The following is a 57,671-nucleotide window of genomic DNA, read 5'->3' on the forward strand; positions in this document are numbered from 1 at the left end:
TAATTTTTGATGAAATATGGTGTTGATACTGTTACTAAAAGAAACATCAAAAAGCTGTCTTTGCAGCCTTCTTTTAACCAATGTATTATAAGCGTTTAATTATAATCTACTTTACAAGTGTATTATAAATTGTCGCTATACAGGCTCCTATTAGCCAACCAAGAATAAATGTTTCCACAATACCTATGGCTGCCTCCCATAAAGGTACTTCTATTCTGATAATGGATGAAACATCTAAACCATGTAACAGGCTATTGAAGAATTTAACAATTCTAGCTTGTCCAATTATGAGCATTAATAAGATGCAACTGATATAAAGTATAACTCCAGTTAAACCCAAAGCTAATCCGAATTTTTTTACGTTAAGTTTCATGATTTTTGGGTTATTAATTTTATTAAATCGTTATCAAACTTTTTTGTAGACCACTATTTTTCCAATACTTTTTTTATTTGCTCGTATTCCTCTGTGGTAATCTCTCCATTAGCATATCTTCTTTTTAATATTTCTAGTGGAGATTCTTTCTTAGTGAATTGATTTGTAGTATTCAATTTAGGAACTAACAAAACAATCAATACGATTAACGGGATCCAAATAAGCCACATCATAACATACCCCAACTTGACCAATTCCAATCGTGCATAGTATTCTTTTTTTAATGCATATTTCCATGCATATGCATATTTTCTTGTTTTTTACCTTTCTTTATTTCCATCATAGTATTCATCATGTGTTTGTTTCCCATCATCATGTTGGTCATCCTTTTGCAGAATAAAGAGTCTTGCTCCATCATTTGCATCATATTACCCATCATCATATTAGACATGGTACTGTCTTGCTTCATCATATTCATCATCATTTGTTGTTTACCCATCATATGTTGCATCATATTTTGATTCTCCATTATCATTTTCATGGAGTGATCATTATCCATCATATGTTCCATCATGTTCATCATCATTTGATGATTATTACAGATGGCCACCATAATACTATCTTGCATTTTAGGATCTTTTAAAATTTCTTCAGCACTTTGTTTTTGTGCTTGTGAGCATCCCGAAAGGAATAAGGTGAGTGCCATTAGTAATAAATTAAGTTTTGTACTCATAATTGCTTGTTTTTATATTAATACTTTGGTTAATATGCAATACAAAGATATATACAGAACACATAAGGGAAAATGACATCCGTCATGTTATTTGTTTGTTTTTTAGAGTCTTAAGTGGGGTTTTAAATTGAATACAAGTGCTATTCTCGCTTTAGTTGAAGTATGAAAAGTATTTGAATAGGTATTGTTATGATACTTTTTTAATATTTAAATTGACAATCACTATGTAATCAAGTATTATCTAAATTGAGGTGATAATTAAGATGTTTATTTCCCATTATATTGTGCATCCACAACTTCAAAGTACGCGGGCGTGGTGGAATTGGTAGATATGCTAGATTTAGAATCTAATGCCTTGAAGTGTGAGATTTCGAGTCTCTCCGCTATACTAATTTAAAAAAAATAGCATCTTGATTATTAAATAGTTGATGTTTTTTTGTGAGTGCGCAATGTACTTTTTATTTTAACGATCTCGTTCGTAATAACCACCAATTGTTGATTTAAAGTTACTATTTTTTGTTTGGTGTTGATGTTAGCAATTCCTAGCGGATTTAGAGGGAGGCGGCTCTATTGTAATTACCGTTATGTGATGTTGAGACACATTCTGTTAGTTCGATTTATTCTTTGGTAGATACTTTATAATACTTGTTTGCAGTTTCCAAAATCACTAGATTTTCTAAATTCATAATATTATTTATAGGGTATGGAGATTTAAATTTTTTACTTTTCTCCTTTAAAATTAATTCATAGTAATATAAATCGCTAGAATTTACTCCAATCACAAAATGATTACTTCCTGTAAAATTGTAATCTAGTGTTACATGCTCAATAAGTGTTAATGGACTTTTGTTAAAATAATTACTTTTATCTAATTCAAAATTACTTGAAGAGCAGTCTTTAACACCTTTTAGTTTTGATTTAATAAAAGTGCCTTTATATAAATAATCACTATTTTCTACATATATATCTTTGTGTTTGTAATGAGCTATAGCAGTATTACTTTTATATAAGGTTGTTATACATACTAAACTATCTATAATTTCTTTTTTAAGAATTTCATATCTTTTTTTATCTAAGAAGTCATATAATCTTTGTCCTTCTAGCTTTTTACTTTTTATTTCAGGAGTATACTCTTTTTTTAAGCTTTCATAATCAATATGGCTCAAAGAATTTTTTTCTAAGTATTTTTTTTCAAACTTAGGAGGGAGGTATTTAAAAGCTTTTTCTGTTTTTCCATCAAAACCATAGATAGAGCTATTGGAAGTAATATGAATATGATTATTAGATAGAGCCAAGGAACGTACTAATCTTTTTGATTTTTTATCGTAAATCACAACTCTACTTTTAGGGGTAGAGTTGTCAGTTAAAAAAAATACATATGTATCCGTATCCCTGAAATATTTTGGAATGGGTTCTATTTCTTCAAAAATAAAATCTCCTTTCATATTTGGATCAAAAACGACCATTTCGGGATATTTATCTTCTTCTGTTTTACATGAAAAAAAAATAAAAGGTATTATAAATAATAAGTATCTAGTCATATTTTTGATTTTAAAAAGCATAGTTTATTGGAATTTGTTCATATGCTTATTCTACTAAGAAGAAAATTAAGCGTAACTTTTACTTTTTATAAAAAATAGATATACAGATATATAGGGCTGCTCATAGACAATTTATACGATTTCTTTTCTCGTTAAAGAAACAATTTTTTTCTAAAATAGAAAAGAGAATCTGCTAATTTAATAATTAAGTGAAGTAATATATTTTCATCCACAATTTGAAAGTAAATGGTATGGTGGAATTGATAGATATGCTAGATATAGAATCGAATGCCTTGAAGTGTGAGAGTTCTAGTCTCTCCGCCGGTACTGATTAAAAAAAACGTTTTAGAATTTTCTAAAACGTTTTTTTATGCCAAATTTTTATGTTTTTATTTCTTTTTTCCTTTGCCTTTTCCATTGCTTTGTCCTTTTCCTTTAGACTTGCCCTTCTTGGAATTAGCATTGTTCTTTAACTGGTGGAACGCCGCAGATCCAGGCTTGATTCCTAATTGTTTTGCTATATAACCCCAGCCTTTATTTTTATGAGTTTTATAAATGATAATTACGTCATCTATCGGTTTTCTTGATAATTTACATATCTCCAGAGCCAAATAGATTTCCCCTGCCTTCATACCTATACTTCCTTGCATGTATCCAATTTTCTTCTCGGAAACATTATAGGAAACGCTCAAATTAGTTTTAAAAGCTCCAAAGTTTAGGTTAGCATCGGCGTTAATAACATTCAAATCAGAATCTAATTGAACACTTCCTGTGTTAAAGGAAATTTGAGCAGAGACTGAATACGTAAAAAATAATAAAAGGATAATAAGTAAGTTTTTCATGTTTGGGGATTTAATTAATTGAAACATTTATGACAAAAAGTGTACTATAAAGTACACAGAATGGTATTAATAACCCCGTTTATTGTTTTTTATTGTTATGTAGAAATACTAATTTAAAACTTAGGGTCTAGTGCCATGAGGTATGAGAGTTCGAGTCTCTCCACTTGTACAAATAAAAAATTTAAAGCCTTAATTTGTAAATGGTTAATATTTTTTTAGAATTACAAAGTAATTTTGATTTTAACGGTTTACGGACTTATATAGTGGAGATTTTATATAAATGTTTCTCTGAGATATATTGGCTCACATAATGTAAAACAGCTATTGGCTGTTGCTATACTTTGTCTGTTTACATTTTGATTTACCTTACACTAAGTTTTTTTGCTTGACTTACCCATTTTGGAGCGTTGTTAATTGTTTGTCTTAGTACTAAGTTAAGCTGAGCCAAATGATGCTGAATATGTCTTATATTATAAAACAAAACTTCAAGTAAGGAGAAGTTTTTGTTCTCGTTAACCCAACGGTCGTTGAGTTTTTCTATAGTCAATCCCGAAATAAGTTTATTTGCTTTTTGTCGGCAATGTTCTAAGTAATCAAGCAACTCTGTCTTGTTATATGCTCGGTCGGGCTTTTTACCTGTTAGGTCAAATTCAGAAAGTGTAAATGGAGTAGGTGGTTCAAATTTACTCGGTTCGGTTGTTAGGTAATAGTCTGTCCAAAAAATACTATGATAAGATGTATACCAAAAATTTAATGATGTGTCCCAATGTTTGTCAGGACACATAGTAATTGCATTTTCAAGCATATCGAGACATGCCCCGAATTGGTTCCAAATTGCTTCTTTTATTGATATTGAGTTATCCATATTCTCTTTATTTATTGTCGATATGTTTGGTTGTAAGTAGTGTAGCTAACTTGTTTATATGTATGCTCTTAATACATTTATACTATTTCTTCCCTCGTTAAAGAAACAATTTTTCTTTAAAATAAAAAAATTGATTAACTGTTTAACAACGAACATTTTTTTAATTAAAAAAGGAATGTAATTCTCGCTTTTTTGATTTAACAAGTGTTTAACAAATGTTTAACTTCGTTTAGTTCGGTTTGTTCCGAACTATATTTAATTTTGCATTGAAATTTAATGTAGATGAATAGTTTGAATCGAAAAAAATGTGAGTTGGTAGAAAAACTAGGGGTTTTTCTTGAAAATAGAGATGGTCTGGCACCTGTAGCAGCTAGAATTTTATCGTATATAATTTTAACAGGGAAGCAGGGAACAACTTTTGAGGATTTAGTTACCAATCTTTGTGCAAGTAAAAGTACCATTTCTACTCATCTGTGTCACTTACAAAATCTGAAAAAAATAAATTACTTCACAAAAATAGGAGATAGAAAAAGATACTTCATAATCAATCGAGATACTATGGTGCAAGATATAAGTGCCATGATTGATGGATGGGAAGAGCAAAAACAATTGCATGTTGAAATTATGGGATACAAAGCTAAAGTAAATGAAAGCTTAAGTGAAGAAGATAAATTTGATTTTCACTATCACGAAAGTTTTATACAGTTCCTTAATGGAGCGATAGAGTCAATAAGTAAATTAAAAGAAACCATCATAGAACAAAATAAATACTAATTAAATAAGAATGAAAAGAATAACAAAATATACAAGTATAGTAGCATTGGTTGTTATAACAGGCTTTTTTGCAAGTTGTAATAAAAAGCAACCTCAGGCAGCAAAACAAGCTCCTCCAGCTACTTTTCCAGTTACAAAAATACAGCAGCAAAGCGTAACAGGATATACGGAATATCCAACAACTTTAGAAGGGATTGTAAATAGTGATGTTAGAGCCAAAGTATCTGGATATATTCAAAAGGTATTAGTTGATGAAGGACAAAAAGTACGCAAAGGACAAGTGTTATTTAAATTAGAAACTCAGTCTTTAAGTCAAGATGCAGGAGCAGTAAAAGCTCGTGTAGAAGTAGCACAAGTTGAGGTAGATAAACTAATTCCTTTAGTAGAAAAGAATATTATTAGCCCAGTGCAGTTGGAAACAGCGAAAGCAAATTTAGCTCAAGCCAAAGCAAATTATAGTAGTGTTGTTGCTAGTATAGGATATGCAACTATTAAGAGTCCAGTAAATGGTTATGTTGGAGCTATTAATTTTAGAGAAGGAACTTTGATAAGTCCTAACGATCCAAAACCATTAACTACCGTAAGCGACATAAGTAAGGTGTATGCTTTTTTTAGTTTGAATGAAACACAGTATTTAGACTTTTTACAGAATGCTGAAGGAAAGAATTTAGAAGAAAAACTTTCTAATTTCCAAGAGGTGAATTTGATTTTAGCAAATGGATCTGTATATGCTGAAAAAGGAAAAATACAAACAAGTACCGGACAGGTGAATCAAAATACAGGAACTGTAAGTTTAAGAGCGATTTTTAAGAATCCTAACCATCTTTTAACAAATGGAAATAGTGGTAAAATCCAAATTCCTACGATATACGAAAATGCGATTGTGATTCCGCAAGAAGCAACCTATGAGCAACAAGGAAAAATAATGCTTTATAAATTAGGTGAAGGTAATAAGGTAGTAAACACAATTGTGAAAGTTAAATCTGCTATAAACAATTTATATGTTTTAGAATCAGGTGTAAACGCTAATGATAAAATTGTTACTACGGGTGTAGGTAAATTAAGAAACGGTATGGAAATCACCCCTAAAGAAGTTTCTTATGTTGAAGCTACAAAACCTATCACAGCATTATTTAAAAACTAGAAACTTATAAACTATGTTAAAAACATTTATTGAAAGACCCGTTCTTTCAACAGTTATTTCTATTATCATAGTAATGCTAGGTATTATTAGTATTACTAGCTTGCCTATAGAAGAATATCCTGATATAGCACCCCCAACCATTAAAGTGCTAGCAACGTATCCAGGAGCCAATGCAGAAACGGTTTTAGAAAGTGTAATTATTCCTATTGAAGAGCAAATTAATGGGGTGGAAGGAATGACTTACATCACTTCTACAGCATCAAATAATGGTACAGCAGATATTACCGTGTATTTTGATCAGAGTATTAATGCAGATATCGCAGCTGTAAACGTACAAAACCGTGTAGCAAGAGCAAACCCATTATTACCACAAGAGGTAAAGCAAACAGGGGTTACCACACAAAAGCAAGAAACAAGTGCACTAATGTTCTTGTCTATGTATACAGATAGCGAAGAATACGATGCAACTTTTATTCAAAACTACTTAAAAATCAATGTAATTCCTGCGTTACAACGTGTAAAAGGGGTAGGTGATGTAAGTGTATTCTCTCAACAAGATTACGCTATGCGTATTTGGTTAAAACCAGAAAAACTAGCAGCTTACAACTTAATACCTTCAGATATCACTGCGGTATTAAAAGAACAAAACTTAGAAGCAGCAGCGGGTGCTTTAGGAGAAAATAGTGGAGAATCATTTTCATATGTATTAACCTATAGCGGACGTTTTAAAGAAACAAAACAATATGGAGATATTGTAATTAAAGCATTAGGAAATGGTGAGTTTTTACGCTTAAATGATGTAGCCGCTATAGAGCTTGACGCTCAATCGTACTCTTCAAATGCTGAAAGTTTAGGGCATCATGCCGTGTTTATGGGGATTTTTCAAACTAAGGGATCAAATGCTCAGGAAATTATAGAGAATGTAAAAACCACATTAAATAGTATAGAAAAAGACTTGCCAGAAGGATTACATATTTTTATACCATACGATACCAGTTTATTCTTAAATGCTTCGATAGATAAGGTGGTAAATACTTTAATAGAAGCCTTTTTATTGGTGTTTTTAGTAGTGTTTATCTTCTTGCAAGATTTTCGATCTACTCTAATTCCTGCTATTGCAGTTCCAGTATCAATTATTGGTACGTTCTTCTTTTTAAATGTCTTTGGTTACTCAATTAACTTATTAACCTTATTTGCATTAGTATTAGCTATTGGTATTGTGGTTGATGATGCCATTGTAGTGGTTGAAGCTGTGCATGCTAAGATGGATGATGGAGAAAAGAAGCCTAAGAGTGCAACTTTAAAAGCAATGAGTGAAATATCCGGAGCTATTGTGTCTATTACTTTAGTAATGTCTGCAGTGTTTATTCCAGTAACTTTTATTTCAGGACCAACAGGAGTGTTTTATGAACAGTTTGGAGTAACGTTAATCATTGCTATTTTAATTTCCGCAGTAAACGCCTTAACCTTAAGTCCAGCATTATGTGCGTTATTATTAAAAGAACATAAACATGATGAAGAATTAAAAGGGAAAAATCCGTTACAACGTTTTTACACGGTTTTTAATCGTGGATTTAATGCAACGGTTTCCAAATATGGAAAATCTTTAGAGTTTTTATACAAAAGAAAATGGGTGTCTGCATTGTTATTAGTAATTGCAGGACTAGGGATTTTCTGGGCATCAAATACTACTCCTACAGGATTTGTGCCTAATGAAGATAGAGGAATTGTTTTTGTAAATATAGAGTTGCCAGCGGGTGCATCACTTGATAGAACAGATGCAGTTACTAAAGATTTATATGCTAAAACAGAAAATATGGAAGGAGTTGTAGGGCTTTCTTTTGTAAAAGGTAGAAGTTTAATTAGTGGTGCAGGGAGTAACTACGCTATAGGATTCTTAAAACTAAAAGATTGGAGCGAACGTAAAGATCCTTCATTATCTTCTCAAGCAATCATTGGTAAACTATTTGGTATTGCTTCAAAAATACCAGAAGCAAATATTATTTTCTTTTCACCACCAAGTATTAGAGGATTTGGTAACTCAGCTGGTTTTGAAGTAAACTTACTGGATAAGTTTGGAGGTGAGTTTACAGATTTAGATAAAGCCAATCAAGAATTCTGTATGGCACTAATGAAGCATCCAGAAATTAGATATGCACAATCTGCTTTCAATACAAAATATCCTCAATATGAAATGGAAGTAAATGTACCATTAGCAAAGGAAAAAGGAGTTCCTGTTAATAGCATTTTCTCAACACTTCAAGGATATATTGGTGGGGTGTATGCTTCTGATTTTTCAAGATTTGGTAAGCAGTTCAGAGTATATATTCAATCATTACCTGAAGACAGAGCTAAGGTTGATGATTTAAATAGTATGTATGTTAGAACGGATTCAGGTGAGATGACACCAATTACACAGTTTGTAAGTTTGAAGCGTGTGTATGGACCACAATCGGTTACACGTTTTAACTTATTCAACTCAACAAAAATTTCAGGAGCAACAAATCCAGGGTTTAGTACAGGAGATGCTATTAGAGTTATTGAAGAAGAGGTGGCAAAATTACCAAGTAATTATACCGTAGCTTATTCAGGGTTAACACGTGAAGAGGTAAATGCAGGGGATCAAACAACTTTCGTTTTTATCTTGAGTATTTTGTTTGTTTACTTTTTATTAAGTGCGCAATACGAAAGTTATCTGTTACCATTTGCTGTAGTATTATCGTTGCCATTTGGAATTTTTGGAGCTTATATAAGCACAAAATTCTTAGGCTTAGAAAACAACATCTATTTCCAAATTGCACTAATCATGTTGGTAGGTTTATTAGCCAAAAATGCGATTTTGATAGTGGAGTTTGCGCTTCAGCGTAGAAAAAATGGAGAAGGTTTAGTTGATGCAGCTATTCATGGAGCCAAAGCACGTTTGCGTCCAATTTTAATGACCTCATTCGCCTTTATTTTAGGGTTAATGCCATTAGTATTGGCTAAAGGAGTAGGAGCAGAAGGAAATAATTCTATTGGAACAGGAGCAGCAGGAGGTATGTTGATAGGAACTGTTTTAGGAGTATTTGTGATTCCTATTTTATTTATCCTTTTCCAATGGCTACAAGAAAAAGTATCGAGTAAACCAGTGGTTGTTGAAATAAAAGAAGATTAATTATGAAAGCTATTATAAATAAAACATTGGTTGTAGTCGTTATGGCTACAACCTTACAAAGTTGTTTCGTTGCTAAAGATTATACACGTCCAGAGTTAAAAGAAACAGAACATTTGTATCGTACCGATAACTTGCCAAAAGATAGTTTGTCTATGGCAGATGTATCGTGGAAAGATATGTTTGAAGATGTTCACTTAAAAATGTATATCGAAGAAGGACTTCAAAATAACTTAGATATTCGTGTAGCATTACAACAAATGGCGGCTGCAGAAGCTTATATGAAACAAGGAAAGGCGGGTTATTTTCCTACTTTAAGTGCGAATGCAAAAGTTACACATCAAGAGTTGTCAAAAAATAGTCAGTTTGGATCTTTTTTTAACGGTTCTATAGATCAGTATGAATTAACAGGAAGCCTTTCTTGGGAAGCGGATATTTGGGGAAAGATTAGAAGCAATAAACGTGCAGGAAAAGCTGGTTACTTACAAAGTGTAGCTGCCCATCAAGCGGTAAAAACTCAATTAGTTTCGGCAATAGCATCAACCTATTATCAATTGATGGCTTTAGATGCTCAGTTAGAAATTACAGATAAAACGATAGCCACTAGAGAGAGTAGTGTTAGTACGATTCAAGAGTTGAAAAACGCGGGGCAAGTTACACAAGTAGCAGTGGATCAAAATATAGCTCAATACAATAAAGCAAGAGCATTAAAAGTAGATTTAGAAGCAGCGATTTTTAAAACCGAAAACACATTGAATTTACTTTTAGGTAGAACTTCAGTGGTGATTGAAAGAAGCAAACTTGAAGAACAAGAGCTTTCAGCAGATATCAAGTTAGGGGTTCCAGTAGCATTGTTGAGTAATAGACCCGATGTTATGACTGCTGAATATGGCTTAATCAAAGCTTTTGAAATGACGAATGTAGCCAAAAGTAATTTTTATCCGTCTTTAACACTAACAGCTAATGGTGGTTTTCAGAGTTTAGAGTTAGATGAACTTTTAAGTGCCAATTCGTTATTTGCAAATATTATTGGAGGATTAACACAACCAATTTTTAATCAGAGAAAGATAAGAACGCAGCACGAAGTTGCAAAAGCACAACAAGAACAAGCCTTGTTGAATTTTAAAAAGACCTTATTAACTGCAGGAAATGAAGTTTCGAATGCTCTCTTTGATTACAATGCAGAAACAAAGAAGTTTGAATACAGGAAAAATGAAGTAGAAGCTTTACGTAGAGCAGAGTTAAACTCTGAGGAGTTACTTAAAAATGGATATGCTAACTATTTAGATTTGTTAACCGCTAGAGAAAGTGCCTTAAATGCTGAGTTAAATGTGATTGATAATAAGTTAAATCAGTTGTTAAGTGTAGTAAACTTATACGAAGCTTTAGGTGGAGGTTGGAAATAAGTAACTCTTATGAGTAATAGAAAAAAACTTATAGAGGTAGCCAAAGAAAAGTTTATAATGTTTGGCAGTAAGCATACAACGATGGATGAAATCGCTGAACTACTGGGGATTTCAAAAAAAACTATATATGCTTGCTTTTCATCTAAAGAAGAATTGATCATAGAAAGTATTAAACAGCTAATAAACGAGTTTAAAATTGATGTAGCTCCTATTTTTAATTCTGATAAGACACCATTAAATAAGGTAATAGCAATATATGAAGTCATTTTTGTGTATGTAGCTAAGTTTAAACCTTCATTTATTTTTGGTTTGAAAAAATATTATCCGAATGCGTTTGATGCTTATAAAATGGAAACTGAGAATATTGTATCCAATGACATAATGATGTTATTAAACGAAGCGAAAGAAAAAGGAGAGATTAGAGCGGATGTAGATTTAGAACTCTTCAGTAAGTTGTATTTGAATGGTTTGGAAAGCCGTTTATTTGACGCTGATAACTTATTTGATACTTACCCAAAAGAAGTATTGTTGGAGTATATGATTGTAAATAATTTAAACTCTTTAAAACCTATTAAGTAAATACACAAATTTTTGTGGTTTTTGATAAGAAGTGTCCTGTAGTATGTTTATCATATTTACAAGACACTTTTTATTTTGAAAAAAAGCGATTAAGAAAAAGAAAAGTATCACTGAGTAGCTGTCATTTATCAGAAGTATTTTCGTTTGAATTTGATGATTTTTGTTACCAACTGACACTGAATAAAAAAAACAAATAAAATAGGTTCCACTCTTTGGAATGATACTTCTATGACAACAAACAATTGTATTTTGCGCCCTATTATTTATCATATAAGCAGCATTGTTATATAGAATTTAACTATTGTATAGTGAAGCGTAAAGTGAGTTGATAGGATAATCAAACAAGTACTTATAATCATTACTTAATGATTGGGTAGTTTCACTTCATATGCTATGTTGCAAAATTTAGATGATTAGTTAAGACGAAGTTTAAAAAAATAGATTAAAAAGAATGAGAAAATTTATATGTAAATTTTTAAAAAATAGTTTTGCAGCACTTTTTTTTATTTTAAGTAGTCAATTGTTTTCGCAGTCGTTCACTTCTTTATGGAATACTGCAAATATTAGTACAGGATCTTCAGGTGCCAATGAAATAAAAATTCCAACCAATTCAGCTTATACTTATTCTTATACTATTGATTGGGGTGATGGGAATATAGATTCAAATGTAACAGGAGATATTATACATACCTATGCTACACAAGGAACTTATACAGTTAAAATAGACGGTACGTTTCCTGCGATTTATTTTAACAATACAGGAGACGTTAACAAAATTATCGAAATTTTGTCTTGGGGTACTATTCAATGGCAAAGTATGGAGAATGCATTTTACGGATGTAAAAACCTAAATTTTGATGCTATTACTCCACCAGATTTAAGTCAAGTTACTAGCTTACGAAATGCATTTAGAGATTGTTCATTATTTAATGGTATTATGAATGATTGGGATATAAGTACCATAACTGATATTTCAGGGTTGTTTGTGAATTGCGTAATTTTTAATAGACCTTTAGATCAGTGGGACACATCTAATGTAACAGATATGTCTAACACTTTTAACAATGCAAAAATCTTCAATGAACCATTAGATAACTGGAATACATCAGCGGTAACCACATTAGAAAACTTTTTATATGGAGCTCGTAAATTCAACCAAAATATTAATAACTGGAATGTGGCTAGTGTTGTTAATATGGAAGGTGCTTTTTATTACACTAGTGTTTATAACCAGCCAATGAATAATTGGAATGTTGGTAATGTTACCAACATGGATAACACATTTAAGGACTCTAACTTTAATAATCCAATAGATAATTGGAATGTAAGTAGTGTTACAACAATGGTGGGAATGTTTAGCGAATCTAAATTCAACCAACCTTTAAATAGTTGGAATGTTAGTAATGTTACTGATATGTCCAAGTTATTTTTTAGAAACAGAACCTTTAATCAACCTCTAAACAATTGGGATGTAAGTAATGTTACAAATATGTCAGGTATGTTTGATGGATGGGCATGGGGAGCGGTTTTTAATCAACCGATAGGTAACTGGGATGTAAGCAATGTTACTGATATGAATCATATGTTTCGAGATAACTCTGGTTTTAACCAGCCTATAAGTAATTGGGATGTAAGTAATGTTACTAATATGTCAGGGATGTTTGAAGGTACGACTGTTTTTAATAAGGATATTAGCTCGTGGAACATTAGTAAGGTTACTAATATGGAAAGTATGTTTAAAAGAACGGAAGCTTTTAATCAGCCTTTAAATGTTTGGGATGTAAGCAATATTACTAATATGCGTAACATGTTCCAACGAGCAGAAGCTTTTAATCAACCTTTGAATACTTGGGATGTAAGCAATATTACTGATTTTCAGTATATGTTTGATGGGGCTACATCTTTTAATCAAGATATAAGTGTTTGGAAAACAGCAAATGTTAAAAACATGTCTTATATGTTTAATCAGGCTACCTCATTTAATCAGAATATAGGATCCTGGAACATATCTAATGTGACAAGTATGACAAATATGTTGTCGAATAGTGGTATTTCTCAAGAAAATTATGATAACATTCTTATAGCTTGGGATGCACAAACAGTTCAAAACAATGTTAATCTAGGAGCTACGAACCTTAATTATTGTGATGCCTTAAACCAGAGACAAAGTTTAATAGATGATAATGGATGGATTATAACAGGAGATATTGTAAACTGTTCTTATGTATTGTGTACTCAAATAACTATGCCGCAAGCGGGAGATACTCAAGTCCCTGCAAATAGTGATATTCGTTGGGACCCAGCACCTAATGCTACAGGGTATAGAATTAGTGTAAGAAGAGAAAATGGAGCCACTTCTCAAGTTATATATAATAATGAAGATGTAGGAAATGTAGTGGGTGTACACTTTATCAATGAATTTATAGCAGGAGATGTCGTATATGTAACGGTTGTTCCCTATAATGATGAAGGGCCAGCTACAGGATGTCAAGAAATTAGTTTTACAGTAATAGAAAGTTGGGTAAATAATCCAAATGCATTTAAGCTTACTTACGATACAAGTATACAGTCGTCACTTACCACCCCAACCAACCAATTAAAAATACAAACAAATAGAGGTTATCCAGAATATCTTACTTATGACTATTCTATAGATTGGGGAGATGGACAGTACAACCATAATGTTACAGGAGATATTACGCATACATATCTTACTCCAGGTATTTATACAGTGAGTATTATAGGTACTTTTCCTTCTCCTAGACATAAAATCGTAGGAGATTCTTACAAGTTACTATCTATAGACCAATGGGGAACCCAAGTTTGGGAAAGTATGTACGAGGCTTTTTCAAGCTGTATAAATATGGAGTACAATGCTACGGATATTCCTAACCTTAGCAAGGTAATGAATATGGAAAGAATGTTTAACTCATGTAGAAAATTTAATGGAAACATAAATAATTGGGATGTAGGTAATGTAACCAACATGCGTAGTATGTTTGGAGGGGCTTCAATTTATAACCAACCACTTAATAATTGGAATGTAGGTAATGTAACCAATATGAGTAGTATGTTTGGAGGAGCTTCAATTTATGATCAACCACTTAATAATTGGGATGTAAGTAATGTTACAGATATGGGGTACATGTTTAGTAGTGCATCAAAATTTAATCAAAACATTGGAAATTGGAACACAGGAAATGTTTCAAATATGGGAGGAATGTTTTATAGTGCAGCTGTATTTAATCAGAATCTTAATAGTTGGAATGTAACCAATGTAACTAACATGAGTAGCATGTTTGAAAGAGCGGTGATGTTTAACCAACCTCTTAGTAATTGGGATGTAAGCAGTGTTACAGATATGTCCGAAATGTTTCTGAGTTGTATTGACTTTAACCAGTCTTTAATTTCTTGGGATGTATCTAAGGTTACCAATATGGAAAGCATGTTTAATAGTGCTAGTGCTTTTAATCAAAATATAAATAGTTGGAATGTTACCAACGTAACTAACATGAGTTTAATGTTTTATAATGCTCAAAAGTTTAACCAACCGTTAAATTCTTGGGATGTAAACTCAGTAGTTAACATGTCTGGTATGTTCCAAAGAGCAAAAGTATTTAATCAACCATTAGGTAGTTGGAATGTAAGTGCAGTTGCTAACATGGGAAAAATGTTTCAAGATGCTATTGCTTTCAATCAATCATTAAATTCTTGGGATGTAAGCTCCGTGACATTAATGCCTTCAATGTTTGAAAACGCTATTGCTTTTAATAATCCATTGGGAAGTTGGAATGTTTTTGTAGTTACAAACTTTGAAGCAATGTTTAAAAATGCAGAAATATTCAACCAACCTTTAACGAATTGGGATACTGGTGAAGCACAAACAATGGCTGAAATGTTTTATGGAGCGTCTGCATTTAACCAAGATATCAATAATTGGAATGTTTCATTTGTTACTACTATGCAAGAAATGTTTCGACAAGCAACATCTTTTAATCAGTCTCTAGACTCTTGGAATGTTGCATCTGTAACTACTATGCAAGGAATGTTCCAAGAAGCAAAGGCTTTTAATGGAGCTATAGCTAGTTGGAATATCAGAAAAGTAACTACAACACAAGATATGTTTAACGGGGCAGTAAACTTCAATCAGCCTATTAATAATTGGAGACCAACTGCAGTAACTAGCATGGATAGAATGTTTCAAGGAGCAAGTTCCTTTAATCAGGCTTTGGATCAATGGTTATTAAATACTGTATCGATGAACGCTATGTTTAATAATGCTATAGCTTTTAATCAAGATTTAGGAAACTGGAATGTTAGTGGTGTAACTGACATGCAAAACATGTTAGATAATACAGCTCTTACTAGAGTAAATTACGACAATACGCTTATTGCATGGTCTGAACAAACCTTAACTCTTGGAATAAATTTAGGAGCAAATACACTTCCATATTGTGATGCTGTAGAAGAAAGGCAATCAATGATTGATAATTTTGGATGGTCTTTTACTGGAGATGTGTTAGATTGCCCTATTCCAGAGTGTACACAATTGATAGCTCCTTTTAATGGAGAAACGGATGTGCCTGTAAATACCAACTTAACATGGGAATCTGTTTTGTATGCGCGTGAATATGTTTTATCAATTAGAATTGAACCTTCTGGAACCATAATAAATGAAACTATTGTAAATGCTACCACTTATGAGTTTCCATCAGATTTTTCAGGAGGTGAAACAGTTTATGTTACTATAGTACCTTCAAATGAAAATGGAGATGCAGTAGGACCTTGTGTAGAAGAAAGCTTTACTGTGTCAACAGCTCCATCAACAGTACCAAATTGTACCAATTTAACTTTACCACTTGCTGGTGATACAGAAATATCTGTAAGTACAGATTTAGAATGGAATGTTATAAGTAATGCAGATGGATATAGACTTACAGTAGGAACTACTTCTGGAGGAGTAGATATTCTTAATAATATTGATGTTGGTACTAGTACAACATATGACTTACCTGTAGATTTACCAGAAGACACCGATATTTTTGTAACTATAACTCCTTATAACGACGAAGGAGAAGCAATAAGCTGTGGAGAGGAGTCTTTTAAAGCAGAGTTTATTCCAGTACCACCTACTTGTACAAGTTTAGTGAACCCTATAAATGGTTCAACTAATGTTCCGTTAAATACTGATATTTCTTGGAATGCAATTGCAGAAGCTACAGGATATTTAGTAAGTGTAGGAATTACTCAAGGAGGAATAGAAGTAGTGAATAGTATTGATGTAGGAAATAGTACTTCTTATAGTTTTAGTCAAAACCTACAAGAGAATAGAAAACATTATGTTCGTATAATTCCATACAATAATGTAGGAGATGCAATAGGTTGTGTAGAGGAAAGTTTTACTACTGGAGGAACAATTGTAACCGCACCGAATTGTACAACAATCACAGTTCCAACCAATGGAGCAACTGATGTAAGTGTTAGCACAGGAATTAGTTGGGATGCGGTAGCAGATGCAGATGGATATTACCTATCAATCGGAACTACTTCAGGAGGAACAGATATCGTGAATAATGAAGTAGTAACAAATACAAGTTACACCCCATTAAATGCATTGCCAGAAACAACTACAATATACGTATCGGTAACTCCATACAACTCTGCAGGAAATGCTACGGGGTGTTCGGAAATTAGTTTTACTACAGAAACATTACCAACCGCGCCGAATTGTACAACAATCACAGTTCCAACCATTGGAGCAACGAATGTTAGTGTTAGCACAGGAATTAGTTGGAACGCAGTGACCGATGCAGATGGATATTACCTATCAATCGGAACTACTTCAGGAGGAACAGATATCGTAAACAATGAAGTAGTAACAGGTACAAGTTACACCTCATCAAGCGCATTACCAGAAACAACTACAATATACGTATCGGTAACTCCTTACAATTCCGTAGGAAGTGCTAGCGGATGTTCAAAAATTAGTTTCATTACAGAAACATTACCAACCGCGCCGAATTGTACAACAATCACAGTTCCGACCAACGGAGCAACTAATGTAAGTGTTAATACCGGAATAAGTTGGAACGCAGTGACCGATGCAGATGGATATTATCTTTCAATCGGAACTACTTCAGGAGGAACAGATATCGTGAATAATGAAGTAGTAGCAGGTACAAGTTACACTCTAGCAAATACATTACCAGAAACAACAACAATATACGTATCGGTAACTCCTTACAATTCCGTAGGAAGTGCTAGCGGATGTTCAGAAATTAGTTTTAGAACTGAAGTAGGCTTAATAGGGGAAACCAAATACGGTTTTTCTCCGAATGGTGATGGAGTGAATGATTTTTGGGAGATAAAAGGAATAGAAGAGTATCAAGACAACATAGTAACTATTTTTAATAGATGGGGAGATATGGTGTTTCAGATAAAAGGATACGATAACCAGTTTAATGTTTTTAGAGGTGTTGCTAATAAAATGACAAGTATGGGAGGTGATGAATTACCAGCAGGAACATATTTTTTTAATATAAAAATTTCAAAAGAAGAAAAATCAACAGAAGCAAAAGGCTTTTTAGTTTTAAAAAGATAGAATGAAAGAGATGAGAAACTATATTTTACTATTTATTTTTATAATGGTATTTCAGAATAATTGGGGACAACAAACAGCTTTGTATCCAGAGTATAATTACAATCCGTTTATTATAAACTCTGCTTATACAGGAATGTCTGATGGAGCAGAAATCACACTTAGTAATTACGGGTATATAAATAGTATTGAAGGAAGCCCCAAAACATTGTCTTTAAGTTTTCATACTCCCATAGCTAGAAGGAAAATGGGGTTGGGTGGAGCTATTATAAGAGATAAAATAGGTGTAAGTACTTATACAAATGCATATGCCGCGTACTCGTATAAAATATTTTTTGATACTGAGGTTGATAGACCTTATTGGCAGCATTATAATGAACATGTAATATCGTTTGGTCTAACAGCAGGAGTTCAGCAGTTTCATGAGAACCTGTTAGAGCTAGGTATTACAGATGACGTAGAGTTTTCTGAAAACATGAATGTAACTGTACCAACTGTAGGTATTGGATTTTTGTATAACCATGCAGATTTTTATGCAGGGGTTTCGTTACCAAATCTTTTAGGAGACAAATTAGCATCTAGAGACGATTTAGATATATCAAACCCTGTTTATGGTTATTTCGGATATCGTTTTTTTACCAATCGATTTGAGGAAGTAATAATTAAACCTAGTGCTTTTTTAAAATATGAGGGAGGTGCACCAATGCAAGTTGATTTAAATATAGCTGTTAACTATAAAAATAAATTCGAAATAGGTACTGGTTACCGAAGTAGTTCCTCAATTAATTTTTTAGCAGGTATTTATGCTCTAAAAAACTTAAAACTTGTGTACTTCTATAATGCAGGATTTAGTGATTCTGTTTTAGGAAATAGTCATGGTATTGTTCTTTCATATGTTTTTGAGAAAAAACGTAGATATTAAAGAGAAATTCAGGAAAGTTACCTAAAACTCCAGTTTTTATAATCAGTTGAAGCTTCTAATTGGTTTTCTAAATTATCAGGTAATTCCGGAAAAAAATCGATGCCTGTTTTTTGCTCTAATTCATCAATAGAAACTACAAATTCATATAAAGGTTTGTTACTATCTTTATGGGGAACTAAAAAGGCAATAGCTTTAATTTCAGGTTGTGTGTAATCTAGTAATACTTTGTAAAAATAATTAGGTACACTTACTTTTTCTTTTCCTATGGTTTTTAAATTTGACTCTAAAATGCCACCAGTAACGACATATAAATGATTGTATTTTTTAGTCCAGTAACGAGTTTTTTGCTCTAGCTTATTCCAAATTCCTGCATTAAACTCATGGTTTTGAGGAGAGATATTTGAGGTGTAAAATGTTTCATCATGAGCTTTTTGAGAAGCTCGTCTGTCACCTGCAGGACATAAATGACCTTTGTCATAACCTGATTTTTTATAATTTCTCCAATCTGCAGATTTTGTTTTTACCTTAGGATCTTCAATAAAAAAAGGACGTTTGTAATTAGTGTATACAATATCACTTTTATCTAAAGAATAGGCAACCCATTCTGCCTGCTCATGTTGTTCGCTATATGATAACTGATATCCGTTATGTTTAACAATGTTCCCAGTAGTTGAGGTAGGTAGGTAATTAAAACTGTTAGACTTACTGTTTGCTGTTTCTGTTGTTGACGAAGGTTGGTTATTAGTGTTTTCATTTTGTTGTAACCAATAACCAGCAACCAAGGCTATAATTGTAATAACTAATTTGACTTTCCTAGAAGTACTCATATTAATTATTTAAAGGAATTTCTTTAAAGTCTTCAGTTTTTTCTGCCTTTTTAAAAATTTCTTGAAACTTAACAGGAGGAGTAGCTAATTTACGTTTGGTTAAATCTAACCATGCACCATAAACAGAGATAACCGCAGACAATTTACCAGCACCATTAAATACTTCATGCTGTATTTTCCAGCGTTCTCCTTTACTAGATAAATCAGTAACTTTTAAGTTTACCGTTATATCTTCACCCATATGTATTTCTCGTAAAAACTTGGTATTTTCTTCAAATAATATAGGGCCTATATTTTCTTTTGTAAAATCTTGGATGGTAACATCGTGTTTTTTAAAATAACGAAGCCTAACTTCAGCTGCATAATCATTATAGGCTGTGTGTCGCATATGTATATTGGCATCAAAATCTGCCCATCGAGTAGTAAAACTTACTGTAAAATTCATAATAAAAAAGTAAAAAATGTAATTTAGAATCTTTAAAAAAAGATTCGGGGTTTATGCAAATGTAAAAACATTACTAGCCATTCTCCAAAATTACATTTTATAAAATTTAGAATTAAATGTTACAAGTTTTACCAATTAAAAACTTCTTGATTTTGTTAGTAGGATTGTTAAGTTTAGTCCATGTAGATCAAGCAATCACGAAACAAGAAAATATCCGTAAAGCTATTTTTAAACAGCTTGAAAAGACGGAAGAATATGGCTTGAATAAAAGATTTGATAGTTCAAGAGTTTATTTGGAAAAAGCGAGTATAATAGCAAATGAAAGTAAGGAAAAGGAGTTTGTTATTTATGTTAATTTATTTAAATCAAAGCTGGCATATTGGGAAGCAAATACAGAGGAAGCTCTCGAAGAGTTAAAAAAAATAATCAGCACAAAAAATCTTAGTGATAGTATTATTACTGATGCCTATTTACTTTATGGAGAAATTTATCTGTATAAAAAAGACTATCCAAAAGCATTAATATATCATATAAAAGCAGAAGATAAGTTAGAAAAACCTTTGCCTCTGGTTACGAAAAGAGATACAGGTAGATTGTATCAAGGATATAATAGAATAGGATTTATTCACGATAAATTAAATAATATCAAAAAAGCAAAAGAATATTATGGGAAAGCTTTACCGTATGTTCCAGACAGTAATGCAAGAAGTTATATGCTTTATAAGATAGCAAATTTGTTTAAAAATGATAAAGAACCCTCACAAGCGTTAAAGTATACTATAGAAGCAACTGCAATAGCCGCTAAAAATAAATGGCAGTTAATGCTGCCTACATATTATTCGAATTTAAGTAGTTATTATATTCAAAAACAAAAAGGAGATACAGCTATTTATTATGCAAAAAAAGGGTTAGAAAATAATACGTATTGCCGTTTAAACTGGTTAAATAGCAATTTAGGAAAAGCATATTGGATAAAAAAGGAATATGATAAAGCTATAACCTATTTTAATAAGGCTTTAAGATATACAACGGCAGATGAAACTATGGAAGTTCACCATAATTTAAGAGAGTTGTATGCGGAGGTAGGAAAATATAAACAAGCTATGGAACATAACACTATTTATCTTAAATTAAAAGATTCCATAGATAACTTAAAGGTAAAGCAGGAGGTATATGAAATTACCGAGAAGTATGAATCAGACAAAAAAGAGTTGAAAATTGCCTTATTAAAGAAAAAAGAAGAGAATAATAGTTTGCTAATAAGAAAACAGAAAGGGAAAATATGGTTGTTTGGAGTGTTACTAGTATCGCTGTTAATTATAACAGGAATAGTTATTTATTTTTATAAAGAGGAGGAGAAAAAAAAGCATCTACTTTATATTAAAAATAGAGAATTAATACAATCCATAAGTAGTGAGTCTAAAAAGAAAAATGAAATAATAATTGAAGAAGAAAAAGAAGAAGAAATAAAAAAGGCGATATCAAATTTAATTGAAAAAGAATTTTATTTAGAAAAAGATATTACGCTTGCTAAAACCGCAAAATTAATCAATACAAATACGTCGTATCTTTCTAAAGTCATCAATGAAAATTACCAAAAATCATTTTCTAATTTTATCAATGATCTTAGAATTTCTTTTATGCTAAAAAAGCTAGAAACAACATTTGAGTATAGAAAATTAACAATAGAGCATTTGGCAGATATAGCAGGATTCACATCCAGTAATGTTTTTTATAGATCGTTTAAAAAGTATACAGGGCTTACTCCTTCATATTATATAAAGAAATTATAGAACACAAAAAAGCGAACCGGAGTTCGCTAATTAATTGTAGTTACATTGGCATAGGAACACACACGCAATTCTCATCAAATTCATAACCATCATCACAAGGGTAAGGGATAAAACGACATTGAATTATTCCTCCATTAATAGATTGTTGTTCTTGTTTGTTCAAAGTTGAACCTAAATTTGAAATGTTCTTTAACATGAATTTTAATTTAAAAATTTGTCAAATTAAGGGATAAATAAATCAGCAAAAAAACATAAACCCGTAATAAAAGTGAGGCTATCCCTTACTTAACTAAAATTAACAAATAGCTGTGTTTCCAATAGCTGCAAGACAGGAGTTTTATTTTAAAGGAGAATGTGTGACTAATATCTTACGATTTATAAATTGTAAGATATGTGTTTTCGTATTTAGGTGATTTCTAGATAGTTTTGAGTCGTTTCAATATTGAATAATTTTTAACTATTAATTTAAAACGATTTAAAATGAGAAAGTTTTACACATTAATTTTACTTGTATTTAGTATTTATGGATACTCACAAGATTTAGTTTTAAAAGAACAAAGCTATCACACAGTATCTACAATTTTAAACTCACCAACAATTGATATTGATGATGCATTAGCTATTGATTCCGAAGGAAATTTATATGGATCTAATTTTGGAAACTATAGCGGGACATCGGTATACAAGATTACTCCTAATAATGAAGTAAGTGTTTTTATTACAGGGTTAAAAAGTCCTAACGGATTAGCTTTTGATTCTAATGATAATCTTTTTGTTGTTGAGTTTTTAGGAGGTGCAATTCACAAGTACGATAAAAATGGTAATTTACTTAAAAGTTATAATGTCGGAGGGTATCCGTCGGGGTTGGTAAAAGATTTTTATAGTGATGCTATGATCTTTACCAATTCATTAGATAGTAGTGTAAATAAATTATTACAAGATGGTTCTGTAATAACTCTACATCAAGGAGCACCTTTATTATACCCAGTAGGTTTAACCTTTGATAGGGATGGAAAGCTGTTTATTGGAAATTATGTAGGAAGACAGATTTATAGTTTAAGTACTGAAGGGAATTTAGAATATGTAGCTACAGTACCAGACTCTGGAACAGATTTTCCATACTTGGCATTTATAACGTATGCAAATGGACGTCTTTTTGCAACGATATATGGAGAACATAAAATATACAAAGTACATCCAAATAAAATTGATAGTGTAGAGGTTTATTCAGGTAGTGTTTATGGAGGGAGCGATGGCTATGTTTCTGATGCAACTTATGCATATCCAGCAGGAATTATAGCTAGTAAATCAGGAAAAGAAATGTATGTTTCTGAGTATGGCGGTGGCAATGTAAGAAAAATAACAAGAGGGGGAATGAATGATGAAGTAAATGAAAAAATATCAATGAGTTTATCTCCAAATCCAGTTGCAGAACGATTAAAGATAAAAGCAGAAATTCCTAATAAAGGAAATGTAAATATTAAAGTGGTTAACCTTTATGGGAAAATGGTTTTTGAAAGCAAAGATTTTATAGAAAACAAATCATTTACAAAAGAAATAAACTTGAAAGGACTTCCCGTAGGAGTTTATAATGTACTGTTATTTGATGACCAAAATAAAATTTCAAAAAAGATAATAGTAAGAAAATAGTTACTGCTGTTTTGTAACAAATAAAAATTCAATAGCTACTGTTGTATCAAGATAAAACCGTTTAGATGTTTATTCTAGACGGTTTTAAGCTTTTACATCCAAAGCATCACGAAGTGTATTCCCAATTAGCATAAAAGCCATCACTAAACTCATAATTGCTAAACCTGGAATGAGAGCTAAAAATGGTTTTCCCAAAATGATATAGTTATAGTGATTTTTAATCATAGCCCCCCAAGAAGGAGTAGGTGGTTGTGCTCCAATTCCTAAGAAACTTAATCCGCTTTCAATAAGAATTGCTGCTGCAAAATTAGCTGCAGATATTACAATAATAGGAGCTAAAATATTAGGCAAAATATGCTTAAAAATAATTCTGAAATCTGAAAAACCCAAGGCTTTGGCAGCTTCCACATATTGTTGTTGTTTGGTAGTAATAACTTGACCTCGTACCACACGAGCTACTTCAACCCACATAGTTAATCCCACAGCAATAAATACCTGCCAAAAACCTTTACCAAGGGCAAGGGTAATGGCAATTACCAATAATAATGTCGGAATTGACCAAGTTATGTTGATAATCCACATAATAAAATCATCTATTTTTCCTCCAAAATATCCAGCAATAGCTCCGATAGGTATCCCGATAAGGAGTGAAATAAAAACAGCAATAAAACCAATGAAAAATGAAATTCTAGCTCCAATTAACAACCTACTTAACAAATCACGTCCGTATTTATCAGTACCTAAATAAAATGTTTTTTGTTGAATATACTTTTCATAAGAATCAGGAAACTCCTTAGGTAATCCATCCGCATACTTGATAACTTCCAATTGATTGTTTTCAACTGAAAAGGATGTAATAGGTATTTCTGTTGAAGTGTTTTGTTTTCCCTTCATAAAAACAGAAAACCAAGTTTGTTGATTGTTGTTTTCTACAGGAATGCTAAGCATTTGTACTGAAAACCCTGGAGGTTTTGAGTGAATTTCCAAATGCATTTGATTTGCAGAGTTACTATTGTCTGGAGCTAAAACATAACAGAATACAGCAACAAATCCACAAAAGATAATAAACCAAAAACTTAACATTCCTGTTTTACTACGTTTAAACTTTTGTATGGCTATTTGCCATAAAGATGTACTGGGATTAGTATTCACTTGCTTTTGTTTCTTTCAGGTTAGCAATATCAATGCTCGATGGATTTTGAAAAACTTCCAAATCAAAATATTTAACAGAAGCTAAAATATGATCAAAAATATTAGCCATAACTCGTTCGTATTCCGTCCATACTTTTTCTCTACTAAAAGCGTAAATTTCTAGTGGAATTCCATTAGGGGTAGGTTCTAACTGACGAGACATCAAAAGCATATCTTGATTTATTTTAGGGTGATTTTGGATATAATGATCTAAATAAATTCTAAAAGTCCCAAAATTAGTCAGGTTTCTACCGTTTATTAGTACAGATTTGTCTACGTTGTGCTTTTTGTTATATGCGTTTACCTCCTCACTACTTTTGGTTATATACTCAGAAATCAATTCAATTTTTTTAAATCGTTCTATATCTTCATCTGTGAGAAAACGAATGCTACTTATTTTTATTAAAACAGCTCTTTTTATGCGTCTACCACCAGAAATGTTCATCGTTCTCCAGTTTCTAAAAGAGTCTGATGTTAAATAATACGTAGGGATACTAGAAATAGTATTGTCAAAATTTCTAATAATAACAGAAGTAAGATTTATTTCAACAACATCACCATCGGCACCATATTTTTCCATAGTTATCCAGTCTCCAATTCTAACAGTGTCGTTAACTGCTACTTGAATACTTGACACAAAACCAAGAATGGTATCTTTAAAAATAAGTAATAAAACTGCAGAAAAAGCACCTAGAGCAGTTAAAAACTTAATAAGAGGTTTACCAGTTAATACAGAAAATGAAGATATGGTAGCTATAATCCATAGTATTACCATAAAAATCTGGACATAGCTTTCTAAAGGCTTGTCTTTAAAAGCTGGGGTTGTGCGTAAAAAATCTTTAGTTGTTGATAAAATACTATGAATAAACCATATGATAGCAAAAATAATGGCTATCGTAGTTATACGTTCAGCATAAGTAAATAGATTAGGGAAATCAACAAGTATTTCTTTTAAAAGATTATAAACGATGATAAGAATAACAACTCTAGATAAGTTTAAAAAAGTTTTGTTTTTAATAAGCAAATCATCAAAACTAGTAGATGTTTTTGCTGCCATTTTATGAAGAGTCTTTCTACCTATATACCTAAACAGTTTAAATAATAAATAACCTAATAGAACAAAAACAATTAGGTTTGCTAATAGATTCAAATGAATAGCTAACGCTTCAGAAAGTGAAAGTTGATCTTTAAATATTCGGTAAAAAAACTTGTTAAGCATAAAATAAATATTCAATTATAATTCTACTATTTCTTCGCCCATTTTTAAACTGAATTTTTTTCTAAACCAAAATACAGCAGCATAGAGTACAGGAGTATCCATAGCCGCGATTATTACTTTAAATAAAAACCCACTAATAAGTAAGCTTCCAAAAATATTCCAAGGAAGTATCTTAAAAAAGCACAATAAAAATAGTACTGTAAAAGTATCTATAAATTGAGATAAAAAGGTAGAAAAGTTATTGCGTAACCATAAATGTTTTCCTTTGGTTAAATCCTTCCAAAAATGAAAAATACGAATATCTATAAATTGGGCTGCTAAGTAAGCTAACATAGAGGCTAATACCGCTAAAGGTGATAAGCTAAAAACCTTAGAAAATATTGAGTTGTCTACAGGAGAATTTTGGATAGCAGGAGCATAGTCTGCAATTAATATGATAAACATTGAAAAAAAAGAAGCAAAAATACCTGCAATAACTACTTGATTAGCTTTTCGTTTTCCATAAATTTCAGATAGAAGATCTGTAATTAAAAAAGTAATAGGATAGGGAAGTATACCAACCGATATTTCAAAACGATATAAATTAAAAGGGTTCCAATAAAAAAACTTCTGAAATATTAAGTTAGAAGTTACTAAAGAAGCAATAAATAATGAAGCCAAAATTAAGTATATAAGTCGGGCTTCCGATTTTTGTTGTACAGTCATAAAACGAAGATAGTAATTTTAAAAGTTGTATGTTTGCAGGGTTAAACAAACAACAAAATAAAAAAATGAAAGCGTATATTTTTCCAGGTCAAGGAGCACAATTTACAGGAATGGGGTTAGATTTATATGAGAACTCTCCTATAGCTCAAGAACTTTTTGAAAAAGCAAATAATATATTAGGATTTAGTATTACCGATGTAATGTTTGAAGGTACTGCTGAAGAATTAAAACAAACTAAAGTAACACAACCAGCTATCTTTTTACACTCGGTAATATTAGCGAAAGTTTTAGGTGATGATTTCAAACCAGAAATGGTTGCAGGTCATTCATTAGGTGAATTATCAGCATTAGTTGCAAACGGAGTGTTATCTTTTGAAGATGGATTAAAGTTAGTTTCTAAACGTGCATTAGCAATGCAAAAAGCTTGCGAAATTCAACCGTCTACCATGGCAGCGGTATTAGGTTTAGAAGATAATGTTGTAGAGGATACTTGTGCAGAAATTGATGGAGTAGTAGTAGCAGCAAATTATAACTGTCCAGGACAATTAGTAATTTCAGGAGAAGTTGAAGCAGTAGAAAAAGCGTGTGCAGCGTTAACAGAAAAAGGAGCTAAGAGAGCATTGGTATTACCAGTTGGAGGAGCATTTCACTCACCTATGATGGAGCCTGCACGTGAAGAATTAGCAGCAGCCATTGAAGAAACTACATTTAGTGAACCTATTTGTCCAGTATATCAAAATGTAGTGGCAAAAGCTGTAACAAATCCTGCAGAGATTAAAGAAAACTTAATAGCGCAGTTAACAGCACCAGTAAAGTGGACACAATGCGTACAAGCAATGATTGCAGATGGAGGTACTGAGTTTGTTGAGGTAGGTCCTGGGAAAGTATTACAAGGATTAATGCGTAAGATTGATAGAAACGTAGCAGCTAGTGGAGCTAGTTTTGAGGCATAATCAAATCGATTTATATAAAAAGTAAAAAGCGAACTCATTTGAGTTCGCTTTTTTGTTATTGTAATTCAGAATCTTTAATTCCTAAAGTCTGTAAAATTTGAGATTCTTTGGGAGCCAAAAGAATCAAATAAATTAATAAAATTACTCCTAGTAATAAAAAATCTGGTTTTAATACCATAATAGCAAAACAAGCTCCTTCTAAAATAGCCCATCGTACGATAGATGCACTTTGGTAAACTGCAAATTTTTCTTCTATAGGAGCATCCTTCTGTATTTTTTGCAACATGTTTTTAAACATAAAGTTACCAAATACATAGGCGATGGCAGGAATAAATGCATATAGTAGCGATGAGTTATCAATAACCATATTAAAAATGGTTGCAAAGTCACCCAAAATTGTATATCCTAAAGTTACCCCACCAACCATTGCTAGATGAATAATTTTTAATGTTTTAATTTTTTGATTCATAATTAAAGAGTTGTTTTCATTATTATTGTCTGAAATTTGAAATGGAGTTGTACTTTTTAACACCTTTTTTTTCAATATGAATTTCTCTTTCTATCTTTTCTATTTCTTTTTTCTTTTTTGAAATTATCCAATAATAACTGATTAGTAATATAATAAATAATAGAACACCAGATTGAATTACCGCAGTTGAATAATCCATGACTTCAATCATTGGAGGTTTACCTCCTTTTCTTGGTAAATAAGGATCAACAAAAGAAAAAGCAAGCACAAAAAGTATAGACAATGGAATGTTTAAAGTATAAACCTTCCTTAAGGCTATTTGTTTCTTTTTTAACTCGTTTTCTTTTTCTGTCATTTTACCCTAAAAAATCGTTGATTGTCTTAGTAATAAAAGCTAATTGTTCTTCATCTAATTCTGTATGCATAGGCAACGAAATTACTTCATCAATCAATTGATTGGTAATCGTAAAATCAGCTTCGTTGTATCTGTCATCTTGATATGCTTTTTGAGCATGTAACGGAACAGGATAGTAGATGGCATTTGGAATACCGTTGTCTAATAAATATTGATGTAATTCATCACGTTTTCCGTTGGTAATTCTCAATGTATATTGATGGAAAACATGCGTAGTAAAATCGCTAATGGTTGGCGTAATGATATTCGGATTATTAGCAAAAGCATTTGAATAATATTCCGCAGCTTTTCTACGAGCATCACAATAGCTATCTAATAAAGGTAGTTTCGCTTTTAACACTGCTGCTTGAATAGAGTCTAAACGTGAGTTTACTCCAACTACATCATGGTAATAACGTTTATACATTCCGTGGTTTACCATTCCGCGAAGCGTGTGTGCTAACTCATCATCGTTTGTGAAAATAGCACCACCATCACCATAGCATCCTAAATTTTTAGAAGGGAAGAAAGAAGTGGTTCCTACATTACCCATCGTACCTGCTTTCTTTTTAGTTCCGTCAGCAAAAGTGTAATCAGCACCAATAGCTTGTGCATTATCTTCGATTACAAATAAGTTATGTGTTGCGGCAACTTCAAGCACAGCTTCCATATTTGCACATTGTCCAAATAAATGTACAGGAACAATTGCTTTAGTTTTTGGAGTAATTGCCTTTTTTAAAGCTTCAATATCAATATTAAACGTGTCAGGTTCGACGTCAACCAAAACAGGAGTCAGTTTTAATAAACCAATTACTTCTACAGTAGCAGCAAATGTAAAATCAGCAGTAATTACTTCATCACCTGGTTCTAAACCTAAGCCCATCATTGCGATTTGTAAAGCATCAGTACCATTAGCACATGGAATTACGTGTTTAACACCTAAATATTTTTCTAAATCTGCTTGAAACTCATGAACATAAGGTCCGTTGATATACGCTGAAGAGTTTAAAACTTCTTGAATAGAAGCATCAACCGTATCTTTTATTTTTTGATATTGACTTTGTAAGTCAACCATTTGGATTTTTCTCATTAGACATGATTTTATAGGTGTCAAAAATACAAACAATCTTTTATTGTTTAGGAGCTTTATAGAAAATAATAACTGCAATAAAATAGTTTATTTAATAAGTAAATCTCAAAGCAACAAAGGCTAAAACTGAGCGTTTTGTAAAGGAAAAGAGACTAAAATTAGCGTATTGTTGTATGAAGATATCTAAACGTAAAATAGCTTTTAAAGTATTAATAGGGTATGCTACTCTAGCAATTTTAGCTGTCATCTCGGGAATCTTGTTGTTTTCTGAAATAAAAACATATATAGAAATACAAAAACAAGGTGTTTCTGACAGAAATAATATCATACAAACGGGAGGGTTAATTGCCGATATATATGAAAATGAGAACTTGGGGAGAGCTGCTATTCAGTTGAATTCTTATAAGCGGTATAATGAATATGTAACAGAAAACAAGTCATTATTAAAAAAGATTGATTCGCTTAATTTTCAGGCAAAAGATGTGTCAAAGAAATCAATTTTAGATAGTGTTAAGTTGGTTTTGAATAAAAAGCGAAAAAACATAACCAGCTTAAGGAGGTTAACCCAAAGAAATGCTTCTGAAAAGTCTATTAATGAAGCAATAGATAAGTTAGGGTCAATAGATTCGCTTTTGGGAAAAGGGACGGTAAAAGATCTTGTTGATAACCCTGAAGCTTTTAATAAAAAAACAGGATTAAGTTTAGAAAGATACTTGAAGTTATTTGATAGCGAAGATGAAGAAAAACCTGTTAATGCCGAAGAACAAAAACAAATTGATTCTTTAGTTTCAGCGTCTAAAGAAATACTTCAAAAAGCACAAAGAGAAACAAACATTAAGCGTAGGTTTCTTCGAATAAAAGAAAGAGAGCTAATTGAAAATGATATCACTATTTCAAGAAAGTTACGGGAGGTTTTAAGTGTGCTGGAAAGAGATGTTATTTTTAACGCAAATCAGGCTCATAAAAAGCATGAAGAAACACTTGGGCGTAGCAAAAACATAATTTTATTAGCTACTGGAGTTGGTTTTGTTATAATTGTACTGTTCTCAATAATTATTTTAAATGATTTTTGGAGGAGTCAGCATTACAGGCAAGAATTAGAAAGTGCGAATTCCGTAACCTCATCACTTTTAAAAAGTAGAGAGCAGTTAATATCTATGGTAAGTCATGATTTAAGGACTCCTTTAAGTACAATTTCTGGCTTTAGCGAGTTGTTGCAAAAATCAATTACGAATACTAAAGAGAAAAATTATCTTGTGCATATACAAAATGCATCAGTGTATATGGGGCAGCTTGTAGGAGATCTTTTAGAGTTTTCCAAATTAGAGAATAGCAAAATAACTATTGAAGCTATTCCTTTTGACTTGAAGAAAAACATAGAAGAAGTAGCTAATAGTGCTAAAAATTTAGTTCAGAACAAACCTATTTCAGTATATGTGAAACACGATGAAAAAATAGACTCATTAGTTGTTAGCGATCCTTTTAGAATAAAACAAATACTATATAATTTAGTTACCAATGCATGTAAGTTTACAAAACAAGGCTCTATAACAATACAGAGTAAATTGAGAAGTGTAAAAGAACAAAACTATATAGAGATTACAGTAATTGATACAGGAGTAGGAATAAGTAAAGATAAACAAGAAAAAGCGTTTAAAGAATTTACACAAGTACACGAAAAAGAGAATGGTCAAAATGGATTTGGATTAGGTTTAACCATTTCTAGGAGGCTTGCAGAGCTTTTAGGAGGCTCTTTAACTTTACAAAGTAGTTTAGGGAAAGGAAGTAGATTTTCATTATTTATACCTGTTACTCTTGCCGAAGGAAAACTAAAAGAATATGAAGCAAATTCTCAAAAAGAAATGCTTAATATTCACGCTGTAGTGGTAGAAGATGATACTTCTTTGAGATTACTTTTAAAAAATGTTTTAGAAGGACTGGGAATTACGGTAACTTCTTTTGGCAATGCTCAAGATGCACTAAATAAAATTGATAATATTGCATATGATTTGGTTTTAACTGATATACAGCTTCCTAAAATGAACGGTATTCATTTTATGGAAACTTTAAAGAAACACAATTCTTATATAGGTCAGCCCATTATCGCAATGACAGGAAGAGCGAATTTATCGGAAAGTGAATATATTGAAAACGGTTTTTCAGATGCATTAATCAAACCTATTAACACTATAAGATTAAAAGAAATTTTACAGCGTTTTTTTGATTTTAAAACACAAGATAAAGATGTAGTTAATGGTTACTTTGATAACAAAATAGCAAATAGTTTTGATACTACTTCGTTAAAAACATTTTTGAATAATGATGAAGCAGAGATAAAGAAAACATTAGAATCCTTTTTAAAAGATACAGAAGGAAATGTATTGTTATTGAAGGAATTTATAACCAAGAGTGACTTACAAGAATTTAATAATCTTAGCCATAAAATGCTTGGGATGTTTAAGCAATTAAAAGCTACTAAACTGGTTGATTTCTTAGAAGAGTTTGAGGTTAGTAAAGAAATCAATAAAACTTCATGGAAAGATTTTGAAAAAGAGTTAGAAAGCTTTTTAATTGAAGTAAAAAGCTCTCTTAACTAATCTTATGTTCTTTTAATTTATTATACAGGGTTTTTCTGGTAATATTTAAAAGTTTTGCAGCCTTAGTTTTGTTGTTGTCGGCCTCATGTAAAGCTCTAATAATTAGTTTTTTTTCATTTTCTTTAGTTGAAAACTCATTAGGTAAACTGTATTGAGTTTCAGTATTTTTTAATTCTTCAGGTAAAACATCCTTTTCTATAATTTCAGTTTGAGATAAAAGTGTAGCTCTTTTTATAACATTGGATAATTCTCTCAAGTTTCCGGGCCAATTATATTGTTGAAATAAAGCTACTACCTCCTGAGAAAATCCAGCAATTGATTTGTTGAGTTGCTTGTTAGCTTTTTCTAAAAAGAAGTCTGCATAAAGAATTAAATCATCTTTTCTATCCTTTAAGCTAGGAACCTTGATAGAAAATTCATTTAAGCGATGGTATAAATCTTCTCTAAAATTTCCTTTTTCAACAGCTAGTAATAGATCCTCATTGGTAGCTGTAATCAAACGAATGTCTACCATAATTTCCTTACTACTCCCAACAGGCTTAATTTTTCTTTCCTGTAAAGCACGTAACAATTGTACCTGACTTTCATAGTTTAAGTTTCCAACCTCATCTAAAAAAAGAGTTCCTCCATTTGCTGCCTCAAAATGTCCAATTTTATCATTTATAGCTCCAGTAAAAGATCCTTTTTGATGTCCGAAAAATTCACTTGAAGCAATTTCTTTAGGTATGGCTCCACAATCAACTGCAATAAAAGGTTTGTCTTTACGTAAGCTTTGGGTGTGAATTGTGTTTGCAACCACTTCTTTACCTGTACCACTTTCACCTGTAATAAGAACAGACATATCGGTTGGGGCAACTAAATGAATATGTTCATATAGACTTTTGGAAGCTGCACTTATACCAGAAATAACATTAGAGTTTGAAACTTTTTTGATTTCTTTTTTAGTTTCGGTAACTTGTCTAGTTTTAACTTCAAGAGCGTTATTGATGACTTCTAAAACTTCATCTGGATTAAAAGGCTTGGATATATAATCAAAAGCACCTTGTTTCATTGCTTGAACAGCCGTTGAAACCTCAGCATAGCTAGTCATTAAAACAACAGGGATATTACTGTTATTATCTTTACTTAACTTAAGTAAATCTATACCGTTACCATCAGGAAGGCGTAAATCGGTAAAAATTAAATTATAGGAATGTTTTTTTAATAGAACGGAAGCATTTTTAATAGTATAGCTAACCTCAACAGTATACTGATGTCGCTCTAAAAAATGCTTTAACATATTAGAAAATGTAACATCGTCCTCTACCAATAAAATCTTTTTCATGAAAAATGTCTATTTAAAAATAGGTTGTGTTAACTCTTTATAAAAATAAAAAGAGCGCTTTACATGAAAACGCTCTTTTATCGATAAAATTGAGGGGAAATAAGAAAATTATTTCTTAGTGTTGTTAACTTCTTTTTCGTCTAACAAATTTCCTTCTTTGTCAGCATAAAGTGTTTGGTTTTTGTTATCAACACTAATTTCTAATTTGTATTGCTCTTTTTTGTTTATAAAAGCTTTACTTAATGTAGCTTTAGGAAAATTCTTTTTAATAGATTCAACTACTGCAGCTGGTAACTTGTCTAAAGAAACTTCTTGAAAGTCATTGTCAATAACAGTGTATACTGAATTAATAGGAGAAGTTGTATTGTTAATAGTTGCATAAGTTGAAACTCCTGCTAAAATGGCTGCTGCTAAAACTAATTTTTTCATGATTTTAAATTTTTTAATTATAAATTATTTATTGTCTGCTCGCAATATTGAAATAAGTATGCCATGAATATGGATTAAAACTAAAAATTGTTTTAATGTGTTGTAAATAGGGTGTTTATGTGTTTTGTGTTTAGAGGAGGTATATTTTATGAATGTGTAAAAAGTGTGTAAAACAAAAACGATACTGTGTAAAAATTACACTTTTAGTCAAGTTTAAGAAAGAGTGATAAATCTGTTATATTTGAAGAAAATCATTCCTAATGAAATTATTTAAAAAGTCTTTAAAAATTGTTTTACTGTTATTAGTTGTATTGTGTATTGGTGTTTGGTTGTTTACCAAAACCTTGCATCCAACGTATAAAGGTGAATTACCACTCGCCTCTATTTCTGAGAAAGTCACTGTGTATTATGATGAGGTAGGTGTGCCGCACATTAATGCACAGAATCAGCAAGATGCTTATACTGCTCTAGGTTATGTACATGCTCAAGACAGGTTATGGCAAATGGAATTGATTAGAAGAATTGCTGCAGGAAGATTAGCGGAAATTTTCGGAAAAGATTTGGTAAAAGTAGATAAGTTTTTCTCGGGATTAGGAATTGAAGAAGCTTCGAAAAAAACAATTCGAGAGTTGGATAAAAACTCAGAAGCTTATAAATTAACAGAAGCTTATTTAAATGGAGTCAATCAGTTTATAGAGGAGGGGGCAACGCCTTTAGAGTTTTATTTAGTGGGATTGGATAAAGAAAACTATACGATTAAAGATGTGTACAATGTTTTTGGTTACATGGCATTTAGCTTTGCGATAGCACATAAGACAGATCCGTTACTAACAGAAGTAAAAGAGAAATTGGGAGAACCGTATGTAAATGAATTGCTTAACTCGTTCAATGAAAATTTAACGCTGAATAAAACCACCAATAAAAAAGTAATTAAAGCAGAGTTGTCTTTAGCGGTGGGTGAAATTATGGATCAATTACCAGTGGCTCCTTTTATAGGAAGTAATTCTTGGGTAATTGCACCACCAAAAACCAAAAACGGAAAGGTAATTTTTGCAAACGATCCACATATTAACTTTTCACAACCTTCGGTTTGGTATCAGAATCATATTAAAACCCCTGATTTTGAGGTTTACGGTTTTAATTTAGCACTGATGCCGTTTCCGTTGTTAGGACATAATAAAGACTATGCATATGGTTTAACGATGCTAGCAAATGATGACTTGAATTTTTATGAAGAAGAAAACAACCCAGAAAATTCGATGGAGTATAAAACTCCTGAAGGATATCAGAAATATGAGTTGTTAGAAAAACACATAAAAGTTAAAGGAGGAAAAGATACTACCTATCAAGTAAAAGTGAGTAAACACGGTCCGATTATGAACGGATTGATAGAGCATATTACAGATGAAAAACCAGTAGCAATGAACTGGATTTATACACAGTTGCCTAACCAATTGCTAGAAGCATCGCATAAAATGTCACATGCAAATTCGTTACAAGATTTTAAAACAGGAACTGCTAAAATTCATGCTCCAGGACTGAATGTAATGTACGGAGATGCTAAAGGGAATGTAGGTTGGTTTGCATCGGCTAAATTATATCAATTAAGAGATAGTTTGTCTTCTAAAATGTACTTAAATGGAGCTTCAGGAAAAGACGAAATTATAGAGTATTTAGATTTTGAAGAAAATCCACAAGCAGAAAACCCGAGTTGGAATTATGTGTATTCAGCAAATAATCAACCCGATTTAGTGAGAGGTAAACTATACCCCGGCTATTATCAACCAGAAGATAGAGCTAAGAGAATTGTTCAGTTATTAGAGCCTAAAAATGATTTTACCAAACAGGATGTGGCTGAAATGATTTACGATGTTACTTCGTCGGTGGTTCCAGAAATTGGAAGGGAGTTGTTAACAAGTGTAGATAAGTCATCACTATCTCCGTCAGCTACAAAAGCGTATTTGATATTAGAAGAATGGGATGGAGAATATGCCAAAACCAATGTAGCACCAACGATTTACAATCGATTTTTGTACGAATTTTTAACTGCTACTTTTAAAGATGAGTTGGGAGACAGTTTTCAGTTGTTTATAGATACACCCTTACAAGATCAGGTATTAGCTGAACAAGCTAAAAGAGAGCAATCGGTTTGGTGGGATGATATTTCAACTACAGATAAAGTTGAAACTAGAAATGAAATAATCACAACAGCTTTTCAAAAAGCCATTACATTTTTACAAAACCAACTAGGAGAAAATGTAGATGATTGGACATGGAACCGTGTAATTTCTGTGGAGTATGAGCACGCTATTGGTAAAGCAGGCGGATTATTACGTAAATTTTTTAATGTTGGTCCGTTTGAAACCATAGGAGGAAATGAGGTAATCAACAACCAAATTTTTAAGTTGGATAGCAGGGGAGTGTATAAAATTCACGGAGGACCTTCAACACGTAGAGTAATTGATTTTTCTGATGTAGAAAACAGCATTGCTATTTTGCCAACAGGGCAATCGGGAAATGTGTTTAGCCCGTATTATAAAGACCAAGCACAAAAATATGTAGATGGTGAGTTTGTAAAGATGAGCCTCAATGAGGCGGATATAAAGAAGAGTAAAAATAAATTGGTGTTTTTACCGAAAGCGAATGACTGATGGAAGAGTATTTTAAAAATTTAAAAGAAAAAGAGAAAGGAAATTTAGTTTTAAAGAAGGGGAGATGGTGGAATGGTAATACTTACATGCCTTTTTATGAATATACTTTAAACTATAAGTATAAAGATTCGGAAATTATATTCAACTATGAGTATAGACAATCGGAGTTTACTAAACCTTCAATGATAGACGGCGGAGCATTAGGTGATAGACATATTTGCCAAGTTTCCTGTGAAGTAAGACCTAAGAAAGATAGCTGTAATTTTAAAATAACTGAAAGAGGTTTTTTGGGAAGAATTTTAAGGTCAACTAAGGGAGATTTGTTTAAAGTTAAATGTGAAAATGTTGAAATGAAGGAGTTTTTACTTAAAAATCAATCACTTTATTACCTATATTCAATAGTTGAAAATTCTCCCGAATTTTCCCCAGAGATTCTTGGAGTAAAGAAAGACAAATTAGATGAAAAATATTTTCAATTAAAAATTCGTTATAACACGCAACAAGAAAATAAATCGATTTTATTTCACATTAATGAATTTTGTAAAGAAGTTTCAACTTTTTGGGATAATTAATTTTTATGCTTAAAAACCTAAGCTCTTTTTTTTAAAATCAAGCACTTGGGAATTCTTTATTAATGTACTTGTTTTAAATCTCTTTGTAAACCTCCTCAAAAGGAATTCTAAAACGCTCGCCATACACTCCTTCTGGTTTACGGATACCACAAGAAATAACCATATTAATTTCTGCACTACGAGGTAAGCCTAATAAACGTTTAATTCGCCAAGTATCGGAACCTTCCATGGGGCATGTGTCGTAACCTTCAGCAGCCATCGATAACATAAAGGTTTGTGCGGCTAATCCACATGTTTTATGGGCGACTACACGCATGTCACTATTGCGAACTTCACGATAAATAGGGCGGAAAAGCCCTATAACAAGAATCATCAAGTATTTAATATAGCCAAAAATCCCAAAAATATCAAAATAGGTAAACGGAATCAGTTTTCCGTAGTAGTTACGTGCTACTTTTTCTCTACTACTTTGTTCTGATTTCGGATTGTCTACTCCAAAAGTTTTGTCCATAAAAGCTAAGTTGGCTTTAGCGCGTTTGTGCCATAAATCCTTACGAACTACAAATACTACTAGTTGTTGCGCAGTTCTAGCAGCATTTTGATTAAAACACAACGGAGCTATTTTGTGCATCATTTCTTTAGAAGTGATATGGTAAAACTCCCATAGTTGCATATTGCTACTGGTAGGTGCTAAACTTGCTTGTTCTAAGCATTTTTTTACAATAGCAGTGTCTATTGGTTTTTCAGAGTCATACACTCTTACCGAACGACGATAGTTAACTGCTTCTGATACGGTTTTTTCTGTCATAACTTATAAAGTTTGGGTTCTTTTTTAGAAAACTATCCCAGTTTCATTAAGGTTTTTAATTGTTGTAATTTTCCTTTGTATGGAGCATATCGAGTTGGAATATCTAGCCAAGTTCCGCGAGAAACAACCCCTTTTTTGTGTGAAAATGTATCAAACGTTTGCTTTCCGTGATAACCACCTATACCACTTTCTCCCACACCACCAAAAGGTAATCTATGATTGGCAAAATGAACTGTGGTATCGTTTATGGTTCCGCCACCAAACGAATAACGTTGAATCATTTTTTTAGCAAATGAGTTTCGATTGGTAAATACATATAAAGCTAAAGGTTTATCATATTTAGCAGTGATTTTTTCAATGTCGGCTTCATTTTCGTAAGAAATTAGAGGGAAAATTGGTCCGAAAATCTCACCTTTCATTACTTCACTATCCAAACTAGGTTCGTCAATTAATGTGGGAGCAATGTAGCAATCGTCTCTATCGGTTTGTCCGCCAATTACACAATTTTCATTTTCTAACATGATGGCTAAACGATCAAAATTTCGAGTGTTTACAATACGTGGAAAATCAGGAGAGTTTTGAGGGTTCTCTCCATAAGCCCTAAAAATTTCTTCTTTAAATTGCTGTATAAACTGTTCTTTAACCGATGTATGAATCAATAAATAATCAGGAGCAATGCAGGTTTGTCCGCCATTGATAAATTTCCCCCAAACCAAACGTTTAGCGGCCAATTTAATATTGGCAGTCTCATCAACAATACACGGACTTTTTCCGCCTAATTCTAAAGTAACAGGGGTAAGATGATTTGCTGCGGCTTTAGCAACAATTTTACCTACAGGAACACTACCTGTAAAGAAAATATAATCCCAACGTTGTGCTAATAATTCAGTAGAGACATCTACGCCACCTTCAACAACAGCTACATGATTTTTACCAAAAACAGTTTCAATAATTTCTTTGGTAATTTTACTCGTATGAGGTGTCAACTCTGAAGGTTTTAATACGACTGTATTTCCTGACGCAATAGCGCCTAATAAAGGTGCAAAGGCCAGTTGATAAGGGTAATTCCAAGGAGCAATGATAAGTACAGTTCCGTAAGGTTCTTTATAAATTTTTGCAGAGGAAGGAAAATTTAGTAACGACGGTAACACACGTTGAGGTTTGCTCCATGAATGTATGTTTTTTATTGCCATTTTTAATTCAGCTAACACAATAGAAGTTTCGGTCATTACTGCTTCGTATTCCGATTTTTTAAAATCATCGTGCAATGCTTTTATAATGTCTTTTTCTCTAGCAATAAGCTCCTTTTGCAACCTTTTTAAAGCATTTTTTCTAAAGGAAATATCTTTGGTTTGTTGCGTAGCAAAATAGTTTTTTTGCGACTGAACCAATTCGGGAATATTCATAAGCTATAAGTCTTGTAATTTTTTATTCATTATTGAAAACCATAATGGTGGAACTAATGCAACGAGCATCATACCTGGGTAACCAGTAGGCATCTGTGGGCTTTCAGGTAACGATTTTAAGAGTTGATAATGTTTACTTCCGTTATAATGATGGTCGGAGTGACGAGATAAATTAAATAGCATTAGCATGCCAATTCTGTGATCAGAATTCCAAGAATGGGTTCTTTTTACACGCTCGTATCGCCCTTTTTCGTTTTGTTTACGCAGCAGTCCGTAATGTTCTATATAATTTACAGTTTCTAGTAATAAAATTCCAAAAACTGCAGCAACTACAAAGGTGAATAGTGCTTTTAGTCCGAAGAAATAGAAAATGCCTACTAATAATAGAATGTTACAAAGTGTATAGATTAGCATTCTGTTTTGGAGATGAAACCAGTTTCTGTCTGAGTTTTTTAGACGTTTGTTTTCTGCTTCCCAAGCTTGATAATAACTTTGAAAATGGGAACGAATCCAGAAAAAATATACTACTTCATTTTTTCTTGCCGTTGCAGCATCATTGGGAGTAGCTACATTAAAGTGATGTCCTGCATTATGGTATGGTAAAAAATGAGTATCTAAAGATGTTAATAATAAAATTTCACCCAATAATTCATCAAATCGATTATTGCGATGTCCTAGTTCATGACCTACATTAATACCAATAACACCACACATTAGCCCCATAGCAGAAATTCTTCCTATGTATTCTAAGGTAGTTAATTCAATGTCTTTCATCATCCATAAAAACCAGCCTAAAAAAACTAATTGAAGAGGAACTGTTGTGTATAATATATAGGTATACAGTTTGTTCTCTTTTTCTCGCTCTTCTTGCTCTGTGCTAAGATTTTCTTTGTCTGGATTGAATAGCAATTCAAGTAGTGGAACCAAACCAAAAAAAACGAGCAAAGGGAGCAATGTTAGCCAACCTGTATTGGTAAACGAAATGTAAACAGTAACAGGAAGTATTAAAATCGCTAAAAATTTAAGAGCTTTCATCTTGGTTGAGTGAAATTTGTCTAAATATACAAATTACAAACAAGCATCCCAAATAGGATCAGATGGAGTTGGAGCAGTAAGTTTTATCAATTCTTTGCTTACTGGATGTGCGAATTCAATTTTTCGAGCATGTAAGTGGATACTTCCATCCTTATTACTTCTTTTGGCTCCATATTTTAAGTCACCTTTGATAATAGCGCCAATGTTAGATAATTGTACTCGAATTTGATGATGGCGTCCCGTTTCTAAATCGACTTCTAGTAACGAATAATTATCTAAATTTTTAAGTATTTTGTAGTGAAGTATGGCTTTTTTGCTGCCTTCAACTTCTTTAGTAAAAGCAGTAGATTTATTATTCTTTGGATTCTTTTTTAGATAATTTATTAAAGTGTCCGCAGCTTTTTGAGGTTGTTGCTGGACTACTGCCCAGTAGGTCTTTTTAATAGTTTTGTCGCGTAACATCTTATTTAACCGTTCTAAAGCTTTAGAAGTACGTGCATAAATAACAACACCAGTAGTAGGACGATCTAATCGGTGAACCGTTCCTAAAAAAACATTTCCAGGTTTGTTGTATTTTTCTTTGATGTATTCTTTTACAACATCCGAAAGCGGTTTGTCGCCTGTTTTATCACCTTGCACAATATCACCTGCACGTTTATTAACCACTATAATATGGTTATCTTCATATAAAACTTGTAAGTTTTCTTTTGTAGAGTGCATAATATATAACAGGTAGTGCCTTGTGTGTAGTTGAAAGGTTATTTAAAACTATCAGCAACGTCTTCGTTTACTTGGTCGATAAAGTTTAAAAACTCATCACGCCCCATTCCTGTTGATGAAGAAGTAACAAACGACATTGGAAGTTCTTCCCAATAGTTTAATAATTTCTTTTTATAAGAGGTGATTTGTTTGTTAAGTTTTGAACTTCCTAATTTATCGGCTTTTGTAAAAGCAATACAAAATGGAATGCGATTTTCACCTAAAAACTGCATAAAGTCCAAGTCTATTTTCTGTGGATCGTGGCGAGAATCAATTAAAACAAAGGTGCAAACCAATTGTTCACGCTCTTTAAAGTAGTTTTCAATAAAAAATTGAAAGATTTGTCGCTTTTTCTTAGAAACTTTTGCATAACCATATCCTGGTAAATCCACTAAAAACCATTCGTCATTAATTTTGAAATGGTTGATAAGTTGTGTTTTTCCTGGTTTACCAGAAGTTTTAGCCAAATCCTTACGTTCCATCAACATGTTAATTAATGAGGATTTACCAACATTAGAACGACCAATAAATGCATATTCTGGAATACGTTCTTTTGGGGCGTTAATAACATTGCTGTTACTCATTACAAACTCAGCAGATTTTATCTTCATAATGTTAGGTGCTTGAGAAGTTATATACTTCTGCTTATAAACCAGTTTTCTAAAATTTCATTAAACTCATCAGGAGTTTCCATCATAGCAGCATGACCACATTTGTCAATCCAGAATAAATCGGCATCAGGTAATAATCTATGGAAATCCTCTGCTACTTCAGGAGGAGTAACGCTGTCTTGTTTTCCCCAAATTAAGCAAGTAGGTTGCTTCATCTTAGGCAAATCTTTAGCCATATTATGGCGAATAGCACTCTTGGCAATAGCTAAAGTTTTGATTAGCGTATTTCTATCGTTGATAACATCGTATACTTGGTCTACAAGTTCATCAGTAGCAATAGCTTTGTCGTAAAAAACATCCTGTGCTTTTTTCCTTACAAATTCTTTATCACCTCTTTTTGGGTAACTGTCTCCCATAGAGTTTTCATATAGTCCTGAGCTTCCAGTTAAAACTAATGCTTTAATGTCTTCAGAATAGTGTTTTGTATAGTATAAAGCAATATGACCACCTAAAGAATTTCCTAATAAAGTTACTCCCTCAAGGTTTTTAAATTCGATAAAATCATGTAAAAACTTAGCTAAGTTTTTAACATTCGTCTTTAGGATGGGTAGGGTGTATAGAGGTAATTCTGGAATAAAAACTTTGTATCCTTTTTTTGAAAAATGATTAAACGTAGAGTCAAAATTACTTAGTGCACCCATTAAACCATGAAGTATGATAATTGGGCTTCCTTCCCCAGCTTCTGCGTATGTAAATTTGCCTTCTTTCTTTAAAAATTCAGTCATAGATTTCTGATTTGACTTAACCACAAATGTAGTTCTTTTTTGTCATATTTTCATTTTTATTATTTCTGGCAGAAGGATGGTTTGGAAAGTTCTTAGGCTCAGTTTTTTAACTAAAAAACCAAAACTTATTAACAAAGTGGTAAAAAGTGGTAAAAAGTGGTAAATATTTTTTATTTTTGATGCAAACTATAGTTTCTTTACGTGGTAAGTTTAATTGGAACATATGAGTGCAAGGTAGATGCTAAAGGAAGGATGATGATGTCATCGGCTTTCAAGAAGCAGTTGTCTTCTGTGTTGCAAGAAGGGTTTGTGATTAAACGTTCTGTGTTTCAGTCTTGTTTGGAGTTGTATTCTATGCAAGAGTGGAATTTGGTGATGGCAAAAATCAACAAATTGAATCGATTTGTAAAGAAAAATAATGACTTTATCAGGAGGTTTACTGCTGGAGTGAAAGTGGTAGAAATGGATGCTTCCGGTAGGATATTAATTCCAAAAGATTTGTGTCAGTTCGCAGAAATTGAAAAAGAAGTAGTGCTTTCATCTGCGGTAAACATTATTGAAATTTGGGATAAGGATAAGTACGAAAAAGTAATAGATGATGCTGTTGTTGATTTTGCTGATTTGGCAGAAGAAGTAATGGGTAATATAGGAGAAGATGAGTTATCATAATCCAGTTTTACTGAAGGAAAGCGTAGATGCGCTTAATATAAAAGAGGATGGAGTGTATGTGGATGTTACTTTCGGAGGTGGAGGTCATTCGCGAGAAATATTAAGTCGATTGGGTGATAAAGGAAGGTTGTTTGCTTTTGATCAAGATCCAGATGCGCAGCAGAATAAAATTGATGATCCGCGTTTTGTGTTGATTGGAGAAAACTTCCGTTTTATTTCTAGGTTTTTGCGATTTTACGGAGTGAAGAAGGTAGATGGTGTATTGGCGGATTTAGGGGTGTCGTCACATCAGTTTGATGAAGCGGAAAGAGGTTTTTCTACGCGTTTTGATGCTGATTTGGATATGCGAATGGATCAGAAGTCTGAGTTGTCTGGAAAAAAAATCATCAATAAATATACAGAAGAACAATTGTCGGATATGTTGTTTTTGTATGGCGAATTAAGAAATGCACGAACGCTAGCGAAAACAATTGTTGAAGCTAGGGCAGATAAAGAAATCAAAACAAGTTTTGAGTTAAAAGAAGTGTTGCAGCGATTTCTTCCAAAAGCGAAAGAGCATAAAATTCTAGCACAGATTTTTCAAGCAATACGAATTGAAGTGAATCAAGAGTTGGAGGTGTTGAAAGAATTTTTGCAACAGATTCCACAATTGTTAAATGAAGGAGGTAGGTTGAGTGTAATATCGTATCATTCGTTAGAAGATAGGTTGGTGAAGCGATTTATACAAACAGGTTTGTTTAGTGGTGAGCCAGAAAAAGATTTTTATGGTAATACAAACGAGCCTTTAAAGAAGGTTGGTAAAATGATAGTGCCAACAAAAGAAGAAATAAAAGAGAATAATAGAGCGCGTAGTGCAAAACTAAGAATAGCAACACTAAAGTAATGTCTAAAATAAGAAAAGGTATTTACGATTTTTTAAGAGGAAGTTTTCTTACAGATGAAAGCTCGTCTAAAAATTGGCGGATTCTGATTTTTGTAGTGGTGCTGTTGTTAGTTATGATTTATAGTGCTCATAGCGCAGATGCTAAAGTAGTTCAAATAGGAGAGTTGAATAAGAAGAAAAGAGAGCTGCGGGCAGAAGATGTGGATACGAGTACACAACTAATGCGAATGAAATTAGAGAGTAATATTCGTGATAAAGTAAAAGATAAAGGATTGTCTCCAGCTAAGACGCCGCCCCAAAAAATAAAAGTAACATATAATAAAGAATAGTATAAAAATGGTAGTAAAAAAAGGCATATTAAACAAACTCTATGTAATAGTTGTTTTAATGACGCTTTTCTTTGTTGTAATCATTTTTAGACTTTTCAAACTTCAATATGTTGAAGGGGATAGGTATCGTCAATTATCTCTAGAAAAAAACATAAAAAACGATACTATAGTAGCAAACAGAGGAAATGTATATGCGGCAGATGGAAATTTGCTGGCTACTTCTATGTCTAAATTTACCATTCGTATGGATGTGGAAGCGGTAGATTCTGAAGTTTTTGAAAAAAATATCCGCGCATTGTCAGAGTCGCTTTCTGGTTTGTTAGGAAAGCCGTCTAGCTATTATCAAAATAAATTAAGAGAAGCAAAAAAACGCAAGAATCGTTATTTGCTAATAGCTAGAAATGTTGGGTATAATGATTATGTGCGAATGAAAAGTTTCCCAATTTTTAATCGAGGAGTGTATAGGGGTGGTTTTATAGCGGAACAAAAAACAGTTCGAGTACACCCAATAGGGAAAATTGCGGAACGTACGATTGGATATGACGATTATAGAGGAGGTGCAGGAATTGAAGGGGCTTTTGCTGATTATATGGAAGGAGAAAATGGTTGGCGTTTAAAGCAAAAAATAGCAAAAGGACAATGGAAGCCAATCAATGATGTGAATGAAAAGGAACCTATTGATGGAAGCGATATCATTACTACGATAGATGTGAATATTCAAGATATTACACATCATGCTTTGTTAAAGCAAATGGAGAGTTTTGAAGCAGATCATGGTTGTGCTGTAGTGATGGAGGTAGAAACAGGTAAGATTAGAGCAATAGCAAATTTAGGAAAGACTTCTAATGGAAAGTATTATGAAAAGAGGAATTATGCTGTTTGGGAGAGTCATGAGCCAGGTTCGACATTTAAACTAGCGAGTTTAATGGTTGCTTTAGAGGATAAGGTGGCAGATACATCAACGGTAGTGGACTGTGAGAAAGGAAGAATTTATATCAATAATCGTAAGGTTGAGGATAGTAAAAGAGGTGGGCACGGAAAAATATCTTTAGCTAGAGTCTTTGAAGTTTCTTCGAATGTAGGTGTGGTAAAAGTGATTCAGAAATATTACGATAAAAATCCTAAAAAATTCACGGATAGAATTAAATCATTTGGGTTGGACCAAATGACGGGAGTTAAAATAAAAGGAGAAGGGAAACCTTATATCCCAGACCCCTCAGAAAAAAGTTGGAGTCCAACTTCGTTAGAATGGATGGCTTGGGGCTATGGAGTTTCTCTTACTCCTTTGCAAACATTAGCATTTTATAATGCTGTGGCTAATAATGGGAAATTGGTAAAGCCATATTTTGTTAAAGAATTACGAGTGGGAGGTAAAGTAGAGCAGCATTTTGATACTGAGGTATTGAAAGAAAAAATAGCATCTCAGGAAACTTTGGATAAAATGAGAAAAGTAATGGAGGATGTGGTTAAAAAAGGAACTGCTAAAAACGTGTATTCTCCAAATTTTTCAATGGCGGGAAAAACAGGAACTGCTAAAAAATATATACCTAGAACTAAAAATGATAAAGGAGAATATGAAGGAGGGTATTATTCCAATGAGAAATATGTGGCTTCTTTCGCAGGGTTCTTTCCAGCTGATGAGCCTAAGTACTCTTGTATAGTGGTTGTGCACAGTCCTAAAAAAGAAAAAGGGTATTACGGGGCTACTGTTGCGGCTCCGGTATTTAAAGAAATTGCTCAGAAGATTTACACGTCAACTGTAGTGGATAAACAAAACGTGTCTGATGAAATATCAGATGAAGCAATTGATAAAGAATACCAAGAGTATTACCAAAACTTAAGAAAATATAAAACGATCATGCCTAAAGTGATAGGTATGAGTGGGATGGATGCCATTGCTTTGTTAGAAAACATGGGTTTAAAGGTTAAGTTTTCTGGAATGGGAAAGGTAACAGAGCAGTCAGTTGAGAATGGTGCAAAAGTGCAAAAAGGAGCAACGATACATTTAAAATTATCATAGTTGAAGAATTTAAAAGACATATTACATAAGGTAGCGGTAAATGAGGTTTACGGGAATACTGATATTGTTGTAAATACAATTCAGTTTGATAGTAGACAAGTGCAGGATAATGATGTTTTTGTAGCTCAAAAAGGAGTGACGGTTGATGGACATCAGTATATTGAAAAAGCAATTAGTCTTGGAGCTAAAGCTGTAGTGTGTGAGGTGATGCCTGAAGAAAAGAAAGAAGAAGTAACGTATATAAAAGTTGAAGATTCAAATGCTGCTCTAGCTATACTAGCGGCAAATTATTATAACAACCCGTCAAAAAGCTTGCAATTAGTAGGGGTTACAGGTACCAATGGTAAAACCACAATTGCAAGCTTGTTGTATCAATTGTTTAAAAAGGCTGGGTATAAAGTAGGATTATTATCAACTGTTAAAATAATGGTTGATGAAAACGAATACAAGGCAACCCATACAACACCAAATTCAGTTGCAATAAATAAGTACTTGTCGATGATGGTTGAAGAAGGTGTAGAGTATTGTTTTATGGAGGTAAGTTCACATGGAATTCATCAAAAACGTACAGAAGGATTAGAGTTTGTAGGAGGAGTATTTACAAATTTATCTCACGATCATTTAGATTATCACGAAACCTTTGCGGAGTATCGAGATGTAAAAAAATCATTTTTTGATTCCTTGCCAAAATCAGCATTTGCTTTGGTGAATATTGATGATAAAAATGGGCAAGTAATGTTGCAAAATACGAAGGCTAATAAACAAACCTATGCGCTAAAAACTATAGGAGATTTCAAGGGGAAAGTGTTAGAAAAACGTTTTTCAGGAACCTTGTTGACAATTAATGGAGTTGAAGTTTGGACAAAGCTAATTGGTGAATTCAATGCATACAATTTATTAGCTATTTATGGTGTGGCAGAATTGTTAGGGCTTGAAAAATTAGAAATTTTACGAATTGTAAGTGAGTTGGAGAGTGTAAGCGGACGTTTTCAATATACAGTTTCAACCGAAGGAGTAACGGCTATTGTAGATTATGCACATACCCCTGATGCTTTAAAAAATGTCTTGCAGACTATCAATGATATTCGTACAGGAAACGAAACTGTAATCACAGTTGTGGGATGTGGTGGTGATAGGGACGTGTCAAAGAGACCAAAAATGGCAATGATTGCATCACAGTTAAGTAATCAAGCAATATTTACTTCAGATAATCCAAGAACTGAAGACCCACAGTCCATTATAGATCAAATGGAAGTTGGAGTTGCTGCTGAAAATTATAAAAAAACACTATTTATTTTGGATAGAAGACAAGCAATAAAAACAGCTTGTAAATTGGCAAAATCTGGAGATATTATACTAATTGCAGGAAAAGGACACGAAACCTATCAAGAAATTAATGGTGTACGTCACCATTTTGATGATTTAGAAGAGGTAACCAATTGTTTTAATCAACTAAAAAAACACTAACGAATGCTATATTATTTATTTCAATACTTAGAAAGTGAATTTAGTTTAACTGGAGCGAGTGTGTTTCAGTTTATCACATTTCGATCGGCTATGGCGTTCATTGTGTCTTTGTTGATTTCTACCATTTTTGGTAAGAAAATCATTAATTATCTCAGAAGACAACAAGTTGGTGAAACAGTAAGAGACTTAGGTTTGGAAGGGCAAGTGCAAAAAGCAGGTACGCCTACAATGGGTGGAGTAATTATCATTCTTGCTACATTAATACCTGTGCTTTTGCTGGCAAAGCTGGAGAATGTATACATTATAATTCTTTTAATAACTACTGTTTGGATGGGGTTCATAGGTTTTGCTGATGACTATATCAAAGTGTTTAAAAAGGATAAACAAGGCTTAAAAGGAAGGTTTAAGATTTTAGGACAAGTTGGTCTAGGACTGATAGTAGGTTCAATGTTATATTTTCACCCAGATGTTACCATTAAAGAGCAGTTGCCAACATCAGAACAAGTTGTGCAAGTTGATGGGAAAAAGAAAGTATTTGGAGAGACTCATAAATCAACAAAAACGACAGTTCCATTTCTAAAGAACAACGAGTTAGATTATGCAAAAGCATTAAGCTTTTTAGGAGATGGATATGAAAAATATGGATGGATAGTGTTCATTTTTGTTACCGTGTTTATTGTAACTGGAGTTTCTAACGGAGCTAATCTAACCGATGGGATTGATGGTTTAGCAGCAGGGTCTTCAGCAATCATGGTCATCGCTTTAGCAATTTTTGCATGGGTGTCTGGGAATATCATATTTGCAGATTATTTAGATGTGATGTATATCCCAAAGTCAGGAGAAATGACGGTGTTTATATTGGCTTTCGCGGGGGCTCTAATTGGGTTTTTGTGGTATAATACTTATCCAGCACAAGTATTTATGGGTGATACCGGGAGTTTAACAATTGGAGGAATTATAGCAGTTATAGCGATTGCTATTCGTAAAGAATTGTTGTTGCCTGTTTTAGCAGGAATATTTGTGGTTGAAAACTTATCGGTAATACTACAGGTGTCTTGGTTTAAGTATACCAAGAAGAAATTTGGCGAAGGAAGACGAATTTTTAGAATGTCACCTTTACATCATCATTACCAAAAGTTAGATTATCACGAAAGTAAAATTGTTGTTCGTTTTTGGATTATTGGAATCCTGTTAGCAGTATTTACAATAGTAACATTGAAGTTAAGATAAATGAAAAGATTAGTTGTGCTTGGTGGAGGAGAAAGTGGTGTAGGAACAGCACTTTTAGGAAAGCAAAAAGGATACGAAGTTTTTGTTTCTGATAAAGGAAGTATAGCAGAACGATATAAAAAAGTTCTTTTACATAATTCAATAGATTTTGAAGAGAATCAGCATACAGAAAGTAAAATTCTAAATGCTGATGTGGTGATGAAAAGTCCAGGTATTCCAGATAAAGTAGCCCTTGTACAAAAGCTACATTCAGAAGGAGTACAAGTAATTTCAGAAATTGAGTTTGCGTCACAGTTTACAGATGCAACTATTATAGGAATTACAGGGTCAAATGGAAAAACTACAACAACCATGTTAACACATTATGTGTTGAAAAAAGCAGGGTTGAACGTAGGAGTAGGGGGGAATATAGGAGACAGTTTTGCGGAACAAGTTGTGGATGATAATTACGATGAATATGTGCTAGAGTTAAGTAGTTTTCAGTTAGATGGAATCAAGAGTTTCAAACCACATATAGCTGTAATTACCAACATAACACCTGATCATTTGGATCGATATGAATATGATTTTGACAACTATATAAATTCAAAATTTCGTATAACGGAAAATCAAACAAAAGATGATTTTTTAATATACGATGCTGATGACGAAGCAATTCAAAATTGGTTAAAAAATAATACAACGAAAGCTACATTAGTGCCATTTTCGATAGAAAAAGAATTGGAGTACGGAGCTTTTTTAAGACAAGACACGATAATAATGAAATTAAATACAGAAGAAAAATTAATGAAGGTTTCTGAACTAACATTACAAGGAAAGCACAATACTAAAAATGTGATGGCAACATCAATGGCTGCAAGGTTGCTAAAAGTAAGAAAAGAAACAATTGCAGAAAGCTTGTCTGATTTCGAAGGGGTTGAGCATCGTTTAGAAAAAGTGCAAAAGGTAAATGGAATAGAATTCGTTAACGATAGTAAAGCGACTAACGTAAATGCGGCTTTTTATGCATTGGAGTGTATGGATAATCCAACAGTTTGGATTGTAGGTGGGGTTGACAAAGGAAATGACTATTCAGACTTATTGCCGTTAGTAAGAGAAAAAGTAAAAGCAATCGTTTGCTTAGGATTAGATAATCAAAAAATCATCGATACGTTTGCGAATGTTGTAGATGTTTTGGTTGAAACAGCTGGAGCAGAAGAGGCGGTAAAAGTAGCATATAAAATAGCACAAAAAGGAGATACTGTATTGTTGTCACCTGCATGTGCTAGTTTCGATTTGTTCGAAAGTTATGAAGATAGAGGAAGAAAATTTAAGGAAGCTGTAAGGAACTTATAATATACAATATAGATTGATGAAACACATCTTTCGACATATTAAAGGTGATAGAGCTATCTGGGCTATTGTAACTGTGTTGGCTATATTTTCGTTTATGCCAATATACAGTGCGAGTACCAATTTAGTGTATGTGGTGGGAAATGGTTCTACTCTGGGACATTTAGTGAAGCATATAGTATTATTAATTACAGGATTTGCTGTTATTTACGGAGTACATAAAATTCCGTATAGATATTTTAGTGGAGGTTCTGTTTTAATGCTGCCCGTCGTAATTTTACTATTAATTTTCACCTTAGCTCAAGGAACAACTATTGGAGGAGCAAATGCTAGTAGATGGATTCGAATTCCGTTTGTAGGAATTGGTTTTCAAACTTCTACATTAGCTGGTTTGGTGTTAATGGTGTATGTAGCAAGGTATTTAGCGAAACATAAAGAAAAAGTAATTTCTTTTAAAGAAAGCTTAATACAATTATGGTTGCCAGTAGGTTTGGTATTAGCATTGATTCTTCCTGCTAACTTTTCAACGACAGCAATTGTGTTTTTTATGATTTTAATGGTATCTTTTATAGGAGGTTATCCGTTAAAGTATATTGGATACATATTAGGTATTGGACTGGTTTCTTTCTTGTTTTTTATTCTTGTTGCTAAAGCATTTCCTGATGCAATGCCCAACCGTGTAAATACATGGAAAAGTAGAATTGAAAATTTTTCTCAACCAGATGGAGAAGAAGACTATCAGGTTGAAAAAGCTAAAATAGCCATCGCCACTGGAGGAGTAATTGGTAAAGGACCAGGAAAGAGTGTGCAAAAGAACTTTTTACCACAATCATCATCCGACTTTATCTATGCAATTATTGTTGAAGAATATGGGTTTGCTGGGGCAGTAGTGGTGATTTTTATCTATTTTTTATTACTTTTTAGAATCTTAATAACAGCAAAAAAGGCTACCACTATATTTGCAACCTTGTTGGTTGTAGGTGTAGGTATTCCTATTGTCTTTCAGGCAATGATTAACATGGCGGTAGCAGTAAATATTTTACCAGTAACAGGACAAACACTTCCATTAATAAGTAGTGGAGGTACCTCTATTTGGATGACATGTTTCGCGTTAGGAATGATTTTAAGTGTAAGTGCTTCTAAAAACGAAACAGAAGAAACAATTTTAGACGATAACCCTCTAGATATTTTACATGAAACAATCGATTAATATCATTATTAGTGGTGGAGGTACAGGTGGACATATATATCCAGCCATAGCAATTGCTAACGAAATAAAAGTCCGTTATCCAGAAGCAAATATTTTGTTTGTTGGAGCCAAAGATAAAATGGAAATGGAGAAAGTCCCGCAAGCAGGCTATGAAATTGAAGGCTTATGGATTTCAGGTATCCAAAGAAAACTAACACTAAAAAACTTAGTGTTTCCATTTAAACTGTTAAGTAGTTTGTGGAAAGCACATCGGATTATACGAAAGTTTAAGCCAGATGTAGCTGTGGGAACAGGAGGATTTGCTAGTGGTCCTACATTAATGGCAGCTAATAAAAAAGGAATTCCAACGTTGATTCAAGAACAAAATTCTTATCCGGGTATAACCAATAAATTATTAGGTAAGAAAGCAGAGAAAATATGTGTAGCGTACGATAATTTAGAGCGTTTTTTTCCGGAGGATAAAATTGTAAAAACAGGAAACCCTGTGCGACAAGATTTATTGTTTATTCATACGAAGAATGAAGAAGGAAAAGAATTTTTTGAATTAGATACGACTAAAAAAACGGTTTTAATATTAGGAGGAAGTTTAGGAGCTCGTAAGATTAATCAGTTAGTAGAAGCGAATTTAGAGTTTTTTAAAAGTCAAAATATGCAACTCATATGGCAATGTGGTAAGTTGTATTTTGAAGAGTATAAAAAATATAATGAGCTAGAAAATGTGCAAGTGCATGAGTTCTTGAATCGAATGGATTTAGCCTATGCTGCGGCTGATTTTATTGTGTCTAGAGCAGGAGCAAGTTCGGTGTCAGAATTGTGTATTGTGGGAAAACCTACCATTTTCATACCGTCTCCAAATGTGGCAGAAGACCATCAAACAAAAAATGCAAAAGCCATTGCAGATAAACACGGGGCAATTGTTATTAAAGAAAATGAGTTAGAAACATTTCCTGTAGTATTGGAAACCTTGTTTAAAGATAAAGGAAAACAAGAAAGTTTAAGTGAAAATATAAACGAATTGGCATTGCCAAACGCGACAAGTCATATCGTTAACGAAATAGAAAAATTAATCAGTTAGTGAATTTAAAAACGATACATAACGTTTATTTTATAGGTATTGGCGGAATAGGTATGAGCGCTATTGCTCGCTATTTTTCTGTGAATGGAAAGGTAGTAGCTGGTTACGATAAAACCCCTTCACCTATCACTAAAAGTTTAGAAGAAATAGGAATAGATGTTCATTTTGAAGATTTAGTAAAGAATATTCCGATTTCATTTTTAGAAAAGCAAAATACACTAGTGGTGTACACACCAGCAGTTCCTAAAAATCACCAAGAGTTAAATTATTTTATAGATAACGGATATACAGTTTTGAAAAGAGCAGAGGTGTTGGGTGAAATTACCAAAAACACTTTTTGTTTAGCTGTTGCAGGAACACATGGTAAAACGACAACATCATCAATTTTGGGGCATATAATGCAGCCTGAAAAGGCTACATCTTTTTTAGGTGGAATTGCTGAAAATTATACTTCTAACCTAATTTTAGGAGAAGATAAAGTTTCGGTAGTTGAAGCAGATGAGTTTGACCGCTCGTTTTTAAAACTGTCTCCTAATATTGCATGTGTAACTTCTATGGATGCTGATCATTTGGATATCTATGGAGAGAGTGAGCAATTACAACAATCATTTATAGAATTTGCCAATAAAGTTTCTGATACCTTAATTATAGCAAAAGGACTGCCTTTAAAAGGATTGACCTATGCTGTAAACGAAGATGCAGATTACAAAGCCTTTAATGTTAAAATTGAAGCAGGGAAATATGTTTTTGATGTGCAAACACCAACAACAACAGTTGAAAATATTGAATTTCATTTACCAGGAAATCACAATATGATGAATGCTTTAGCTGCTTTGGCTATGGCAGATGTGTATGGGGTATCGTTAGAAAACATAAAAAAACAATTAAAAACTTTTAGAGGAGTACAAAGAAGGTTTTCGTACAAAATAAAAACAGATGATGTTGTTTTAATTGATGATTATGCACATCATCCTACCGAAATAAAAGCGGTAGCACAATCGGTTCGAGAAATGTATCCCAAGGAAAAAGTTTTGGCAGTTTTTCAACCTCATTTGTTTAGTAGAACAAGAGATTTTGTTGATGATTTTGCAAAAGCATTATCTCAGTTTGATGAAGTCTTGTTATTAGATATTTACCCAGCAAGAGAATTACCAATTGAAGGAGTAACTTCAAGTTGGTTGTTGGATAAAATGACTTTAGAAAATAAAAAACTAGTATCGAAGAAAAAATTAAGTGAGGAAGTGCTAAAATCGGAGTCAAAAATTGTGGCGATGTTGGGGGCAGGAGATATTGGTTTGTTAGTAGATGAAGTAAAGAATAAAATTAAAGAAAAACACAAAATCTAGTATGAAAAAAGTAGCAACATATCTCTCTTTTTTCTTGTTGTTGATGTTTTTGGCATTTTTGTATGGGTTTACAACCAAAAGAAATGGCTTAAAAAAGGTAAAAAACACGGTGGTTGAGTTTGAAGCTGGTGATAATAACTTTTTGACGCACAGTATGGTTGATAAATTGTTAATACAAAATAATGAATTTGTTAAAAATCAACCAAAAAGATTGGTAGATTTACACTTTCTAGAGGCTAATGTTTCGGTGAATCCTTATGTGGAAAAAACGGCTGTGTTTTTAACTGTAGATGGGGTGTTGAAAACTGTGATAAAACAACGTACACCAATAGCTCGTATTGTTGATAAAAATGAATCTTATTATGTTGATAAATATGGCGTAGAAATACCGTTGTCAACAAATTTTTCAGCGAGAGTACCATTAGTTTTAGGAGTAAAAGGGGCTAAAGAAATCATAGAATTAACAAAGTTAATAACAATAATAAATAGCAATAGTTTTTTTGCTAAAGAGATTATTGCTATTGAAAAAAATGTCCAAAACGAATATACTTTTACAGTTCGTAGTGGTGATTATAAAATATTTTTTGGTGAGTTAACAAATGCATCTGAAAAGTTTAAAAAAATAATAGCGTTTTATAACAAAGCATTTAAAGACAAAACCATTAATGATTACAAAACTATAAATGTAAAATACCACAACCAGGTTGTGTGCACTAAAAAAAATCAAGATGGAAAACAATAAAATAGCAGTTGGTTTAGATATTGGTACAACCAAAATTGTTGCCATGATTGGTCGAAAAAACGAGTACGGAAAAATAGAAGTTTTAGGTATTGGTAAGGCAAAAAGTTTAGGTGTAAAACGAGGTGTGGTTAATAACATAACGCAAACTATTCAATCTATTCAACAGGCTGTAGAAGAAGCTCAAAGTGTTTCTGGTCAGCAGATAGATGATGTGGTGGTTGGTATTGCAGGTCAACATATACGTAGTTTACATCATAGTGATTATATAACACGTGAAAAATCTGAAGAAGTTATCAATGCTAATGATATTGAAAACTTAGTAAGTCAAGTACATAAATTGGTAATGCTACCTGGTGAAGAAATAATTCATGTATTACCACAAGAATTTAAAGTAGATAGTCAACCAGATATAAAAGAACCTATAGGTATGTATGGTGGTCGTTTGGAGGCTAACTTTCATGTAGTTGTAGGGCAAGTATCATCTATTCGAAATATTGGTAGGTGTGTGAAAAGTGCAGGCTTAAGTTTAGCAGATATAACATTAGAACCTTTAGCATCTGCATCAGCAGTATTAAGTCAAGAAGAAAAAGAAGCAGGAGTTGCTTTGATTGATATAGGTGGCGGAACAACAGACTTGGCTATTTTTAAAGATGGTATCATTCGTCATACAGCGGTAATTCCTTTCGGAGGAAATGTAATTACCGAAGATATAAAAGAAGGATGTTCAATTATAGAAAAACAAGCAGAGTTATTAAAAATTAAGTTTGGTTCTGCATGGCCAGGAGAAAATAAAGATACTGAAATAGTGTCTATTCCAGGGTTAAGAGGTAGAGAGCCAAAAGAAATCACGCTTAAAAATTTATCTAAGATAATTCATGCAAGAGTTCAGGAAATAATTGAGCATGTATATCTAGAAATCAAAAACTATGGACACGAAACTCAAAAAGGAAAACTGATTGCAGGTATCGTGTTAACTGGTGGTGGAGCTCAACTAAAACATTTACGTCAATTGGTAGAATATATTACCGGAATGGACGTTCGTATTGGGTATCCAAATGAACACCTTGCAGGAGATTCAGATGAAGCGCTATCAAGTCCAGCATTCGCAACTGCTGTAGGGTTATTGATGGAAGGATTACAAAAAGAAGGACATTCAGAAGAAGTTCGTGTTGAAGAGAAAGAAGAAGTAGTAGCTACTACTACAATGGAAGAGGAAGAAGTTCTTGAGGAGATCCCAGAAGAAAAGGAACAACAAGCGAAGGAAAAAACGAAATCAATCTTTGAAAAGTTTACCAAACGATTCACTGAAGGATTTAAAGAGTTTTTAGATAACGCAGAGTAAATTATATAAAAAACTACTCCGTTTTAATCCCCTAAGAAGGAGAGTGTAAAATTGAATAAAGAATTAATAAAAAAGAAAAGTTATTATGAGCGCAGAATTTGATAACATTTCATTCGACATGCCAAAAACACAATCGAATGCCATTAAAGTAATTGGTGTTGGTGGGGGAGGAAGCAACGCAGTAAATCACATGTATAGCAAGCAAATTCACGGAGTAGATTTCGTAATTTGTAATACAGATGCACAAGCATTAGAGAATAGCCCTATTCCTAATAAAGTTCAATTAGGGGCACATTTAACATCGGGATTAGGAGCAGGAGCAAATCCTGAAATTGGAGCGCAAGCAGCGGCAGAAAGTATTCAAGAAATTCAACAAATGTTGAGTACACATACTAAAATGGTATTTATTACCGCAGGTATGGGTGGTGGTACTGGTACTGGGGCTGCACCAATCATAGCAAAAATTGCTAAAGATATGGATATTTTAACGGTAGGTATCGTTACTATGCCATTTCAGTTTGAAGGAAGAATGCGCTCAAAGCAAGCTCAAAAAGGAATTGATGAGTTACGTAAAAATGTTGACTCGTTAATTGTTATCAATAATAATAAACTGCGCGAAGTTTATGGTAATTTAGGATTTAAAGCAGGATTCTCTAAGGCTGATGAAGTATTAGCTACTGCAGCAAAAGGTATTGCGGAAGTAATTACCCATCACTATAAACAAAATATCGATTTACACGATGCTAAAACGGTATTATCTAATAGTGGTACTGCTATTATGGGGTCTGCAAAAGAAACTGGAGCTAATAGAGCTAAGAATGCAATTGTAAAAGCATTAGACTCTCCATTATTGAACGATAATAAGATTACAGGAGCTAAAAATGTATTGTTATTAATTGTTTCAGGAGGTAATGAGGTTACATTAGATGAGATCGGAGAAATTAATGATTACATCCAAGATGAAGCAGGATACGATGCCAATATTATCATGGGTATTGGTGAAGATGAAACATTAGAAGATGGAATTTCTGTTACTGTAGTTGCTACGGGTTTTGCTGCAGATCAACAAAGTAACATTACCAATACAGAGGTAAAAAAAATTGTTCACACGTTAGAGGATGAACAAAAGGCAACTTATAATTTTGGAGATCAAAAAGTTCAAGTACAAACATCACCAAGTATAAATGAGCCTTTACCATCGCAACCAAAAGAGAAGATAGTTCATGTTTTAGAGGAAGAGGTTGTTGTGCCAAAATCGAATTTAATTCCTACAACAGAGTTTATAAAAAACATTGATGTTGTATACGATGAAATAGCTATTGAAACTATTTCAGAAGACGATTTTATTATCACAAACATCGCTGAACCTAAATCAGTAGAAGAAG

The 57,671-nt window shown here is 32.7% G+C and carries 49 protein-coding genes (1 of these 49 cut by a window edge); 26 read left to right on the plus strand and 23 right to left on the minus strand.

Going from position 1 to position 57,671, the window contains the following annotated elements; translation table 11 throughout:
- Positions 1-106 precede the first annotated feature (106 nt).
- From ACQY6M_RS05890 to ACQY6M_RS05915, 6 genes are all read right to left on the minus strand, one after another.
- Positions 107-373, minus strand: coding sequence for a DUF5676 family membrane protein (locus ACQY6M_RS05890; protein WP_428741337.1), 267 nt, complete (start codon positions 371-373; stop codon positions 107-109).
- A 53-nt stretch (positions 374-426) separates the two neighbouring features.
- Positions 427-606 carry an SHOCT domain-containing protein gene (locus ACQY6M_RS05895; protein WP_428741336.1) on the minus strand — a complete coding sequence of 60 codons (180 nt, stop codon included), beginning with the start codon at positions 604-606 and terminating at the stop codon, positions 427-429.
- A gap of 47 nt (positions 607-653) precedes the next feature.
- On the minus strand, positions 654-986 hold the full coding sequence (locus tag ACQY6M_RS05900) for a hypothetical protein (protein WP_428744929.1): 333 nt from the start codon (positions 984-986) through the stop codon (positions 654-656).
- 737 nt (positions 987-1,723) lie between these two features.
- A complete protein-coding gene (locus ACQY6M_RS05905) occupies positions 1,724-2,647 on the minus strand; it encodes a hypothetical protein (RefSeq protein WP_428741334.1) in 924 nt (307 codons plus the stop codon).
- A gap of 389 nt (positions 2,648-3,036) precedes the next feature.
- Complete coding sequence (locus tag ACQY6M_RS05910; protein WP_428741333.1) at positions 3,037-3,489, minus strand: hypothetical protein; 453 nt, start codon at positions 3,487-3,489, stop codon at positions 3,037-3,039.
- 361 nt (positions 3,490-3,850) lie between these two features.
- Complete coding sequence (locus ACQY6M_RS05915; RefSeq protein WP_428741332.1) at positions 3,851-4,354, minus strand: DinB family protein; 504 nt, start codon at positions 4,352-4,354, stop codon at positions 3,851-3,853.
- Positions 4,355-4,636: 282 nt separating this feature from the next.
- On the opposite strand from ACQY6M_RS05915, the gene ACQY6M_RS05920 reads away from it, so the two are divergent.
- The 7 genes from ACQY6M_RS05920 (at position 4,637) to ACQY6M_RS05950 (ending at position 18,928) form a co-directional block, all read left to right on the plus strand.
- Complete coding sequence (locus ACQY6M_RS05920) at positions 4,637-5,128, plus strand: GbsR/MarR family transcriptional regulator (protein ID WP_428741331.1); 492 nt, start codon at positions 4,637-4,639, stop codon at positions 5,126-5,128.
- A gap of 10 nt (positions 5,129-5,138) precedes the next feature.
- Complete coding sequence (locus ACQY6M_RS05925; RefSeq protein ID WP_428741330.1) at positions 5,139-6,272, plus strand: efflux RND transporter periplasmic adaptor subunit; 1,134 nt, start codon at positions 5,139-5,141, stop codon at positions 6,270-6,272.
- Positions 6,273-6,285: 13 nt separating this feature from the next.
- Entirely contained in the window at positions 6,286-9,426 is a 3,141-nt protein-coding gene (locus ACQY6M_RS05930) for an efflux RND transporter permease subunit (RefSeq protein ID WP_428741329.1), read from the plus strand.
- Positions 9,427-9,428: 2 nt separating this feature from the next.
- Positions 9,429-10,829, plus strand: coding sequence for an efflux transporter outer membrane subunit (locus ACQY6M_RS05935; protein ID WP_428741328.1), 1,401 nt, complete (start codon positions 9,429-9,431; stop codon positions 10,827-10,829).
- 9 nt (positions 10,830-10,838) lie between these two features.
- Positions 10,839-11,408, plus strand: a complete 570-nt coding sequence (locus ACQY6M_RS05940; RefSeq protein WP_428741327.1) for a TetR/AcrR family transcriptional regulator — start codon at positions 10,839-10,841, stop codon at positions 11,406-11,408.
- Between the two features lie 451 nt (positions 11,409-11,859).
- Positions 11,860-18,009, plus strand: a complete 6,150-nt coding sequence (locus ACQY6M_RS05945; protein ID WP_428741326.1) for a BspA family leucine-rich repeat surface protein — start codon at positions 11,860-11,862, stop codon at positions 18,007-18,009.
- A gap of 1 nt (position 18,010) precedes the next feature.
- Entirely contained in the window at positions 18,011-18,928 is a 918-nt protein-coding gene (locus ACQY6M_RS05950) for a PorP/SprF family type IX secretion system membrane protein (RefSeq protein WP_428741325.1), read from the plus strand.
- 17 nt (positions 18,929-18,945) lie between these two features.
- Here the strand turns inward: ACQY6M_RS05950 and ACQY6M_RS05955 are convergent, their stop codons facing one another.
- Both ACQY6M_RS05955 and ACQY6M_RS05960 read right to left on the minus strand, forming a co-directional pair.
- A complete protein-coding gene (locus tag ACQY6M_RS05955; RefSeq protein WP_428744930.1) occupies positions 18,946-19,755 on the minus strand; it encodes a DNA/RNA non-specific endonuclease in 810 nt (269 codons plus the stop codon).
- 1 nt (position 19,756) lies between these two features.
- Positions 19,757-20,200 (minus strand): acyl-CoA thioesterase, encoded by a 444-nt coding sequence (locus tag ACQY6M_RS05960; RefSeq protein ID WP_428741323.1) that lies wholly within the window; start codon positions 20,198-20,200, stop codon positions 19,757-19,759.
- A gap of 116 nt (positions 20,201-20,316) precedes the next feature.
- Here ACQY6M_RS05960 and ACQY6M_RS05965 point away from each other — a divergent pair, with 116 nt between their 5' ends.
- The gene (locus ACQY6M_RS05965) at positions 20,317-21,993 is read left to right on the plus strand and encodes a tetratricopeptide repeat protein (RefSeq protein ID WP_428741322.1); all 1,677 of its coding nucleotides are present in this window, start codon (positions 20,317-20,319) and stop codon (positions 21,991-21,993) included.
- A 40-nt stretch (positions 21,994-22,033) separates the two neighbouring features.
- Here the strand turns inward: ACQY6M_RS05965 and ACQY6M_RS05970 are convergent, their stop codons facing one another.
- Entirely contained in the window at positions 22,034-22,189 is a 156-nt protein-coding gene (locus ACQY6M_RS05970) for a hypothetical protein (RefSeq protein WP_428741321.1), read from the minus strand.
- 284 nt (positions 22,190-22,473) lie between these two features.
- On the opposite strand from ACQY6M_RS05970, the gene ACQY6M_RS05975 reads away from it, so the two are divergent.
- Complete coding sequence (locus ACQY6M_RS05975) at positions 22,474-23,643, plus strand: T9SS type A sorting domain-containing protein (protein ID WP_428741320.1); 1,170 nt, start codon at positions 22,474-22,476, stop codon at positions 23,641-23,643.
- Between the two features lie 84 nt (positions 23,644-23,727).
- On the opposite strand, the gene ACQY6M_RS05980 is transcribed toward ACQY6M_RS05975, so the two are convergent.
- From ACQY6M_RS05980 to ACQY6M_RS05990, 3 genes are read right to left on the minus strand one after another with little or no spacing between them, the layout of a single operon-like run.
- Positions 23,728-24,795 (minus strand): ABC transporter permease, encoded by a 1,068-nt coding sequence (locus ACQY6M_RS05980; protein ID WP_428741319.1) that lies wholly within the window; start codon positions 24,793-24,795, stop codon positions 23,728-23,730.
- A complete protein-coding gene (locus tag ACQY6M_RS05985; RefSeq protein ID WP_428741318.1) occupies positions 24,785-26,053 on the minus strand; it encodes a mechanosensitive ion channel family protein in 1,269 nt (422 codons plus the stop codon). Before ACQY6M_RS05985 ends, ACQY6M_RS05980 begins: the two co-directional genes overlap by 11 nt.
- Positions 26,054-26,068: 15 nt before the next feature.
- Positions 26,069-26,758, minus strand: a complete 690-nt coding sequence (locus ACQY6M_RS05990; RefSeq protein WP_428741317.1) for a queuosine precursor transporter — start codon at positions 26,756-26,758, stop codon at positions 26,069-26,071.
- Positions 26,759-26,823: 65 nt separating this feature from the next.
- Here ACQY6M_RS05990 and fabD point away from each other — a divergent pair, with 65 nt between their 5' ends.
- On the plus strand, positions 26,824-27,711 hold the full coding sequence (fabD, locus tag ACQY6M_RS05995; protein ID WP_428741316.1) for an ACP S-malonyltransferase: 888 nt from the start codon (positions 26,824-26,826) through the stop codon (positions 27,709-27,711).
- A 55-nt stretch (positions 27,712-27,766) separates the two neighbouring features.
- On the opposite strand, the gene ACQY6M_RS06000 is transcribed toward fabD, so the two are convergent.
- From ACQY6M_RS06000 to ACQY6M_RS06010, 3 genes are read right to left on the minus strand one after another with little or no spacing between them, the layout of a single operon-like run.
- A complete protein-coding gene (locus ACQY6M_RS06000; RefSeq protein ID WP_428741315.1) occupies positions 27,767-28,180 on the minus strand; it encodes an MFS transporter in 414 nt (137 codons plus the stop codon).
- Positions 28,181-28,202: 22 nt separating this feature from the next.
- Positions 28,203-28,535, minus strand: a complete 333-nt coding sequence (locus ACQY6M_RS06005; RefSeq protein WP_428741314.1) for a hypothetical protein — start codon at positions 28,533-28,535, stop codon at positions 28,203-28,205.
- Between the two features lies 1 nt (position 28,536).
- Entirely contained in the window at positions 28,537-29,664 is a 1,128-nt protein-coding gene (locus tag ACQY6M_RS06010; protein WP_428741313.1) for a DegT/DnrJ/EryC1/StrS family aminotransferase, read from the minus strand.
- Between the two features lie 173 nt (positions 29,665-29,837).
- Between ACQY6M_RS06010 and ACQY6M_RS06015 the strand changes: the two genes are divergently transcribed.
- Complete coding sequence (locus tag ACQY6M_RS06015) at positions 29,838-32,261, plus strand: ATP-binding protein (RefSeq protein WP_428741312.1); 2,424 nt, start codon at positions 29,838-29,840, stop codon at positions 32,259-32,261.
- Here the strand turns inward: ACQY6M_RS06015 and ACQY6M_RS06020 are convergent.
- Positions 32,254-33,585, minus strand: coding sequence for a sigma-54-dependent transcriptional regulator (locus ACQY6M_RS06020; protein WP_428741311.1), 1,332 nt, complete (start codon positions 33,583-33,585; stop codon positions 32,254-32,256). The genes ACQY6M_RS06015 and ACQY6M_RS06020 overlap by 8 nt on opposite strands.
- Positions 33,586-33,693: 108 nt before the next feature.
- Positions 33,694-34,014 carry a PepSY-like domain-containing protein gene (locus ACQY6M_RS06025; protein WP_428741310.1) on the minus strand — a complete coding sequence of 107 codons (321 nt, stop codon included), beginning with the start codon at positions 34,012-34,014 and terminating at the stop codon, positions 33,694-33,696.
- 260 nt (positions 34,015-34,274) lie between these two features.
- On the opposite strand from ACQY6M_RS06025, the gene ACQY6M_RS06030 reads away from it, so the two are divergent.
- Together ACQY6M_RS06030 and ACQY6M_RS06035 are read left to right on the plus strand one after the other, a co-directional pair.
- Positions 34,275-36,665 carry a penicillin acylase family protein gene (locus ACQY6M_RS06030; RefSeq protein WP_428741309.1) on the plus strand — a complete coding sequence of 797 codons (2,391 nt, stop codon included), beginning with the start codon at positions 34,275-34,277 and terminating at the stop codon, positions 36,663-36,665.
- Positions 36,665-37,237 (plus strand): hypothetical protein, encoded by a 573-nt coding sequence (locus ACQY6M_RS06035; protein ID WP_428741308.1) that lies wholly within the window; start codon positions 36,665-36,667, stop codon positions 37,235-37,237. Before ACQY6M_RS06030 ends, ACQY6M_RS06035 begins: the two co-directional genes overlap by 1 nt.
- A 73-nt stretch (positions 37,238-37,310) precedes the next feature.
- Here ACQY6M_RS06035 and ACQY6M_RS06040 read toward each other — a convergent pair whose 3' ends face one another.
- From ACQY6M_RS06040 to ACQY6M_RS06065, 6 genes are read right to left on the minus strand one after another with little or no spacing between them, the layout of a single operon-like run.
- Positions 37,311-38,045, minus strand: a complete 735-nt coding sequence (locus ACQY6M_RS06040) for a nitroreductase family protein (protein WP_428741307.1) — start codon at positions 38,043-38,045, stop codon at positions 37,311-37,313.
- Between the two features lie 32 nt (positions 38,046-38,077).
- Complete coding sequence (locus ACQY6M_RS06045) at positions 38,078-39,451, minus strand: aldehyde dehydrogenase (protein WP_428741306.1); 1,374 nt, start codon at positions 39,449-39,451, stop codon at positions 38,078-38,080.
- A gap of 3 nt (positions 39,452-39,454) precedes the next feature.
- On the minus strand, positions 39,455-40,486 hold the full coding sequence (locus tag ACQY6M_RS06050) for an alkane 1-monooxygenase (RefSeq protein WP_428741305.1): 1,032 nt from the start codon (positions 40,484-40,486) through the stop codon (positions 39,455-39,457).
- Positions 40,487-40,519: 33 nt separating this feature from the next.
- On the minus strand, positions 40,520-41,206 hold the full coding sequence (locus tag ACQY6M_RS06055; RefSeq protein ID WP_428741304.1) for an RluA family pseudouridine synthase: 687 nt from the start codon (positions 41,204-41,206) through the stop codon (positions 40,520-40,522).
- Between the two features lie 38 nt (positions 41,207-41,244).
- Positions 41,245-41,856 carry a ribosome biogenesis GTP-binding protein YihA/YsxC gene (gene yihA, locus ACQY6M_RS06060; RefSeq protein WP_428741303.1) on the minus strand — a complete coding sequence of 204 codons (612 nt, stop codon included), beginning with the start codon at positions 41,854-41,856 and terminating at the stop codon, positions 41,245-41,247.
- A 20-nt stretch (positions 41,857-41,876) separates the two neighbouring features.
- Complete coding sequence (locus ACQY6M_RS06065; RefSeq protein WP_428741302.1) at positions 41,877-42,641, minus strand: alpha/beta fold hydrolase; 765 nt, start codon at positions 42,639-42,641, stop codon at positions 41,877-41,879.
- A 201-nt stretch (positions 42,642-42,842) separates the two neighbouring features.
- Here ACQY6M_RS06065 and mraZ point away from each other — a divergent pair, with 201 nt between their 5' ends.
- From mraZ to ftsZ, 13 genes are all read left to right on the plus strand, one after another.
- Positions 42,843-43,310: a division/cell wall cluster transcriptional repressor MraZ gene (gene mraZ / locus ACQY6M_RS06070; protein WP_428741301.1), complete on the plus strand. Its 468-nt coding sequence runs from the start codon at positions 42,843-42,845 to the stop codon at positions 43,308-43,310.
- A complete protein-coding gene (gene rsmH / locus ACQY6M_RS06075; protein WP_428741300.1) occupies positions 43,297-44,193 on the plus strand; it encodes a 16S rRNA (cytosine(1402)-N(4))-methyltransferase RsmH in 897 nt (298 codons plus the stop codon). The genes mraZ and rsmH overlap by 14 nt, the downstream gene beginning before the upstream one ends.
- A complete protein-coding gene (locus ACQY6M_RS06080; RefSeq protein ID WP_428741299.1) occupies positions 44,193-44,522 on the plus strand; it encodes an FtsL-like putative cell division protein in 330 nt (109 codons plus the stop codon). The genes rsmH and ACQY6M_RS06080 overlap by 1 nt, the downstream gene beginning before the upstream one ends.
- A gap of 7 nt (positions 44,523-44,529) precedes the next feature.
- The gene (locus ACQY6M_RS06085; protein WP_428741298.1) at positions 44,530-46,542 is read left to right on the plus strand and encodes a penicillin-binding protein; all 2,013 of its coding nucleotides are present in this window, start codon (positions 44,530-44,532) and stop codon (positions 46,540-46,542) included.
- Positions 46,543-48,009, plus strand: coding sequence for a UDP-N-acetylmuramoyl-L-alanyl-D-glutamate--2,6-diaminopimelate ligase (locus ACQY6M_RS06090; protein ID WP_428741297.1), 1,467 nt, complete (start codon positions 46,543-46,545; stop codon positions 48,007-48,009).
- Between the two features lie 3 nt (positions 48,010-48,012).
- Complete coding sequence (gene mraY, locus ACQY6M_RS06095) at positions 48,013-49,239, plus strand: phospho-N-acetylmuramoyl-pentapeptide-transferase (RefSeq protein WP_428741296.1); 1,227 nt, start codon at positions 48,013-48,015, stop codon at positions 49,237-49,239.
- Entirely contained in the window at positions 49,240-50,574 is a 1,335-nt protein-coding gene (murD, locus tag ACQY6M_RS06100; RefSeq protein WP_428741295.1) for a UDP-N-acetylmuramoyl-L-alanine--D-glutamate ligase, read from the plus strand.
- A gap of 16 nt (positions 50,575-50,590) precedes the next feature.
- Positions 50,591-51,781, plus strand: a complete 1,191-nt coding sequence (locus ACQY6M_RS06105; RefSeq protein ID WP_428741294.1) for an FtsW/RodA/SpoVE family cell cycle protein — start codon at positions 50,591-50,593, stop codon at positions 51,779-51,781.
- Positions 51,765-52,856, plus strand: coding sequence for an undecaprenyldiphospho-muramoylpentapeptide beta-N-acetylglucosaminyltransferase (gene murG / locus ACQY6M_RS06110; RefSeq protein WP_428741293.1), 1,092 nt, complete (start codon positions 51,765-51,767; stop codon positions 52,854-52,856). Before ACQY6M_RS06105 ends, murG begins: the two co-directional genes overlap by 17 nt.
- Complete coding sequence (murC, locus tag ACQY6M_RS06115; RefSeq protein ID WP_428741292.1) at positions 52,856-54,202, plus strand: UDP-N-acetylmuramate--L-alanine ligase; 1,347 nt, start codon at positions 52,856-52,858, stop codon at positions 54,200-54,202. The genes murG and murC overlap by 1 nt, the downstream gene beginning before the upstream one ends.
- A 1-nt stretch (position 54,203) precedes the next feature.
- Entirely contained in the window at positions 54,204-54,944 is a 741-nt protein-coding gene (locus tag ACQY6M_RS06120) for a cell division protein FtsQ/DivIB (RefSeq protein WP_428741291.1), read from the plus strand.
- Positions 54,931-56,286 (plus strand): cell division protein FtsA, encoded by a 1,356-nt coding sequence (gene ftsA / locus ACQY6M_RS06125; protein ID WP_428741290.1) that lies wholly within the window; start codon positions 54,931-54,933, stop codon positions 56,284-56,286. Before ACQY6M_RS06120 ends, ftsA begins: the two co-directional genes overlap by 14 nt.
- An 85-nt stretch (positions 56,287-56,371) precedes the next feature.
- A protein-coding gene (gene ftsZ, locus ACQY6M_RS06130) for a cell division protein FtsZ (RefSeq protein WP_428741289.1) crosses the window boundary here: on the plus strand, positions 56,372-57,671 show its 5' portion. 566 nt of this gene lie beyond the right edge of the window; the window shows 1,300 of its 1,866 coding nt (coding positions 1-1,300); it begins with the start codon at positions 56,372-56,374; its stop codon lies off the right edge, out of view.

The sequence above is a fragment of the Tenacibaculum sp. genome, from assembly GCF_050290165.1.
Classification (GTDB): domain Bacteria; phylum Bacteroidota; class Bacteroidia; order Flavobacteriales; family Flavobacteriaceae; genus Polaribacter.

Coding starts and splice junctions, on each gene's coding strand:
- ACQY6M_RS05890 (WP_428741337.1), bottom strand. CDS start 373: ATGAAACTTAACGTAAAAAAATTCGGATTAGCTTTGGGTTTAACTGGA.
- ACQY6M_RS05895 (WP_428741336.1), bottom strand. CDS start 606: ATGATGTGGCTTATTTGGATCCCGTTAATCGTATTGATTGTTTTGTTA.
- ACQY6M_RS05900 (WP_428744929.1), bottom strand. CDS start 986: ATGGTGGCCATCTGTAATAATCATCAAATGATGATGAACATGATGGAA.
- ACQY6M_RS05905 (WP_428741334.1), bottom strand. CDS start 2,647: ATGACTAGATACTTATTATTTATAATACCTTTTATTTTTTTTTCATGT.
- ACQY6M_RS05910 (WP_428741333.1), bottom strand. CDS start 3,489: ATGAAAAACTTACTTATTATCCTTTTATTATTTTTTACGTATTCAGTC.
- ACQY6M_RS05915 (WP_428741332.1), bottom strand. CDS start 4,354: ATGGATAACTCAATATCAATAAAAGAAGCAATTTGGAACCAATTCGGG.
- ACQY6M_RS05920 (WP_428741331.1), top strand. CDS start 4,637: ATGAATAGTTTGAATCGAAAAAAATGTGAGTTGGTAGAAAAACTAGGG.
- ACQY6M_RS05925 (WP_428741330.1), top strand. CDS start 5,139: ATGAAAAGAATAACAAAATATACAAGTATAGTAGCATTGGTTGTTATA.
- ACQY6M_RS05930 (WP_428741329.1), top strand. CDS start 6,286: ATGTTAAAAACATTTATTGAAAGACCCGTTCTTTCAACAGTTATTTCT.
- ACQY6M_RS05935 (WP_428741328.1), top strand. CDS start 9,429: ATGAAAGCTATTATAAATAAAACATTGGTTGTAGTCGTTATGGCTACA.
- ACQY6M_RS05940 (WP_428741327.1), top strand. CDS start 10,839: ATGAGTAATAGAAAAAAACTTATAGAGGTAGCCAAAGAAAAGTTTATA.
- ACQY6M_RS05945 (WP_428741326.1), top strand. CDS start 11,860: ATGAGAAAATTTATATGTAAATTTTTAAAAAATAGTTTTGCAGCACTT.
- ACQY6M_RS05950 (WP_428741325.1), top strand. CDS start 18,011: ATGAAAGAGATGAGAAACTATATTTTACTATTTATTTTTATAATGGTA.
- ACQY6M_RS05955 (WP_428744930.1), bottom strand. CDS start 19,755: ATGAGTACTTCTAGGAAAGTCAAATTAGTTATTACAATTATAGCCTTG.
- ACQY6M_RS05960 (WP_428741323.1), bottom strand. CDS start 20,200: ATGAATTTTACAGTAAGTTTTACTACTCGATGGGCAGATTTTGATGCC.
- ACQY6M_RS05965 (WP_428741322.1), top strand. CDS start 20,317: ATGTTACAAGTTTTACCAATTAAAAACTTCTTGATTTTGTTAGTAGGA.
- ACQY6M_RS05970 (WP_428741321.1), bottom strand. CDS start 22,189: ATGTTAAAGAACATTTCAAATTTAGGTTCAACTTTGAACAAACAAGAA.
- ACQY6M_RS05975 (WP_428741320.1), top strand. CDS start 22,474: ATGAGAAAGTTTTACACATTAATTTTACTTGTATTTAGTATTTATGGA.
- ACQY6M_RS05985 (WP_428741318.1), bottom strand. CDS start 26,053: ATGCTTAACAAGTTTTTTTACCGAATATTTAAAGATCAACTTTCACTT.
- ACQY6M_RS05990 (WP_428741317.1), bottom strand. CDS start 26,758: ATGACTGTACAACAAAAATCGGAAGCCCGACTTATATACTTAATTTTG.
- fabD (WP_428741316.1), top strand. CDS start 26,824: ATGAAAGCGTATATTTTTCCAGGTCAAGGAGCACAATTTACAGGAATG.
- ACQY6M_RS06000 (WP_428741315.1), bottom strand. CDS start 28,180: ATGAATCAAAAAATTAAAACATTAAAAATTATTCATCTAGCAATGGTT.
- ACQY6M_RS06005 (WP_428741314.1), bottom strand. CDS start 28,535: ATGACAGAAAAAGAAAACGAGTTAAAAAAGAAACAAATAGCCTTAAGG.
- ACQY6M_RS06010 (WP_428741313.1), bottom strand. CDS start 29,664: ATGAGAAAAATCCAAATGGTTGACTTACAAAGTCAATATCAAAAAATA.
- ACQY6M_RS06015 (WP_428741312.1), top strand. CDS start 29,838: ATGAAGATATCTAAACGTAAAATAGCTTTTAAAGTATTAATAGGGTAT.
- ACQY6M_RS06020 (WP_428741311.1), bottom strand. CDS start 33,585: ATGAAAAAGATTTTATTGGTAGAGGACGATGTTACATTTTCTAATATG.
- ACQY6M_RS06025 (WP_428741310.1), bottom strand. CDS start 34,014: ATGAAAAAATTAGTTTTAGCAGCAGCCATTTTAGCAGGAGTTTCAACT.
- ACQY6M_RS06030 (WP_428741309.1), top strand. CDS start 34,275: ATGAAATTATTTAAAAAGTCTTTAAAAATTGTTTTACTGTTATTAGTT.
- ACQY6M_RS06035 (WP_428741308.1), top strand. CDS start 36,665: ATGGAAGAGTATTTTAAAAATTTAAAAGAAAAAGAGAAAGGAAATTTA.
- ACQY6M_RS06040 (WP_428741307.1), bottom strand. CDS start 38,045: ATGACAGAAAAAACCGTATCAGAAGCAGTTAACTATCGTCGTTCGGTA.
- ACQY6M_RS06045 (WP_428741306.1), bottom strand. CDS start 39,451: ATGAATATTCCCGAATTGGTTCAGTCGCAAAAAAACTATTTTGCTACG.
- ACQY6M_RS06050 (WP_428741305.1), bottom strand. CDS start 40,486: ATGAAAGCTCTTAAATTTTTAGCGATTTTAATACTTCCTGTTACTGTT.
- ACQY6M_RS06055 (WP_428741304.1), bottom strand. CDS start 41,206: ATGCACTCTACAAAAGAAAACTTACAAGTTTTATATGAAGATAACCAT.
- yihA (WP_428741303.1), bottom strand. CDS start 41,856: ATGAAGATAAAATCTGCTGAGTTTGTAATGAGTAACAGCAATGTTATT.
- ACQY6M_RS06065 (WP_428741302.1), bottom strand. CDS start 42,641: ATGACTGAATTTTTAAAGAAAGAAGGCAAATTTACATACGCAGAAGCT.
- rsmH (WP_428741300.1), top strand. CDS start 43,297: ATGAGTTATCATAATCCAGTTTTACTGAAGGAAAGCGTAGATGCGCTT.
- ACQY6M_RS06080 (WP_428741299.1), top strand. CDS start 44,193: ATGTCTAAAATAAGAAAAGGTATTTACGATTTTTTAAGAGGAAGTTTT.
- ACQY6M_RS06085 (WP_428741298.1), top strand. CDS start 44,530: ATGGTAGTAAAAAAAGGCATATTAAACAAACTCTATGTAATAGTTGTT.
- mraY (WP_428741296.1), top strand. CDS start 48,013: ATGCTATATTATTTATTTCAATACTTAGAAAGTGAATTTAGTTTAACT.
- murD (WP_428741295.1), top strand. CDS start 49,240: ATGAAAAGATTAGTTGTGCTTGGTGGAGGAGAAAGTGGTGTAGGAACA.
- ACQY6M_RS06105 (WP_428741294.1), top strand. CDS start 50,591: ATGAAACACATCTTTCGACATATTAAAGGTGATAGAGCTATCTGGGCT.
- murG (WP_428741293.1), top strand. CDS start 51,765: ATGAAACAATCGATTAATATCATTATTAGTGGTGGAGGTACAGGTGGA.
- ACQY6M_RS06120 (WP_428741291.1), top strand. CDS start 54,204: ATGAAAAAAGTAGCAACATATCTCTCTTTTTTCTTGTTGTTGATGTTT.
- ftsA (WP_428741290.1), top strand. CDS start 54,931: ATGGAAAACAATAAAATAGCAGTTGGTTTAGATATTGGTACAACCAAA.